65 protein-coding genes (2 of these 65 cut by a window edge) are annotated in these 53365 nt (G+C 66.6%); 36 read left to right on the forward strand and 29 right to left on the reverse strand.

Annotation, left to right across the window (positions count from 1 at the left end):
- Positions 1 to 960 carry the 5' portion of an MFS transporter gene (locus PTT45_RS04205; RefSeq protein ID WP_273811681.1) on the reverse strand. 261 nt of this gene lie to the left of the window's left edge, so the window shows 960 of its 1221 coding nt (coding positions 1–960); the start codon lies at positions 958 to 960; the stop codon falls past the left edge of the window.
- A gap of 59 nt (positions 961 to 1019) precedes the next feature.
- Between PTT45_RS04205 and PTT45_RS04210 the strand changes: the two genes are divergently transcribed.
- Positions 1020 to 1841, forward strand: a complete 822-nt coding sequence (locus PTT45_RS04210) for an AraC family transcriptional regulator (RefSeq protein ID WP_273811682.1) — start codon at positions 1020 to 1022, stop codon at positions 1839 to 1841.
- A gap of 7 nt (positions 1842 to 1848) precedes the next feature.
- Here the strand turns inward: PTT45_RS04210 and PTT45_RS04215 are convergent, their stop codons facing one another.
- From PTT45_RS04215 to PTT45_RS04230, 4 genes are all read right to left on the reverse strand, one after another.
- A complete protein-coding gene (locus PTT45_RS04215; RefSeq protein WP_273811683.1) occupies positions 1849 to 2250 on the reverse strand; it encodes a hypothetical protein in 402 nt (133 codons plus the stop codon).
- Between the two features lie 67 nt (positions 2251 to 2317).
- Positions 2318 to 3004, reverse strand: coding sequence for an SDR family oxidoreductase (locus PTT45_RS04220; RefSeq protein ID WP_273811684.1), 687 nt, complete (start codon positions 3002 to 3004; stop codon positions 2318 to 2320).
- Between the two features lie 57 nt (positions 3005 to 3061).
- Complete coding sequence (locus PTT45_RS04225) at positions 3062 to 4108, reverse strand: DUF2955 domain-containing protein (RefSeq protein ID WP_273811685.1); 1047 nt, start codon at positions 4106 to 4108, stop codon at positions 3062 to 3064.
- Positions 4098 to 5159 (reverse strand): HlyD family secretion protein, encoded by a 1062-nt coding sequence (locus PTT45_RS04230; RefSeq protein WP_273811686.1) that lies wholly within the window; start codon positions 5157 to 5159, stop codon positions 4098 to 4100. The genes PTT45_RS04225 and PTT45_RS04230 overlap by 11 nt, the downstream gene beginning before the upstream one ends.
- Positions 5160 to 5296: 137 nt before the next feature.
- Here PTT45_RS04230 and PTT45_RS04235 point away from each other — a divergent pair, with 137 nt between their 5' ends.
- Positions 5297 to 6226: a LysR family transcriptional regulator gene (locus PTT45_RS04235; protein ID WP_273811687.1), complete on the forward strand. Its 930-nt coding sequence runs from the start codon at positions 5297 to 5299 to the stop codon at positions 6224 to 6226.
- A 410-nt stretch (positions 6227 to 6636) separates the two neighbouring features.
- Here the strand turns inward: PTT45_RS04235 and PTT45_RS04240 are convergent, their stop codons facing one another.
- From PTT45_RS04240 to PTT45_RS04260, 5 genes are all read right to left on the reverse strand, one after another.
- A complete protein-coding gene (locus PTT45_RS04240) occupies positions 6637 to 7686 on the reverse strand; it encodes an alkene reductase (RefSeq protein WP_273811688.1) in 1050 nt (349 codons plus the stop codon).
- 17 nt (positions 7687 to 7703) lie between these two features.
- Positions 7704 to 8873, reverse strand: coding sequence for an MFS transporter (locus PTT45_RS04245; RefSeq protein ID WP_273811689.1), 1170 nt, complete (start codon positions 8871 to 8873; stop codon positions 7704 to 7706).
- 57 nt (positions 8874 to 8930) lie between these two features.
- Positions 8931 to 9236: an ArsR/SmtB family transcription factor gene (locus tag PTT45_RS04250; RefSeq protein ID WP_273811690.1), complete on the reverse strand. Its 306-nt coding sequence runs from the start codon at positions 9234 to 9236 to the stop codon at positions 8931 to 8933.
- Between the two features lie 145 nt (positions 9237 to 9381).
- Positions 9382 to 9549, reverse strand: a complete 168-nt coding sequence (locus PTT45_RS04255; RefSeq protein ID WP_273811691.1) for a rubredoxin — start codon at positions 9547 to 9549, stop codon at positions 9382 to 9384.
- Positions 9546 to 10706 (reverse strand): alkane 1-monooxygenase, encoded by a 1161-nt coding sequence (locus tag PTT45_RS04260; RefSeq protein WP_273811692.1) that lies wholly within the window; start codon positions 10704 to 10706, stop codon positions 9546 to 9548. The genes PTT45_RS04255 and PTT45_RS04260 overlap by 4 nt, the downstream gene beginning before the upstream one ends.
- A gap of 124 nt (positions 10707 to 10830) precedes the next feature.
- On the opposite strand from PTT45_RS04260, the gene PTT45_RS04265 reads away from it, so the two are divergent.
- Both PTT45_RS04265 and PTT45_RS04270 read left to right on the forward strand, forming a co-directional pair.
- On the forward strand, positions 10831 to 11856 hold the full coding sequence (locus tag PTT45_RS04265) for an AraC family transcriptional regulator (protein ID WP_273811693.1): 1026 nt from the start codon (positions 10831 to 10833) through the stop codon (positions 11854 to 11856).
- Positions 11853 to 12428, forward strand: coding sequence for an acyl carrier protein phosphodiesterase (locus PTT45_RS04270; RefSeq protein WP_273811694.1), 576 nt, complete (start codon positions 11853 to 11855; stop codon positions 12426 to 12428). The genes PTT45_RS04265 and PTT45_RS04270 overlap by 4 nt, the downstream gene beginning before the upstream one ends.
- On the opposite strand, the gene PTT45_RS04275 is transcribed toward PTT45_RS04270, so the two are convergent.
- Both PTT45_RS04275 and olsB read right to left on the reverse strand, forming a co-directional pair.
- On the reverse strand, positions 12413 to 13186 hold the full coding sequence (locus PTT45_RS04275; protein WP_273811695.1) for a lysophospholipid acyltransferase family protein: 774 nt from the start codon (positions 13184 to 13186) through the stop codon (positions 12413 to 12415). The genes PTT45_RS04270 and PTT45_RS04275 overlap by 16 nt on opposite strands.
- On the reverse strand, positions 13183 to 13926 hold the full coding sequence (olsB, locus tag PTT45_RS04280) for an L-ornithine N(alpha)-acyltransferase (RefSeq protein ID WP_273811696.1): 744 nt from the start codon (positions 13924 to 13926) through the stop codon (positions 13183 to 13185). The genes PTT45_RS04275 and olsB overlap by 4 nt, the downstream gene beginning before the upstream one ends.
- A gap of 130 nt (positions 13927 to 14056) precedes the next feature.
- Here olsB and PTT45_RS04285 point away from each other — a divergent pair, with 130 nt between their 5' ends.
- The 6 genes from PTT45_RS04285 to PTT45_RS04310 all read left to right on the forward strand — a co-directional run bounded on the left by PTT45_RS04285 (position 14057) and on the right by PTT45_RS04310 (position 19155).
- Positions 14057 to 14932, forward strand: a complete 876-nt coding sequence (locus PTT45_RS04285; protein ID WP_273811697.1) for an acyl-CoA dehydrogenase — start codon at positions 14057 to 14059, stop codon at positions 14930 to 14932.
- Between the two features lie 66 nt (positions 14933 to 14998).
- Positions 14999 to 15784 carry an MBL fold metallo-hydrolase gene (locus PTT45_RS04290; protein WP_273811698.1) on the forward strand — a complete coding sequence of 262 codons (786 nt, stop codon included), beginning with the start codon at positions 14999 to 15001 and terminating at the stop codon, positions 15782 to 15784.
- 89 nt (positions 15785 to 15873) lie between these two features.
- On the forward strand, positions 15874 to 16983 hold the full coding sequence (locus PTT45_RS04295) for a serine hydrolase domain-containing protein (protein ID WP_273811699.1): 1110 nt from the start codon (positions 15874 to 15876) through the stop codon (positions 16981 to 16983).
- Positions 16980 to 17309, forward strand: a complete 330-nt coding sequence (locus PTT45_RS04300; protein ID WP_273811700.1) for an amidase — start codon at positions 16980 to 16982, stop codon at positions 17307 to 17309. Before PTT45_RS04295 ends, PTT45_RS04300 begins: the two co-directional genes overlap by 4 nt.
- Positions 17310 to 17410: 101 nt before the next feature.
- Positions 17411 to 18001, forward strand: a complete 591-nt coding sequence (locus PTT45_RS04305) for a YceI family protein (protein WP_273811701.1) — start codon at positions 17411 to 17413, stop codon at positions 17999 to 18001.
- Complete coding sequence (locus PTT45_RS04310) at positions 17998 to 19155, forward strand: phospholipase D-like domain-containing protein (RefSeq protein WP_273811702.1); 1158 nt, start codon at positions 17998 to 18000, stop codon at positions 19153 to 19155. Before PTT45_RS04305 ends, PTT45_RS04310 begins: the two co-directional genes overlap by 4 nt.
- 3 nt (positions 19156 to 19158) lie before the next feature.
- Here the strand turns inward: PTT45_RS04310 and PTT45_RS04315 are convergent, their stop codons facing one another.
- From PTT45_RS04315 to PTT45_RS04340, 6 genes are all read right to left on the reverse strand, one after another.
- Positions 19159 to 19755, reverse strand: coding sequence for a cytochrome c3 family protein (locus tag PTT45_RS04315; RefSeq protein WP_273811703.1), 597 nt, complete (start codon positions 19753 to 19755; stop codon positions 19159 to 19161).
- Positions 19756 to 19762: 7 nt separating this feature from the next.
- The gene (locus PTT45_RS04320; protein ID WP_043309753.1) at positions 19763 to 20239 is read right to left on the reverse strand and encodes a nitrate reductase cytochrome c-type subunit; all 477 of its coding nucleotides are present in this window, start codon (positions 20237 to 20239) and stop codon (positions 19763 to 19765) included.
- 11 nt (positions 20240 to 20250) lie between these two features.
- Entirely contained in the window at positions 20251 to 22755 is a 2505-nt protein-coding gene (gene napA, locus PTT45_RS04325; protein WP_273811704.1) for a nitrate reductase catalytic subunit NapA, read from the reverse strand.
- Positions 22755 to 23012, reverse strand: coding sequence for a chaperone NapD (locus PTT45_RS04330; protein ID WP_273811705.1), 258 nt, complete (start codon positions 23010 to 23012; stop codon positions 22755 to 22757). The genes napA and PTT45_RS04330 overlap by 1 nt, the downstream gene beginning before the upstream one ends.
- Before the next feature lie 12 nt (positions 23013 to 23024).
- Positions 23025 to 23180, reverse strand: coding sequence for a periplasmic nitrate reductase, NapE protein (gene napE, locus PTT45_RS04335; protein ID WP_043309757.1), 156 nt, complete (start codon positions 23178 to 23180; stop codon positions 23025 to 23027).
- Positions 23181 to 23255: 75 nt separating this feature from the next.
- Positions 23256 to 23549, reverse strand: a complete 294-nt coding sequence (locus tag PTT45_RS04340) for a lipoprotein (protein WP_273811706.1) — start codon at positions 23547 to 23549, stop codon at positions 23256 to 23258.
- 291 nt (positions 23550 to 23840) lie between these two features.
- Here PTT45_RS04340 and PTT45_RS04345 point away from each other — a divergent pair, with 291 nt between their 5' ends.
- Together PTT45_RS04345 and PTT45_RS04350 are read left to right on the forward strand one after the other, a co-directional pair.
- A complete protein-coding gene (locus PTT45_RS04345) occupies positions 23841 to 24131 on the forward strand; it encodes a Fur family transcriptional regulator (protein WP_273811707.1) in 291 nt (96 codons plus the stop codon).
- 154 nt (positions 24132 to 24285) lie between these two features.
- A complete protein-coding gene (locus PTT45_RS04350) occupies positions 24286 to 24639 on the forward strand; it encodes a PilZ domain-containing protein (RefSeq protein WP_273811708.1) in 354 nt (117 codons plus the stop codon).
- A 14-nt stretch (positions 24640 to 24653) separates the two neighbouring features.
- Here PTT45_RS04350 and PTT45_RS04355 read toward each other — a convergent pair whose 3' ends face one another.
- Genes PTT45_RS04355 through PTT45_RS04385 form a run of 7 tightly spaced genes read right to left on the reverse strand, consistent with a single transcriptional unit; the run spans position 24654 to position 30925 of the window.
- A complete protein-coding gene (locus tag PTT45_RS04355; protein WP_273811709.1) occupies positions 24654 to 26747 on the reverse strand; it encodes a flagellar biosynthesis protein FlhA in 2094 nt (697 codons plus the stop codon).
- Positions 26744 to 27889: a flagellar biosynthesis protein FlhB gene (gene flhB, locus PTT45_RS04360; RefSeq protein WP_273811710.1), complete on the reverse strand. Its 1146-nt coding sequence runs from the start codon at positions 27887 to 27889 to the stop codon at positions 26744 to 26746. The genes PTT45_RS04355 and flhB overlap by 4 nt, the downstream gene beginning before the upstream one ends.
- Positions 27882 to 28679 (reverse strand): flagellar biosynthetic protein FliR, encoded by a 798-nt coding sequence (gene fliR / locus PTT45_RS04365; protein WP_273811711.1) that lies wholly within the window; start codon positions 28677 to 28679, stop codon positions 27882 to 27884. The genes flhB and fliR overlap by 8 nt, the downstream gene beginning before the upstream one ends.
- 4 nt (positions 28680 to 28683) lie before the next feature.
- Positions 28684 to 28956, reverse strand: a complete 273-nt coding sequence (locus tag PTT45_RS04370) for a flagellar biosynthetic protein FliQ (RefSeq protein WP_043309654.1) — start codon at positions 28954 to 28956, stop codon at positions 28684 to 28686.
- A 12-nt stretch (positions 28957 to 28968) separates the two neighbouring features.
- Positions 28969 to 29727 carry a flagellar type III secretion system pore protein FliP gene (gene fliP / locus PTT45_RS04375; RefSeq protein WP_273811712.1) on the reverse strand — a complete coding sequence of 253 codons (759 nt, stop codon included), beginning with the start codon at positions 29725 to 29727 and terminating at the stop codon, positions 28969 to 28971.
- Complete coding sequence (gene fliN, locus PTT45_RS04380; RefSeq protein ID WP_273811713.1) at positions 29724 to 30092, reverse strand: flagellar motor switch protein FliN; 369 nt, start codon at positions 30090 to 30092, stop codon at positions 29724 to 29726. The genes fliP and fliN overlap by 4 nt, the downstream gene beginning before the upstream one ends.
- Positions 30089 to 30925 (reverse strand): FliM/FliN family flagellar motor C-terminal domain-containing protein, encoded by an 837-nt coding sequence (locus PTT45_RS04385; protein ID WP_273811714.1) that lies wholly within the window; start codon positions 30923 to 30925, stop codon positions 30089 to 30091. The genes fliN and PTT45_RS04385 overlap by 4 nt, the downstream gene beginning before the upstream one ends.
- 524 nt (positions 30926 to 31449) lie before the next feature.
- On the opposite strand from PTT45_RS04385, the gene PTT45_RS04390 reads away from it, so the two are divergent.
- From PTT45_RS04390 to PTT45_RS04470, 17 genes are all read left to right on the forward strand, one after another.
- Positions 31450 to 32802, forward strand: a complete 1353-nt coding sequence (locus PTT45_RS04390) for a sigma 54-interacting transcriptional regulator (protein WP_443218149.1) — start codon at positions 31450 to 31452, stop codon at positions 32800 to 32802.
- A 12-nt stretch (positions 32803 to 32814) separates the two neighbouring features.
- Positions 32815 to 33135, forward strand: coding sequence for a flagellar hook-basal body complex protein FliE (locus PTT45_RS04395; RefSeq protein WP_273811716.1), 321 nt, complete (start codon positions 32815 to 32817; stop codon positions 33133 to 33135).
- Positions 33136 to 33153: 18 nt separating this feature from the next.
- The gene (gene fliF / locus PTT45_RS04400; protein WP_273811717.1) at positions 33154 to 34839 is read left to right on the forward strand and encodes a flagellar basal-body MS-ring/collar protein FliF; all 1686 of its coding nucleotides are present in this window, start codon (positions 33154 to 33156) and stop codon (positions 34837 to 34839) included.
- Positions 34814 to 35857 carry a FliG C-terminal domain-containing protein gene (locus tag PTT45_RS04405; RefSeq protein WP_273811718.1) on the forward strand — a complete coding sequence of 348 codons (1044 nt, stop codon included), beginning with the start codon at positions 34814 to 34816 and terminating at the stop codon, positions 35855 to 35857. The genes fliF and PTT45_RS04405 overlap by 26 nt, the downstream gene beginning before the upstream one ends.
- Before the next feature lie 2 nt (positions 35858 to 35859).
- Positions 35860 to 36552 carry a flagellar assembly protein FliH gene (gene fliH, locus PTT45_RS04410; RefSeq protein WP_273811719.1) on the forward strand — a complete coding sequence of 231 codons (693 nt, stop codon included), beginning with the start codon at positions 35860 to 35862 and terminating at the stop codon, positions 36550 to 36552.
- A gap of 1 nt (position 36553) precedes the next feature.
- Positions 36554 to 37879: a flagellar protein export ATPase FliI gene (gene fliI / locus PTT45_RS04415; RefSeq protein ID WP_273811720.1), complete on the forward strand. Its 1326-nt coding sequence runs from the start codon at positions 36554 to 36556 to the stop codon at positions 37877 to 37879.
- A gap of 22 nt (positions 37880 to 37901) precedes the next feature.
- Positions 37902 to 38327, forward strand: coding sequence for a flagellar FliJ family protein (locus PTT45_RS04420; RefSeq protein ID WP_043309664.1), 426 nt, complete (start codon positions 37902 to 37904; stop codon positions 38325 to 38327).
- Positions 38328 to 38395: 68 nt separating this feature from the next.
- Positions 38396 to 38677 carry a flagellar biosynthesis anti-sigma factor FlgM gene (gene flgM, locus PTT45_RS04425; protein WP_273811721.1) on the forward strand — a complete coding sequence of 94 codons (282 nt, stop codon included), beginning with the start codon at positions 38396 to 38398 and terminating at the stop codon, positions 38675 to 38677.
- Complete coding sequence (locus PTT45_RS04430; RefSeq protein WP_273811722.1) at positions 38674 to 39117, forward strand: flagellar protein FlgN; 444 nt, start codon at positions 38674 to 38676, stop codon at positions 39115 to 39117. Before flgM ends, PTT45_RS04430 begins: the two co-directional genes overlap by 4 nt.
- Positions 39118 to 39383: 266 nt before the next feature.
- Positions 39384 to 40709, forward strand: coding sequence for a flagellar filament capping protein FliD (fliD, locus tag PTT45_RS04435; RefSeq protein WP_273811723.1), 1326 nt, complete (start codon positions 39384 to 39386; stop codon positions 40707 to 40709).
- On the forward strand, positions 40706 to 41101 hold the full coding sequence (gene fliS / locus PTT45_RS04440; protein ID WP_043309497.1) for a flagellar export chaperone FliS: 396 nt from the start codon (positions 40706 to 40708) through the stop codon (positions 41099 to 41101). Before fliD ends, fliS begins: the two co-directional genes overlap by 4 nt.
- Positions 41102 to 41111: 10 nt before the next feature.
- Positions 41112 to 41393 carry a hypothetical protein gene (locus PTT45_RS04445; RefSeq protein ID WP_337961731.1) on the forward strand — a complete coding sequence of 94 codons (282 nt, stop codon included), beginning with the start codon at positions 41112 to 41114 and terminating at the stop codon, positions 41391 to 41393.
- 2 nt (positions 41394 to 41395) lie between these two features.
- Complete coding sequence (locus PTT45_RS04450) at positions 41396 to 42472, forward strand: flagellar hook-length control protein FliK (protein WP_273811724.1); 1077 nt, start codon at positions 41396 to 41398, stop codon at positions 42470 to 42472.
- Positions 42473 to 42536: 64 nt separating this feature from the next.
- Positions 42537 to 43019, forward strand: a complete 483-nt coding sequence (locus PTT45_RS04455; protein ID WP_273811725.1) for a flagellar basal body-associated FliL family protein — start codon at positions 42537 to 42539, stop codon at positions 43017 to 43019.
- A gap of 6 nt (positions 43020 to 43025) precedes the next feature.
- Positions 43026 to 43745, forward strand: a complete 720-nt coding sequence (locus tag PTT45_RS04460; protein ID WP_273811726.1) for a FliA/WhiG family RNA polymerase sigma factor — start codon at positions 43026 to 43028, stop codon at positions 43743 to 43745.
- 10 nt (positions 43746 to 43755) lie between these two features.
- On the forward strand, positions 43756 to 44631 hold the full coding sequence (gene motA / locus PTT45_RS04465; RefSeq protein ID WP_273811727.1) for a flagellar motor stator protein MotA: 876 nt from the start codon (positions 43756 to 43758) through the stop codon (positions 44629 to 44631).
- Entirely contained in the window at positions 44628 to 45623 is a 996-nt protein-coding gene (locus PTT45_RS04470) for an OmpA family protein (RefSeq protein WP_273811728.1), read from the forward strand. Before motA ends, PTT45_RS04470 begins: the two co-directional genes overlap by 4 nt.
- A 1-nt stretch (position 45624) precedes the next feature.
- Here the strand turns inward: PTT45_RS04470 and PTT45_RS04475 are convergent, their stop codons facing one another.
- The 4 genes from PTT45_RS04475 to flgA all read right to left on the reverse strand — a co-directional run bounded on the left by PTT45_RS04475 (position 45625) and on the right by flgA (position 48944).
- Complete coding sequence (locus PTT45_RS04475) at positions 45625 to 46086, reverse strand: hypothetical protein (protein WP_273811729.1); 462 nt, start codon at positions 46084 to 46086, stop codon at positions 45625 to 45627.
- Positions 46083 to 46916: a winged helix-turn-helix domain-containing protein gene (locus tag PTT45_RS04480; RefSeq protein ID WP_273811730.1), complete on the reverse strand. Its 834-nt coding sequence runs from the start codon at positions 46914 to 46916 to the stop codon at positions 46083 to 46085. Before PTT45_RS04480 ends, PTT45_RS04475 begins: the two co-directional genes overlap by 4 nt.
- 231 nt (positions 46917 to 47147) lie before the next feature.
- Positions 47148 to 48035: a lateral flagellin LafA gene (lafA, locus tag PTT45_RS04485; protein WP_273811731.1), complete on the reverse strand. Its 888-nt coding sequence runs from the start codon at positions 48033 to 48035 to the stop codon at positions 47148 to 47150.
- A gap of 156 nt (positions 48036 to 48191) precedes the next feature.
- On the reverse strand, positions 48192 to 48944 hold the full coding sequence (gene flgA / locus PTT45_RS04490; RefSeq protein WP_273811732.1) for a flagellar basal body P-ring formation chaperone FlgA: 753 nt from the start codon (positions 48942 to 48944) through the stop codon (positions 48192 to 48194).
- Between the two features lie 119 nt (positions 48945 to 49063).
- Here flgA and flgB point away from each other — a divergent pair, with 119 nt between their 5' ends.
- The 7 genes in view from flgB to flgH are tightly spaced (at most 32 nt apart) and all read left to right on the forward strand, a layout consistent with a single transcriptional unit that may run on beyond the window.
- Positions 49064 to 49429 (forward strand): flagellar basal body rod protein FlgB, encoded by a 366-nt coding sequence (gene flgB, locus PTT45_RS04495; protein WP_273811733.1) that lies wholly within the window; start codon positions 49064 to 49066, stop codon positions 49427 to 49429.
- A 5-nt stretch (positions 49430 to 49434) separates the two neighbouring features.
- On the forward strand, positions 49435 to 49863 hold the full coding sequence (flgC, locus tag PTT45_RS04500) for a flagellar basal body rod protein FlgC (protein WP_043309509.1): 429 nt from the start codon (positions 49435 to 49437) through the stop codon (positions 49861 to 49863).
- Complete coding sequence (flgD, locus tag PTT45_RS04505) at positions 49863 to 50540, forward strand: flagellar hook assembly protein FlgD (RefSeq protein ID WP_273811734.1); 678 nt, start codon at positions 49863 to 49865, stop codon at positions 50538 to 50540. The genes flgC and flgD overlap by 1 nt, the downstream gene beginning before the upstream one ends.
- Before the next feature lie 32 nt (positions 50541 to 50572).
- A complete protein-coding gene (gene flgE, locus PTT45_RS04510) occupies positions 50573 to 51760 on the forward strand; it encodes a flagellar hook protein FlgE (RefSeq protein WP_273811735.1) in 1188 nt (395 codons plus the stop codon).
- Positions 51761 to 51769: 9 nt separating this feature from the next.
- Entirely contained in the window at positions 51770 to 52495 is a 726-nt protein-coding gene (locus PTT45_RS04515) for a flagellar basal body rod protein FlgF (RefSeq protein WP_273811736.1), read from the forward strand.
- Positions 52496 to 52505: 10 nt separating this feature from the next.
- Entirely contained in the window at positions 52506 to 53291 is a 786-nt protein-coding gene (gene flgG, locus PTT45_RS04520) for a flagellar basal-body rod protein FlgG (RefSeq protein ID WP_043309513.1), read from the forward strand.
- A 5-nt stretch (positions 53292 to 53296) separates the two neighbouring features.
- Positions 53297 to 53365, forward strand: the beginning of a protein-coding gene (gene flgH / locus PTT45_RS04525) for a flagellar basal body L-ring protein FlgH (protein WP_273811737.1). Its footprint extends 591 nt past the window's final position; 69 of the gene's 660 nt are visible here — the first part of the coding sequence; it begins with the start codon at positions 53297 to 53299; the stop codon falls past the right edge of the window.

The raw sequence follows: 53365 nt of genomic DNA on the forward strand, positions 1-53365 counted from the left end.
CACGCCGGTCCAGAACAGATCCACGTAAGGCAGCGCCAGGGTGAAGGGGGCGGCGCCGAGGATGGAGAACCAGATCACCGCCTTGCGTCCTATCCGGTCGCCGATCGGCCCGCCGAAGAAGGTGCCGGCGGCGACGGCGCCGAGGAACAGGAACAGGTAGAGCTGCGAGGTGGCCACCGACAGGCCGAACTTCTCGATCAGGTAGAAGGTGAAGTAGCTGGTCAGGCCGGACATGTAGAAAAACTTGGAGAACACCAGCACTGCCAGCACTACCAGAGCCAGCATGACGCGGCGGCGCGGCAGGCCGTGGCTGGCGACCGTGCCGGCCTTGAGGCGAAACAGGTTGAGATGCTCGCGATACCAGCGGCTCAGGCCGTAGAGCACCAGGATGGCGAACGCGGCGAACAGCCCGAACCAGGCCACGTGGCCTTGGCCGTAGGGGATGATGATGGCCGCGGCGAGTAGCGGGCCTAAGGCGCTGCCGGCATTACCGCCGACCTGGAAGGTCGACTGCGCCAGGCCGTAGCGGCCACCCGAGGCCAGTCGGGCGATGCGCGAGGCCTCCGGATGGAAGGTCGACGAGCCGATGCCGACCAGCGCCGAGGCCAGGAGGATGGCAGGGAAGGAGCCGACGTAGGCCAGCATCAGAATGCCGAGCAGAGTGCAAAGCGAGCCGGCGGGCAGTAGCCAGGGCTTCGGGTGGCGGTCGGTATGGTAGCCGACCCAGGGCTGCAGCAACGAGGCTGTGAGCTGGAAGGTCAGGGTGATCAAGCCGATCTGGGCAAAGCTCAGCCCATAGTTGGCCTTGAGCAACGGGTAGATCGACGGCAGCACCGCCTGGATCAGGTCGTTGATCAAGTGGGCAAGGGCGCAGGCGCCGATCACGCGCATGACCAATGGGCTGGTCTGGTTGGCAGGCGACGTGCCAGCTTGAGACGAAAGGGCGGCGGTTGCGGACATGTTGTGCCTTGCGGATAGAGGTCGTTCGGGGATTCGGCGCTATCCTAGGCGGCGAAAAATTGCCTGTCTCACGCAATTCGGGCAGTAAGTTTCGCAAAAGGGGCGGAATGAGCAAAACACTGGATGTGCATCTGCGCGAGATCGATGCCTGGGATTGGGCCGTCGTCGGCAGTGCTACCGACTACCCGGCGGACTGGTACGTCGAGGCGCACTCGCATAACAAGCACCAGCTCATCTACGCCATCGAGGGCGTGATGGTGGTGCGCTCCGCGACCAACCAGTGGACCGTGCCGCCCAGCCGCGGCATCTGGATGCCGAGTGGCCAGCTCCACTCGATCCGCTGCGTCGGTGCGGTGCAGATGCGCAGCGTGTTCGTATTGCCGGACGACTCGCTGGGGCTGCCTGTCGAGCCCGGTGCCGTCAGTGTCTCCCCACTCCTGAGTGCATTGATCCGTGTCGCTGTAGAGATCAGTTCGCCCTATGCGGCGGACTCGCGGGCGGCGCGGGTGATGGGCCTGATCCTCGATGAGCTGAGGGTTCTGCCGGCCCTGCCTCTGCACCTGCCGCAGCCAGCCGATCCACGCATCCAGGCGATCTGTACGGTGTTGCAGGCAGATCCCGGTGATGGCTCTACGCTGGCGGACTGGAGTGCGCGCCTGGGCCTCGACGAGAAGACCATCCAGCGTTTGTTCCGCAAGGGTACGGGCATGACCTTCGGCCAGTGGCGCCAGCAAGCCCGGCTGTTGCTAGCGCTGGAACGCATCGCCGTGGGGCGCAAGATCATCGATGTGGCCGGTGAGCTCGGTTACGAAAGCCCCAGTGCCTTCACCACCATGTTCAAGAAGCAGTTCGGCATCACGCCCAGCCAGTTCTTCAAGTAGCTGGTGCTCAGAGGCCGCCCAGCAGGTCGTGGGAGTCCAGCAACCGGTAGGCAATCTCCGGCTGCCGTTCCAGGCCGCGGCGGATGGCGGCGGGGATCGCCTGGCGGGTCTTGCGGCACAGGCCGGGGTGCTCGGCGATCTGGATGGCGATGCCGCGCATGCTGCGCACCTCGTTGAAGCCCGGCGCCACTTCCACGCGGATGCCGAGCTGCTCGTGCATGCGCTGCTGCATGTGCTGCAGGTCTTCCAGGCTCTTGAGGTTCTCCAGACGCTCTAGCAGGCGCTTCTCCTCGCTGCGGGTCAGCAGCAGGATGCGCACGTCCGCGCCCGGGGTTTCCAGCAGCTGGTCGCGGCTGCAGTCACAGGCACCGGGCGGGCAGGGTTGGCGGAGCGGTGGTTGGCTGGTCATGGGCTGTGATCATAGCCAGAGCGCAGCACTGCCGCGCAAGCGGCAGTGGATCGAGCGGCGAGCCGATTTACCAGGCCAGCGTCTGCTGCTGGTAGTCGAGGAAGTGGCAGCCCGTGCTATCCAGGTGCGCCTCGACGGTGGCGAGCAGGCCTGCGACGCTGGTGGCGACATCCAGGGTCGCCTGGTCACCGCCCATCTCCGTGCGCACCCAGCCCGGGTGCAGTGCCAGCAGGCAGGCCTGCGGACGTTCGGTGGAGCGGTCCCAGCTCTGCAGCAGGCTGTTCAGTGCTGCCTTGCTCGCGCCATACAGCGGCATCTCGGCGGAGCGGGCCAGGGCCACGCTGCCCATCTGCGAGCTCATGAAGGCGATCACGCCACCGCTGCGTACCTGCTTGGCCAATTGGCGGGCGAGACGCATGGGGGCGATGGCATTGGTCAGGAACAGGGTGGCGACCTCGTCGGCGCTGGCCTGTGCCACGTCTTGATGCTGCGGGCCCATGATGCCGGCGTTGAACAGCAGGATGTCGAGCTGCTCGCCCTGCAGCGCCGCCTCGATGTGCCCGGCGACATCCGTGGCGGTGAGGTCGCCGGCGATCAGCACCAGGCGCTGCGGGTGCTGTTTGTGCAGCTCGGCCAGGGCCTCACCGTTGGGGTTGCGGGCGACGGCGTAGACCTTGTCGCCACGCTCCAGGCAGGCGCGGGTCAGGCCCAGGCCGATACCGCGCGAGGCGCCGACGATCAGTACGTTGTGCATGGGGAGTCTCCAGTGAGGTGGGCGGGAGGTGTCGCGATCATATCCGTCCCGGCCTGCTCAGGCATGGCTGGCATGGCGGATGCTTGGCCAGCGGTTGAACAGGCGATGCAGGACGAACACCGCGACCAGGGTGCAGAACACTGCCACGCAGACCGAGCTGAGGCGGTAGGCGATGGAATAGAACACGTCGTGCTGCGGCGTGAGGTACTGGCCGAAGACGATGGCCAGGGTGGTCAGCGCGCCGAAGCCGATGCCCTGGGCATGCTCCAGCACATGCACGCGAGCGCAGCAGAACGCGGCGGTCCAGTACATCAGGGTAACCAGCGGCAGCACGTCGTAATGGCTGTAGAGCACCAGTTGCAGGAGCAGGCCGACGGCGCAGCCGAGCAGGGTGCCGAGGGCACGGATGCGCCCGGCGAAGCGGATGCCGTTCCAGTGCATGGGGAACAGCACCAGGATCGAGGCGACCTGGGCCGATAGCGAGTCCTTGAGGTCCAGGCTCTGGAACAGGATGAACGACAGGGTGGCGATGCTCGCGCCGAGCAGGGCCTCGTGGCGCTGGCTGGGCAGGTCCTTGGGCTGTGGCTGGCGCGGTGGACGCGGTTCGGCGTCGGGGAACAGGTAGAACATCAGCCAGGCGATCAGCACCGTCTGCACGGCGGCCACCAGGTTGCTGGTCAGCATGTCGAACAGGTGGGTCTCCGGGTAGCTGCCGAAGTGCAGTTGGATGGAGAGGAACACGCTGCCGAGGGCGCCGAACATGAACAGCGGGCCCTGGGCCATCAGGCGGAAGCGCCAGAAGAAGGCAAGGAACACCAGTGGTACCACCAGCAGCGGGCGGTCGCCGAACAGGCCGTAGATCACCAGCACCTCCAGGCTCACCACCACGGCCTGGAGGAGGAACTGGCGGATCACATGGGCGTTGATGACCGGCGTCAGGCCGAGCAGGAGCATGGGGTAGACGCAGAAGAACGAGCCGTAGTCCCAGCCCATCAGCTTGCAGACGAACAGCCCCAGGGTGCCGCCGCAGGCCAGGCGCAGGCACTGGCGCAGGTCGTTCTCGGAGAGCCTGCGGGTGCCTGCGGCGGCCGCCTTAGTAGACATAGTGCAGCAGGCTGATCAGCTGGATCTGCAGGCGGCCGAACAGGTCGGCCAGCTGCGAGTCGTGCGGGTACAGCTGCACGGTGGCCTTGGCGCCGCTGGGCAGGTTGTAGGTCAGCGGCTCGCTGAGGCTGACGTGCAGGCGCTGGCGCTGGGCATCGCGCACCCAGCGGTCGGAGATCGTCGGTGCGGCCAGGTCGCCGTTGGCGTCCAGCTGGCCCTCCTTGACCCCGGCGTCGAGGGCGCTGACGCGGGCGGCGAAGATGTGCCCGGGCAGGGCGTCGAACACCACCGAGGCCTCGTCCTCCAGACGCACGTAGCGCAGGGCCTTCTCGCGGAAGTCGGCGCTGATGTCGGTCTCGTCGGCGACCAGTGCGGCCACCGGATTACCGGCATGCAGGAAGGCACCGGCGGACAGCTGCAGGTTGCTCAGGGTGCCGGCACGCTCGGCGCGCACTTCGCTGTACTGCAGCTGCAGCCGCGCTCGCTCCAGGGCATTGCGTGCCTGGCGCAGGCGCAGGTTGTCATCGCCCTGGGTGCCACGCTGCGCGGTCAGTTCGCGGACGCGGGCGCCGGCGGCGCTCAGGCGGGCCTGGGCGGCCTGGCGTTCGGCCTCGGTCTGCTCGAACAGCTGGCGCGACACGTGCTGGCTCTGCACCAGGCGGCCGAGGCGCGCGCTCTCGCGCTGCAGCTCGTTGGCCGAGGCCTGAGCGGCGGTACGGTCGGCCTGGGCGGCGGCGATGGCGGCGTCGAGCTGCAGGTTGTCCTGGCCGGCCTGTTCCAGTTCTAGTTCGGCGGCACGCACCGCCAGGTGGAAGGGTTCCGGGTCGAGACGGAACAGCAGCTGGCCGGCGGCCACGTGCTGGTTGTTGGCCACGGCGACGTCCAGCACCTGGCCGTCCACCCGCGGTGCGATGCGCAGCACGGGGCGGGTCAGCTGGGCCTGGGGGGTGATGGGCATCCACAGGTCTGCCGCCAGGAAATAGGCGAACAGCAGGATGAATAGAACGATGGCCGCCTGTACCCGGCGGGCGAATTTCTGGTCCGGAGTCATGTGAAGCCTTGGTGTCCGCAGAGGGCGGAAAGAAGGGCGAGGGTGCGGGTCCGCTCGCAGGTGACTGGCAGTATATTTGGTTACAAAACGGGGATAATCTGGGGCTTTCGAGAATCAGCATTACCGATGGGGTAACAATGGATACGCTACACAGCATGCGCATCTTCGTTCGGGTGATAGATACCGGCAGCTTCACCGCCGCGGCCCAGGCCATGGATCTGTCCACCGCCCAAGTATCGCGGCTGGTCTCGGAGCTGGAGCAGCAACTGCAGACCCGCCTGCTGCACCGCACCACCCGCCGCCTGGCGCTGACCGAGGCGGGCGAGCGCTACCTACAGCGCTGCCGGCAGATTCTCGACGAGGTCGACGAGGCTGCTGCCGAAGCCCGCGGTGCGCACCTCACGCCCAGCGGGCGACTGCGCGTGCACAGCATGACCGGCCTTGGCCTGCAGCACCTGACCGGGCTGATCGCCCGCTATTCCGAGCTGTACCCGGACGTGGTGGTGGACCTGGCCCTGTCGCAGCGCACGCCGGACCTGCTGGAAGACGGCCACGACGTGATCATCGCCTTCGCCCGCGAGCTACCCAACTCGCAGATGGTGGCGCAGCTGCTGGGGCCGATGTTCAGCGTCGCCTGCGCTTCGCCGGAGTACCTGCGCAAGCATGGCGTGCCGGCGCAACCGGCCGACCTGCAGCAGCATCGCTACCTGCGCCTGCTCGACCCCATCTACGAGGGCGGTGTGGACGCCGAGTTCGATCCGCTGCCCGGCGAGAGCTTCCAGGTCAACGTCGCCGAATCCCTGGCCAGGGCGGCGCAGGCGGGCATGGGTGTGTGCCTGTTGCCGTCGTTCGTTGCCGCTGCTGCCATGCGCGACGGCAGCCTGTTGCGTGTGTTGCCGCAGCATCGCCTGCGCCAGCGCAACATCTACGCCATCTACCCGTCGCGGCGTTTTCTCGATGCCAAGATCAGGACCTGGGTGGACTTCCTCAAGACCGAGCTGCCACCGCTGCTGGCCGCCGACGAGGCGCTGCTGGAGGAACCGGTGCACTGGGCCGTGCCCGGCTGACTGTTGCGGAATAGGCAATGGTGATTCGCGGGAAACGTGGTTTTTCAGCTGCCTTGGGCCGCCTATCATTTCTCCCATGATTTCGCGGGGCCAATCGATTGGCTCCGGAATAGCGAAGATGGTCGCCAATGGCCGAGTTATCGCCGCATTCGAGCGCGTTTGATCGTCCCTGCAGCCACGAGCCTTCTGTTGCTCATGATGAAACAGTTTTGCCGGCTGGCAACGAGACCTTGCGCCGCGCTCCCTCCTCCTGACGTTGATGCCTGAGTGCTCCTTTATCGACGTCCTGCCTCAGACCGCTCTCTTTGAGCGGTCTTTTTTTTGCCCGCGATTTTTCCAGCCGATGGCGCCTGCTTCTGCGCCCAACAAAAAGCCCCGCATGAGCGGGGCTTTTGTCGTGCCGGGTGGCCTTACAGACGCGGGTAGTCGATGTAGCCGACCGGACCCTGGGCGTAGAACAGCTCGGGGCGCGGCTCGTTGAGCGGGGCGTCCTTGGCCAGGCGCTCGACCAGGTCGGGGTTGGCGATGTAGGGAATGCCGAAGGCCACGGCATCGGCCTTGCCTTCTGCCAGCCAGGTGTTGGCCTGGTCCTTGGTGAAGCGCTCGTTGGCGATGACCAGGCCGCCGAACTGCTCCTTGATGAAGGGGGTCAGGCTGTCGTCGCCTTCCTTCTCGCGGGTGCAGATGAAGGCCACGCCACGCTTGCCCAGTTCGCGGGCGACGTAGCCGAAGGTCTCGCGCGGATCGGCGTCGCCCATGTCATGGCTGTCGCGACGCGGTGCCAGGTGTACGCCAACACGGTCGGCGCCCCACACGGCGATGGCCGCGTCGGTGACTTCCAGCAGCAGGCGGGCGCGGTTCTCGATCGAGCCGCCGTACTGGTCGCTGCGCTGGTTGGTGCTGCTCTGCAGGAACTGGTCGAGCAGGTAGCCGTTGGCGCCGTGGATTTCCACACCGTCGAAGCCGGCAGCCTTGGCGTTCTCGGCACCGTGGCGGTAAGCCTCGACGATGTCGGCGATTTCCTCGGTTTCCAGGGCGCGCGGGGTTTCGAAGCCTTTCATCGGGCGGACCAGGCTGACGTGGCCGGCCGGCGCGATGGCGCTAGGGGCGACCGGCAGCTCGCCGTTCAGGTAGATCGGGTCGGACACGCGGCCGACGTGCCACAGCTGCAGGAAGATGCGGCCGCCGTTGGCGTGCACGGCGCGGGTGATGTTGAGCCAGCCGCGTACCTGGTCTTCCGACCAGATGCCGGGGGTGTCCGGGTAGCCCACGCCCATCGGGGTGACCGAGGTGGCTTCACTGAGGATCAGGCCGGCGCTGGCGCGCTGCACGTAGTACTCGGCCATCAGCGCGTTGGGCACGCGGCCTTCGTCGGCGCGGCAGCGGGTCAGCGGCGCCATGATGATGCGGTTGGGCAGTTCCAGACTGCCGATCTTGATCGGGTCGAAAATGGTGGTCATGGTCAGTCTCCAGTGTGTCAGTCCAGCAGGGGTTCGGCGTCGCTGCTGCGACTGCCGAGGGATGCGGTAAGCAGGGCGGCGATCAGAGCCAGCGCGGCCAGTGCGGCGGCGGCCAGCGGTACGCTGGTCAGGCCCAGGCCATGGCCGATGACCAACCCGCCGACCCAGGCGCCGATGGCGTTGCCCAGGTTGAAGGCGCCGATGTTGAGGGTGGCCACCAGGTTCGGCGCGGCCTGGCCGAAGTTCATCACGTTGACCTGCAGCGCCGGCACGGCGGCGAAGGCGGCCATGGCCCAGAGCAGCAGGTTGATTTCCAGCGGGATCAGCAGCGGACTGCTCCAGCGCACCAGCGAGGACAGCAGCGCCAGGCTGAGCAGGATGCCGGCCAGCGCGGTGGCCAGGTTCCAGTCGGCCAGGCGCCCGCCGAGCAGGTTGCCGAGTGTCAGGCCGACGCCGATCAGCAGCAGGGTCCAGGTGATACCGCGTGGCGACACGCCGGTGACCTCGCCGAGCAGCGGCGCAATGTAGGTGAACAGGGCGAACACGGCGGCGGAGAACAGTACGGTGGTGGACAGCGCCAGCCACAGCCCGGCGCCACGCATGGCGGCCAGTTCGCCGCGCAGGTCGGCGGGCTCCTGCTCGCGGTTGTTCGGCAGCACGCGCCACAGGCCGATCAAGGCGATCACGCCGATCACGGTCACCGCCCAGAAGGTCGAGCGCCAGCCGGCGTACTGGCCGAGCGCGGTGCCCAGCGGCACGCCGAGCACGTTGGCCAGGGTCAGGCCGGTGAACATCAGCGCCACGGCCGAAGCCTTGCGGTTCTCCGGAACCAGGCTGGCGGCGACCACCGAGCCGATGCCGAAGAAGGCGCCATGGCAGAGTGCGGTGACCACGCGGGCGACCATCAGCAGTTCATAGTCGGCGGCGGTGGCGCAGAGCAGGTTGCCCAGCACGAAGATGCCCATCAGGCCGAGCAGGGCCAGCTTGCGTGGCCAGTTGGCGGTGACCAGAGCCATGAACGGCGCACCGAGTGCCACGCCAAGGGCATAGCCGGTGACCAGCCAGCCGGCGCCGGGAATGGACACGCCGAGGTCGGTGGCCACCTCGGGCAGCAGGCCCATGATGACGAATTCCGTGGTGCCGATGGCAAACGCGGACAGAGCGAGGACGAGAAGCGGTAACGGCATGGGGCCGGCTCCTGGAAACGGTTGCATTTATTGGGTCCTGCGCGCGGGCAGGGCCGTTCAGAGTTGGGCGTCGAGGTCTTTCAGGAAGGCCTGGATGACCTCCTCGTTACGCTTGAAGAAACTCCACTGGCCGACCTTGCGGCTGGTCACCAGACCGGCGCGTTGCAGGGTGGCCAGGTGCACCGACACGCTCGACTGGGACAGGCCGCAGCGCTCGAACTTGCCGGCGCATACGCCAAGTTCCAGCGGGTGGTCCTGGTCGGCGAAGTGCTTTTCCGGCTCCTTCAGCCACTGCAGGATTTCACGCCGCACGGGGTGGGCGAGGGCCTTGATGATTTCGTCGATGTCGAGTGGAGTGCTCATGCTGGTGCTGTCGCATATCGGGTTGAGGCGAACTGTATATCGGGTTGTCCCGATATTTAGATCGTTTGCACCGATACTGACTATCAAGGCAGCTGATGAAGCGGCGAGAAGGCCCCGGGCTAGAGGCCTCGCTCGTGGGAAGGGATCAATCCGCCAGGGGTTCGAACTCGTCTTTCACCCGTATCGCGCAATCGGGGCAGGCGAAATCCTCGGGCAGTTCTTCCCAGGGCGTGCCCGGCGCATAGCCGTGGTGCGGCTCGCCCCGGGTCTCGTCGTAGCAGTAGCCGCACTCCGGGCAGCGATGGCGGCTCATGCCGGCTGCTCGCTCAGGCCATAGCGTTGCATCAGGCGCTCGCGGTGGCCGGGCTGGAAGTTGATCCGCGCCGCATTGCCCTGCACCGCGCTGATCAGCCGCGGGTTCATGGTGCGGAACCACAGCGGCGGTACGTAGGCCACCAGGTACATGCCGAAGTAGCCACTGGGCAGGCGCGGCAGGTCGGGGAAGTTGCGCAGCGACTGGTAGCGCCGGGTCGGGTGGGCGTGGTGATCGGAATGCCGTTGCAGGTGGAACAACGCCCAGTTGGAGAACAGGTGGTTGCTGTTCCACGAATGGTGCGGCTGGCACACCTCGTAGCGACCGTTGCCGAGCTTGCCGCGCAACAGACCGTAATGTTCCAGGTAGTTGGCCGAGGTCAGCTGGAAGGCGCCCCAGAAGGCGGTTAGCAGCAGGTACGGCAGGATGGCGAGGCCGAAGGCCAGAGTCAGCCCGCCATACAGGGCCAGGCTGATCAGCGCCGGTTGCAGTACCTCGTTGTCCAGGCTCCAGACGCCCTTGCCGCAACGAGCCAGGCGTTCCTTCTCCAGTTGCCAGGCGCGGCGGAAACCACCGGGCATCTCGCGCAGGACGAAGCGGTAGATCGACTCGCCCATGCGCGACGAGGCCGGGTCCACCGGCGTGGCCACGTCGCGGTGGTGGCCGCGATTGTGCTCGACGTAGAAGTGCCCGTAGCAGGCCAGGGCCAGGGCCAGCTTGCCCAGCCAGCGCTCCAGCGTGCTCTTCTTGTGGCCCATCTCGTGACCGAGGTTGATGGCGAAACCGAGGCCGCCACCGGTGTTGATGATCATCGCCAGCACGCCGTACCAGGCCAGCGGCTGGGTGGCGACGAAGGCGGTGGTGGCGATGAAGGTCAGCCACAGTACCGGCACCAGCAGGTAGGTGATCCAGCGGTAGTAGGGGTCGGCCTCCAGCGCCGGCACCTCGGCCTCGGGCGGGTTGCTCGGGTCCTCGCCGATCAGCGCATCGAGCAGCGGCACGCCGAAGTAGAAGAACGCCGGCGACAGCCACAGCCAGGCGTCGTGCGGTGCTACCAGCAGGTACAGCGCGGGGCCGATCAGGCCCAGGCAGGGGACGAACAGCGACAGCAGCCAGAGCGGGCGCTTGCGGTCACGATAGGGCAGGGCGGTGTGCATTTTTATTCTCTCCGCGGTTCTTCGACCTGGGCCCAGCATGCGCCGACCCAGCAAGCGGCAGAACCGTTGAGTCGGGCAGAAAATCGTCTTATGGTGACAACTCATCCCATGCCGGACCTGCCCCATGGACCCGAGCCTCGCCCCGCTGCAGCCATGCCTGCACCCGATCTACGCCCGCCTGATGTGCGCGGCGCTGCGCCAGCGCGGCTTCGGCGAGGCGGAGATCCTGCATGGCACCGGCCTGGACTGGGCGCACCTGCACCGCGACAACCGCCCGCTCAACTTCGCCCAGGTGCAGCGCCTGATTCGCCGCGCCACCCAGCTCACCGAGTGCCCCTGGTTGGGCCTGGAAGTCGGTTGCGCCACGCCCGTGTCGGCACATGGTCCGGTGGGCTACGCCGCCGCCCTGTGCCCGGACCTGCGCGGCGTGCTGGCGGTGCTGGAGCGCTTCAGCGTGCTGCGCCTGTCCAGCCTGCGCCTCGGTGGGCGGGTCGAGGGCGAGCGCTACCGCATCTGCTTCGAGGAGCTGTTCGACCTTGCCGACGTGCGCGAGCACATCTTCACCAGCCTGGCCGGCGTCTGCCTGCGCCTGCTGGAAGCGGTGTGCGGCGCGCTGCCGGACGACTGCCTGGCGTTCAGCTTCCCCTTCGCCGAGCCACCCTGGTCGGCGCGCTATCGTGAGCTGCTCGGTCCCCGCGTCAGCTTCGGCGGCGAGTGCTTCAGTGTCAGTCTGCCCCTGGCATGGCTGGACCGCCCGAGCCTGAGCGCCGATGCCCAGGCCGCGCGCATCGCCCTGCGCGACTGCGAGCACCAGCTGCAGGGCGCCAGCCCCGGCGGCGACTGGACCAGCCGGGTGCAGCTGCGCCTGGTGGCCTGCGAGGGCAGCTACCCGACGCTGGAGCAACTGGCCGACGAATTTCACCTGTCCGAGCGCACGCTGATCCGCCGCCTGCGCGACGAGGGCGTGCACTACCAGCAACTGCTCGACGAGGTACGCCAGGAGCTGGCCTGCTGGCTGCTGCAGAGCACGCCGCTGAGCGTCGAGGCGGTGGCCGAGCGCCTGGGCTATCGCGATACCAGCAACTTCAGCCGCACCTTCCGCCGCTGGTTGGGCATGACGCCCAACGCCTGGCGCAAGGGGGCTGCGTGAACTACCTGGCCCACCTGCACCTGGGTGGCGACGCCCCGGAGCAACTGCTCGGCAGCCTGTACGGCGACTTCGTCAAAGGGCCGCTGGCAGGACGCTACCCGGCCGGCATCGAGGCGGCCATCCAGCTGCACCGACGCATCGATGCCTTCACCGATCGCCATCCGCTGATCGAGCAGGCACGCGCGCGCTTCCCTGCCGAGCGGCGGCGCACCTCGGGGATTCTTCTCGATCTGTTCTTCGACCACTGCCTGGCCCGCGACTGGGCGGAGTTCGCCGACGAGCCATTGGTGCAGTTCACCGGCCGGGTCTACCGGGTGCTGGCCGCGCAGCCCGAGCTGCCCGAGCGCCTGGCCTTCATCGCGCCGCGCATGGCCGCGCAGGACTGGCTGGGCAGCTACACCGATTTCGCCGTGCTGGAGCAGGTGCTGCTGGGCATGAGCCGGCGCCTGTCGCGCCCGCAGATGCTGGCCGGCGCCATGGGCGAGCTGGAGCGGCTGTACGAGCCGCTGAGCGATGATTTTCGCGCGTTCTATCCCGAGCTGCAGCGCTTCGCCAATCAGGCGGCGCGCTGAGCCTGTTCCGCAGCCTCGCCGAACAACGCCACCTGCACCGCCCGCTGCGCCTGGCGCGCCAGGGCATTGCGTTCCTGGCCGGTGCTGGCGATGGGGGCGAGCAACTGGATCTGCACCTTGCTGCGGTCCGCAGCGAACAGGCGCAATAGGTGCGAGGGCAGGTCGTCGTCGCCGATGAAGGGCGCGATGGGGTCGATCACGCCGTCGCGCAGGTAGCGGATCGCCACCGGCTGCAGCGGCACTCCGGCCTCGATGGCGCCAGTCAGCAGGCGGCCGTGGAAGGTGCGTACCTGCTGGCCGTCGGTGGTGGTGCCTTCGGGGAAGATCAGCAACTGGCGGCCGGCGCTCAGGTGGCGATGCAGCTGACGCGCCAGCAGAGTGCTGTCGCCCGAGCCGCGGCGGATGAACAGGGTGCCGGCCTTGTGCGCCAGCCAGCCGGCCAGCGGCCAGGTGCGCACCTCGGCCTTGGACAGGAAGGAGATCGGCAGCAGCTGGCCAATCAGCGGGATATCGGTCCACGACACATGGTTGCCGACCCACAGGTACGGCCCCTGCGGCAGCTCGCCCAGTACCTCGACCTCGAACGGCAGGGCGCGGCTCAGACGACGCAGGAACCAGGCGGTGAGGCGCTGGCGCAGGCCCATCAGATCATGCCGGCGCAGGCGCTCGACGGTGGCGACGAAGCCGGCCAGGGCCACGCCCAGCAGCAGCACCGCCACCAGCCGGGTCAGGCGCAGCCACAGGCGCGCACGTTTCATACGGCGGCCTTGAAGTGGCGTGCGTAGCGCGGGCACAGCTCGTCGCGCTTGAGCAGGATGAACACGTCGGCGACCTGGAAGTCCGGGTCCCAGCAGGGCTCGCCGCAGACCTTGGCGCCCAGGCGCATGTAGGCCTTGAGCAGCGGCGGCATCTCGGCGATCACGTTGCCCGGCACGTCCAGTTGCGGCAGCGGGGTCTTCGGCTCGGCGCGCAGGTGTTCGGTGCACAGGTGGCGTTCACGCAGGCGCTGCATGATCGCCTGGGCCTGGATGCCTCCGTCCTGCATGGGGATGCTGGCGCAGCCCATCAGGTAGCGATAGCCGCCCTCGTTGAGCACTTCGGCCAGCTCGCTCCACAGCACGGCGATGGTGCCGCCGTTGCGGTAGGCCGGCGCCACGCAGGTGCGGCCGATCTCCAGTACCGGGCCTTCGAGATGTGCCAGGCCGTGCAGGCTGAACTCCTCCTCGCTATAGAAGCGGCCGAGGCGGCTGGCGCTGTGGTGGTCGAGCAGGCGGGTGGTGGCGACCAGCTCGCCGCTGTTGAGGTCGCGCACGCCGATATGGCTGCAGTGCGGATCGAAATCGTCCATGTCCAGGCCCAGCTCGGCGCCCTTGAGCTTGGCATCGAATTCGCTACTGAACACGGCGTAGCGCAGGGCCTGCGCCTCGCGCAGCGCATTCGGGCCGATCAGGCGTTCGGCTTGCAGGCGACGTTCGGCAGTGCGGGCGATCTGGGTCATCGAGTGGCCTCCGTGAGCCAGCCTGTTGCGGCCGGTCGATGTTGTTGGGCAAGCTCAGGCTAGGAACACCTGGTGTCACCTCCATGAATCTTTGGTGATGCTTGCGTGACAGACGACGAGGACTTTTGTGATGCCCTGGCAATCCCTGCTGGAAACCCATGAGCGCCTGCCGGCGAGCAGCCTGGAAGACTGGTACTCCGCGCTGCTGGAACGCGTCGGCGAGGACGGCCCGTTCGCCCTGGCGGTGCTCGGCGGGCGCCTGGCCGCCACCCCCGGCCTGGCCTTCTTCGCTGGCTACCAGGGCGCCCTGCGCGCGCTGTGGCCGGCGGCCCCACGCAGCCCCGGCGCGCTGTGCGTGACCGAGAACAGGAGCACGCGCCCGGCCGATATGCAGACCCGCATGAGCGGCCTGCACCTGAGTGGCCGCAAGGACTTCGTCACCGCCGCCGAGGCCGCCGACTGGCTGCTGGTGGCCGCGCGGGTGGAAGAGCAGGGCGCGCCGCGCCTGGCCGTGGGCGTGGTGCGCAGCGGCGCACCGGGCGCGCGCTGCGAGCCGCTGCCAAGCCTGCCGCTGATGCCGGACATCGGCCACGCCCGCCTGCACCTGGACAACGCCCTGTGCGAGCTGCTGCCGGGCGACGGCTGGGACAGCTACGTGAAGCCCTTCCGCAGCCTCGAGGACCTGCACGTGCTGGGCGCGGTGCTCGGCTGGCTGTATGGCGTGGGTGAGGACGGCGGCTGGCCGCAGGAGCTGCGCCTGCGTCTGCTCGGCCTGCTGTCCGGCTGCGCCGAGGTCACCCGCCACTGCGCCAACGATGCAGCCACCCACTTGCTGCTGGCCGGGCTGTTCGCCCAGTTCAAGGCCCTGCGCCCGGAGCTGGACGCCGCCATCGCCGCCGGCCCGCAGGAGTGGGCCGCGCTGTGGGCGCGCGACTGCAATCTGCTGGAGGTGGCGCGCACGGCGCGTGAGAAGCGTCTGGAGAAGGCCCTGGCAGCGCTGGCTTGACCTGGATCAGTACGCCTCCAGGGCCCGTCGGCTAACGTCGCCTCGCTTTTTTCCTGCGAGGTCTTCATGCGCCGCGAGCCCATAGTGCTGTTTGATAACGGCACCCACCAATGCCTGATGTTCGATGACCTGGTCAGCGGCGAAGGCGTGCAATCCAACCAGTTCCTCATCACCGACAGCGAGCAGTACCTGCTGCTCGATCCGGGCGGTGACCTGACCTACACCCCCTTGTCGCTGGAGCTGTCCAAGCACATCCCGCTGCAGTCGCTGACCTATATCTTCGCCTCTCACCAGGACCCGGACATCATCGCCTCGTTGGACAAGTGGCTGCTGCATACCCGTGCGCGGGTGATCTGCTCCAAGCTGTGGGCGCGCTTCCTGCCGCACCTCACGGCCAACTACCTGGCCCTGAGCCATGGCATCTGCACCTACGACCGCATCATCGCGCTGCCGGATCGCGGCCAGGCGATTCCGCTGGGCAACTGCAACCTCAAGGCGGTGCCGGCGCACTTCCTCCATTCGGTGGGCAACTTCCAGATCTACGACCCGGTGAGCAAGATCCTCTTCTCCGGGGACATGGGCGCCTCGATGGTCGACGATGCCAGCCCGGTGCAGGACTTCGCCGCGCACGTCACGCACATGGCCGGCTTCCACCGCCGCTACATGGCGAGCAACAAGGCCTGCCGCTTCTGGGCGCAGATGGTGCGCGAGATGGACGTGGCGATGATCGTGCCGCAGCACGGGCGGCCCTTCGTCGGGGCGGAGATGATCAACGCCTTCCTCGACTGGATCGAAAAGCTGGAGTGCGGTCTCGACCTGATGACCCAGCAGGACTATCGCCTGCCGGACTGATTCGTCTCCCGCTTCGGCGTGATCGGCACTGTTTTCCGTCACGCCCGCCATGCTAGCGTCGGCTCCTCCAAAATCTGCGAGCGAGCCCGATGCCCCTTGCCCTGTTGCGTCGCACCGTCCTCGCCGGCTGCCTGTTGGCCGCCGGCCCCCTGGCCGCGGAGAGCTGGCCGATTCCCGAGTGGAACAGCCAGCCGGCCGCTGCCACTCCCGCCATCCAGGCCCTCGAAAGCTACGCCTTCCCGGCGCGCGATGATGTCGCCCGCAAGGGTGTGCGCAGCGATGCGCTGCTGGTGATCAAGGACGGCGAGATCGTCTACGAACGCTACGCCGCGCCGACCACCCAGCAGACCCCGCACCTGAGCTGGTCGATCAGCAAGAGCCTGTTCGCCAGCGTGCTCGGCGTGGCCTACGGCGAGGGGCGCTTCAAGCTGGACGACGCGGTGGCCAAGCACTATCCACCGTTCGCCGCACACCCCGACGTCAAGCTTGGCCACCTGCTCAACTGGGCCTCGGGCCTGGCCTGGCAGGAAGACTACGAGTACGCGCCGCTGAAGTCTTCTGTGGTGGCGATGCTCTATACCCGCGGCCGTACCGACATGGCCGCCTTCGCCGCCGAGCACGCGCTGGATGCGATTCCCGGTACGCGCTTCCGCTACTCCAGCGGTGACAGCAACGTACTGGGCGCCAGCCTGAAGTCGATGGTCGGCGAACAGGCCTATGCGAACTACCCCTGGACCGCATTGTTCGAGCCGCTGGGCATCGAGTCGGCGGTGTGGGAGCGTGATGCCAGCGGCACCTTCGTCGCCTCTTCCTATGCCTACATGACCGCCCGCGACCTGGGCCGCGTCGGCCTGCTGATGCAGCGCGACGGGCGTTGGGGCGAGCGCCAGCTGCTGCCGCAGAGCTGGGTGGCGTTCAACCGCACGCCGTTCGCCAACTACCAGCCCAACCCGCAGAAGCCGGGTGACGCGGTGCCTGGTGGCCAGTGGTGGCTCAACGCGGCGCTGGAGGGCACCAGCAAGCCCTGGCCGGACGTGCCGGATTCCGCCTTCACCGCCCTCGGCCACTGGGGCCAGGCGCTGTACGTGCTGCCGGCGCAGAAGCTGGTGGTGGTGCGCTACGCCGATGATCGCGACGGCAGCTACAGCCACAACGAAATGCTCAAGCGGGTGCTCGCCGCCTTCGGAGAACAGCCATGATTCGGCGCCGTCCCTTCCTGTCCGTATTCCTGCTGTTGCTGGTCGGCCTGGCCCTGCTGGCCTGGAGCAATCGCGTCCACCTGGCCGCCTTCCCCGGCATCATCGGCGCCTACTCGGCCAAGGAGTACTGCTCCTGCCGCTATGTCAGCGGCAACCCGGCCGAGTATTGCGAGGGCTACGTCAAACAATACGTGCCGGTCAGCGCCTTCCACGACGATGCCGAGCGCAAGCGCGTGACCGCTCGCGGCCTGGGCAGCACGCAGACCGCCGCCTGGCTGGATCAGCGCCAGGGCTGCCAGCTGCAGGAGCAGGCCGACTCGCTGTGACAGCCGCGGACGGTTGCTGGCACAGCTTGCAACCGTCCGCCGTTTGGCAAGGCCGCCCCGGGCCGCTATCGTTGCGCTCAAACCGCAACACAAGTGAGCCCATGGCCAACAAGCCCCTTTCCCTGTTCGTCGGCGCCTTGCTCGCCGCCAGCCTGAGCCTGCCGGCGCAGGCCGACTGGTACCTGGACAACGAGTCCTCGCGCCTGTCCTTCATCTCAACCAAGGCGGGCAACTTCTCCGAGGTGCATCGCTTCCTCACCCTGCACGGCAAGATCGACGAGAAGGGCGCCGCGCGCCTGCGCATCGAGATGGACTCGGTGAGCACCGGCATCCCGGTGCGTGACGAGCGCCTGCGCAGCCTGCTGTTCGGCACCGACAAGTTCCCCGATGCGCGGATCATGGCCCAGCTCAACCTGGAGCCCATCACCAACCTGGCCCCCGGCGCCCAGCTGGAGATCGGTCTGCCGATCCAGGTCGAGATCCGCGGGCGCAAGCACGGCTACATGGCCGAGCTGCTGGCCACCCGCCTGGATGACCGACGCTTCCAGGTGGTGACCCTGGCGCCGCTGGTGCTGCATGCCGAGCAGTTCGGCCTGGAGGAGGGCATCGAGGCGCTGCGCAAGGTGGCACGGCTGGACAGCATCAGCCTGTCGGTGCCGGTCGGCGCGGTGATGATCTTCACCTCGCGATGAGCGGCGTGATCTTTCCCTGGAAGTCCGGCAACCGCTTCGAGTTGCTGATCGATGGCCCGGCGTTCATGCCGGCCATGCTCGCCGACATCGCCGCGGCCGAGCGCCAGGTGCTGCTGGAACTCTATCTGGTGGAAGACGGCCACTGCAGCGCCGCCTTGGTCGAGGCTTTGTGCATCGCGGCCGAGCGCGGCGTGCAGGTGCGCTGCCTGTTCGATGGCTTCGGCGGCCTGCGTTTCGGCCAGGCCTCGCGCGAGCGTTTGGCGCAGGCCGGCGTGCAGCTGCGCCAGTACAACCCGCTGCGCTGGCGGCGGGGCCTGCGCAACCTGTATCGCGACCACCGCAAGCTGCTGGTGGTGGACGAGCGCTGTGCCTATGTCGGCGGCACCGGTGCCACCGACCAGTTCTGGACGCCGCAGGCCCAGGACGAGCACTGGCACGAGGTGATGGTGCGCATCGAGGGCGCGCTGGTGGCGCACTGGCAGCTGTTGTTCGATTATCAGTGGCTGGCCTGCGAGGGCCGCAGCCCGTGGAAATCCGGCCAGGCACCGGGACTCGCCCATCTGCCGCCGTGCCCGCCAGCAGGACGCGGCATGGGGCGGGTGGCCTACGCCGACTCCAGCCAGCACCTGGACATCGTCCAGTCTCTGCTGCGTAGTGTCGGCCACGCCAAGCGCCGGGTGTGGCTGGCCACGCCGTACTTCCTGCCCAGCCGCAAGGTGCGCCGCTTCCTCATGCGTGCCGCAGCCCGTGGCGTGGAGGTGCGCCTGTTGCTGACCAGCCGCAACACCGACCACCCGCCGGTACGTTTCGCCGGCCAGCGCTACTACCCGCGCCTGCTCAAGGCAGGGATTCGCATATTCGAGTACCAGCCGCGCTTCCTGCACCTGAAGATGGTGCTGGTGGACGATTGGGTCAGCATCGGTTCCTGCAACTTCGACCACTGGAACCTGCGCTTCAACCTCGAGGCCAATCTCGAGGCGCTCGATCCGCAGCTGACGGCGGCGGCGGCCGACAGCTTCCTCGCCGACTTCGCCGCGAGCCGCGAGATCACCCTGGAGGACTGGCATCGCCGACCGCTGCTCAAGCGCCTGCAGCAGCGCCTTTGGGGCTGGCTAGACCGGCTGGCGGTGAACCTGCTCGACCGCCGCCGCTGAGTGCTACCAGCCGGGCACGCCGTGCATGTCCGGTAGCCTGTGCGCGATGCCCTTGTGACAGTCGATGCAGGTGGCCTGGCCGCTGCCCAGAGCAGTGGAGTGCATCTGCCGCGCCCGCGCGCTCTGCTTGGTGAAGTCCATGAAGTCGAAGCCGTGGCAGTTGCGGCATTCCAGCGAGTCGTTGGCCTTGAGCCGGGCCCACTCGTGCTCGGCCAGCTCGCGGCGCTTCTCGAGGAATTTGTCGCGGGTGTTGATGGTGCCGAAGATCTTGCCCCAGACCTCCTTGGAGGCCTGCATCTTGCGCGCGATCTTGTCCGTCCACTGGTGCGGCACGTGGCAGTCCGGGCAGGTGGCGCGCACGCCCGAACGGTTGCTGTAGTGGATGGTGTCCTGCAGCTCGACGTAGACGTTGTCGCGCATCTCGTGGCAGGAGATGCAGAACTGCTCGGTGTTGGTCGCCTCCAGCGCGGTGTTGAAGCCGCCCCAGAAGATGATCCCGGCGATGAAGCCGCCGAGGGTGAGGAACCCCAGGCTGTAGTGCACGCTGGGACGACGCAGGATGGTCCAGTATTCGCTCAGCCAGCGGAACAGGGCTCTCATGGACACCTCACTGCTTTTGGCCGGCGCGCTGCACTTCGTCCTGCAGCACTTGGTCGATGGTGCGGAAGCCGTTTTCCACCAGCGGCTTCACCTCTTTCTGGGGCACATGGCACTGGGTACAGAAGTAGCGCCGCGGCGAGACGGCGGCGAGCACCTGGCCGTCGCGGTCCATGTAGTGGGTGATGCTGATCATCGGTGCCTGGGTCAGCGCGCTGTTGGCCCGGCTGTGGCAGCTCAGGCACTTGTTGCCGTTCTTGTCCACCTGGTAGCCACGGATGGTGTGCGGAATGGTCGGTGGCTGCTCGGGGTAGTTGCGCTCGCGCTTGATGTCCTTGTTCTCGTCGTTGGCCAGGGGCGGGGCGGGCAGCTCCTGGCTGATGGTGCCGCCGGGGCGGCGACCGTCCGGGGCGGGGGCGTCCAGCGGGTAGTCGGCGGCCTGGGCAAGGCTCGCCAGGAAGACCAGCAGCAGGGGCAGGCTTCTCATGTTCGGGCTCCTCAGGCCAGGCTGACCAGTTCGATGCGCACCGCGCACTTCTTGTAGTCGGTCTGCTTGGAAATGGGGTCGGTGGCGTCGAGGGTGACCTTGTTGATCAGCTTGTTGGCATCGAAGAAGGGCACGAACACCAGGCCGCGTGGCGGCTTGTTGCGTCCGCGGGTCTCGATGCGTGCGCGCATCTCGCCGCGCCGGCTGACCAGTTTTACCTCGCTGCCACGTCGGGCCTTGAGCTCCTTGGCGTCGTCCGGGTGCATATACACCAGCGCGTCGGGCACGGCGCGGTACAGCTCGTCCACACGCTGGGTCATGCTGCCGGTGTGCCAGTGCTCCAGCACCCGGCCGGTGCTGAGCCAGAACGGGAAGTCCTTGTCCGGCGCCTCGGCTGGTGGCTCGTAGGGCAGGGCGAAGATGATCGCCTTCTTGTCCGGGTAGCCGTAGAACTGCACGCCGCTGCCCTTTTCCACATAGGGGTCGTGCCCTTCGCGGTAGCGCCAGCGGGTTTCTTGGCCATCCACCACCGGCCAGCGCAAGCCGCGCGCCTCGTGGTAGGAGTCGAAGGGCGCCAGGTCGTGACCGTGGCCACGGCCGAAGGCGGCGTACTCCTCGAACAGGCCTTTCTGCAGATAGAAGCCGAAGGCGGCCGCCTCGTCGTTGGCATAGCCCTCGGCTAGCTCGCTGGAGGGGAACTGGTCGACCTGGCCGTTCTTGAACAGCACCTCATAGAGGGACTTGCCCTTGTATTGCGGCGCATTGGCCAACAGTTCGGCCGGCCACACCTCATCGGTGCTGAAGTGCTTGGAGAATTCGACCAGTTGCCACAGGTCGGACCTGGCTTCGCCGGGCGCCTTGACCAGCTGGTGCCAGAACTGGGTGCGCCGTTCGGCGTTGCCGTAGGCGCCTTCCTTCTCCACCCACATGGCGCTGGGCAGGATCAGGTCGGCGGCCTGGGCCGAGACGGTGGGGTAGACGTCGGAGACGATGACGAACGCCTCCGGGTTGCGCCAGCCCGGCAGCACCTCCTGCATGATGTTGGGCCCGGCCTGCATGTTGTTGCTGACCTGGGTCCAGTACACCTTGAGCACACCGTCCTTGAGCTTGCGGCTCTGTTCCACGGCGTGGAAGCCGGGCTTCTCCTGGATGGTGCCGGCGGGCAGCTTCCAGATCTTCTCGGCGGTGGCGCGATGCTTGGGATTGGCCACCAGCAGGTCGGCCGGCAGGCGATGGGAGAAGGTGCCGACCTCGCGCGCGGTGCCGCAGGCCGAGGGCTGGCCGGTCAGCGAGAAGGGGCTGTTGCCCGGTTCGCTGATCTTCCCGGTGAGCAGGTGGATGTTGTAGATCAGGTTGTTGGCCCACACCCCGCGGGTGTGCTGGTTGAAGCCCATGGTCCAGAACGACACCACCTTGCGCTTGGGGTCGGCATACAGCTCGGCCAGGGCCTTGAGGCGCTCGGCCGGCACGCCGGACTCCTCGGCGGCGCGCTCCAGGCTGTAGGGTTTGACGAAGGCGGCGAACTGCTCGAGGGAGATGTCGCTCCAGGTGTTGGCCGTGGCGGCGTTCTTCGCCTTCTGCTCACGCGGGTCGGTCGGGCGCAGGCCGTAGCCGATGTCGTCGGCGCCCTTGGCGAAGCGGGTGTGGCGGGTGACGAAGTCGCGGTTCACCGCGCCGGACTGGATGATGTGGTTGGCGATGTAGTTGAGGATGATCAGGTCGGTCTGCGGCTTGAACACCATGGGGATGTCGGCCAGGTCGAAGCTGCGATGCTCGAAGGTCGACAGCACCGCGACCTTGACCTGTGGCTGGCTGAGGCGCCGGTCGGTGACGCGTGACCAGAGGATCGGGTGCATCTCGGCCATGTTCGAGCCCCACAGCACGAAGCTGTCGGTAGCCTCGATGTCGTCGTAGCAGCCCATCGGCTCGTCCATGCCGAAGCTGCGCATGAAGCCCATCACCGCCGAGGCCATGCAGTGGCGGGCGTTGGGGTCGATGTTGTTGCTGCGCAGGCCGGCCTTCATCAGCTTGTTGGCCGCGTAGCCCTCCCAGATGGTCCACTGGCCGGAGCCGAACATGCCGACGGACTCGGGGCCGTGAGCCTTGAGCGCGGCCTTGGTCTTCTCGGCCATGATGGCGAAGGCCTGCTCCCAGCTGACCGGCTGGAACTCGCCCTGCTTGTCGTACTGGCCGTCCTTCATGCGCAGCAGCGGCTGGGTCAGGCGGTCGATGCCGTACATGATCTTCGACAGGAAGTAGCCCTTGACGCAGTTCAGGCCACGGTTGACCTCGGCCTTGATGTCGCCATGGGTGGCCACCACGCGGCCGTTCTTGGTCGCCACCATCACCCCGCAGCCGGTGCCGCAGAAGCGGCAGGGCGCCTTGTTCCAGTCGAGGGTGGTGAGGTCGGCGTCGGTGAGCAGGTTGCTCGCCGTGCTGACCAGCGGCAGTCCTGCAGCGGCTGCGGCGATGGCAGCGGCCTGGGCCTTGGCGAATTCGCGGCGGGTCAGCTTCATCAGGCTTTTCCTTCTGCGTCGAGGCATTCGTGGTAGATCAGTGCGGCACCGAGCACCCCAGGCAGCTGCTGGATGCCGTGCAGGCGCTCGAGGATGGTGTGCTCGTCGTGGGCTTCGAGCACCACCACCTGCTTGCCGGCGGGGCTGCTCTGGTGCAGTTCGAGGTCGGGCAGGCGCGCCAGGTTGGCGCGCACGGCGTCCAGCTGTTCGGGGTGACAGTGAACCAGCAGGCTGGCGATGTGCAGGGCGTCGTCCATGGGCGCTCCTGGCTAGCCGGGTGGCCCTGGCGGGCCGGTGAATATCTGCAGGATCCAGACGATGAAGCCGTAGCCGCCGACGATGGCGACGGAAAGGATGGGGAAGAGGAAGATCACCAGGAACAGAAACAGCCTGGTTTCCTTGGCCTTGCTCACGGTACTGGGCATTCCGGCACTTCTCGGCTGGTGCGGATGCCCTAGAGGTTAGCCCTTACTTTCAGTAAGGACAAATGTATCTGCCGCTCAGCGGCAGATCACCACCATGCTGCGGCTGGAGAAGCCGGCTGGATTGAGGCCGAAGAGGAAGTCGGCCGGATCGTCTTCGCCGCCCTGGTCGGCGCCGGCCTTGGCCACGACCTTGTAGCCGTTCGTGCCACAGGCGCGCGCGGCCTTCTGTTCGCACTGCTCCCAGTTGGACGTGAGTCCCGAGCAGTTGATGTTTAGGCCTTTGCGGCCCTTCTTCTCGTATGTCTTGGCAGTTGCGGAACAACCGGCGACCAGCGCCAGCGTGACCAACAGCAGTACAAGCCTTTTCATCTCTTTCCCCACTGGCTTGTCTGTACATCGGCGGCAACGCCGCCACCCCTGGCAATGGCTTCGGTGGTGGCGCAGCTCTTTATGAAGAGTCGCTGCTTGCACCCTGCCGGGCAGTGGAACCGAAGCGGATGAGAAATAGCACAAAGCGCGGGACGGGCGCGAGACAAAAAAGTTGCAATTTACTTGCAGGTTTTGCCTCGCTCGTTCGTCTTAATAGATAGGAACTGTTCGCTTCGACAGCTTTCTACCAGACTAACAAGACGTGGATTGCACACGCACAAGGAGAGTGACATGACCAGCAATGAACGCCAGCAATTGAAGAACATGCTGCAGGGCGCCGGGCTCAAGGTCAGCCTGGTCAGGATGAAGATCCTCGAAGTACTGCAGCGCAGCGAGCAAGGCCTGCGCTCGCGTGACCTGCATGGCTACCTGCTGCTCGCCGACGAGCAGATTTCCGTGCTCAGCGTGCGCCAGGTGCTCAGCCGCCTGGTGTGCTGTGGTCTGGTGGTGCGTGATGACGATGGGCTGTATCGTCTGCGCTCGCCCCACGCGCAAGCCGTGCCGGTGGCGCTGGCCGGTTGATTTGATGACTTTTGACAGCGCTTGATTCGAGCCCCGGTTAGGCTGCATGGGTGGAGTTGCGCCTGGCTGGCGCGCTCCGTTGTCAGTGCCCGGTCGACCGGGCTGTAGTCGAACCAGGCCGGCGCCCGCCGGCCAGCAGCGAACGATAAGAATCATGCGTCAGCACAGCCGAGTCATTTTTCGCGCCGCCAACCGCCTGCGCGCTCTCGATCACCACACTGGAGAATTGCTGGGAATGGTCGCCGACCTTTCCCGCGGCGGCCTGCGCCTGCTCACCGAGCAGTCGCTGGAAGCGGGCAAGGTCTATGCAATCGACCTGGAAGTGCCGATCAGCAGTGGTCGCTTCCGCGTACTGGAGCTGCAGATGATCTGCCAGTGGAACAAGCGCAACGGCCGCCTGGGGCGCTTCGAGCAGGGCTTCGCCCTGGCCGAGCCGGCCCCGGAGTTCGCCACCACGGTGGATGCGCTCAAGCTGGTCGAGGAGCGCTCGCGCAGCCTGCGCGCCTGAGCGAAGCGGCAGCCTCAGCCGAGGCTGCCAAGGATGTTCACCGCCACCCGCTCAGGGATCTCGTTCTGCGACAGCACGTGCAGCCCTGGGCTGAATACCCGGGCGTAGCGAGCCAGCAGCGGGCGCAGCTGCGGCATCACGGTGAGGATCGGCGGGTGGCCTTCCTTGCGCAGCTTCTCCTTCACCACCGGCATGGTGTTCTGCAGCTGGTTGAGCAGGCTCGGTTCCACCGGGATGTTGTCCAGGCTGACCGGGCCGGCCTGCTGGGCGATCGACAGGGCGCCGAGCAGGGTGTTCTCCAGCGCGTTGTCGAGGATGAACACCGATAGCTCGCGGCGATCACCGGCGATGCCCGAGACGATGCTGCGGCGCAGCGCGTAGCGCACGTCGGAAGTCAGCAGCACCGGGTCCTTGGTGGTCTCGCTGCCTTCCAGCAGGGTGGTGGCGATGGTCACGATGTCCTTCAGCGGCACTTCTTCCTGCAGCAGCTGGCGGAACACCCGGTGCTGCTGGGTGTGGCTCAGCGCGTTCTTCAGGTGCTCGGCCAGCTTCGGCGCCTGCAGGGCCAGGCGCTGCAGCAGGTGCTCGACGTCGTCGTGCTTGAAGATCTCCGGCAGGTGCTCGCGGACCACCTTGTTCAGGTGGGTGGCGATCACGCTGGCGCAGTCGATCACCTGGTAGCCGAGGTTGAGCGCGCGCGGCTTGTCGTTCGGCAGGATCCATACCACCTGCATGCGGTAGGCCGGGTCCACGCCGAGGATGCCGTCGATCTCGCCGTACAGCTCTGGCGATGGGATGGCCATCAGGCGGTCGGCGTGCAGTTCGGCACCGTCGATCTTCTCGCCGTTGATGTGGATGCTGTACTGCGAGGCCTTGTGCCGCAGGCTGTCGCGTATCTGCACCTCGGGCAGGAGGAAGCCGAGGCTCTCCGAGAGGGTCTGGCGCACCCCGCGCACGCGCTGCGGCAGCGGCGAGCCGGAGGCCTCGTTGACCAGGCCGACCAGCTTGTAGCCGAGCGAGATGGAGATGCGCTCGACCAGCGGGATGTCCTCCCAGGCCAGGTTTTGCGCGCGCTCCTGGTCCATCGCCTTGCTCAGCGCCTCGACCTGCTCCAGCGCGGCCTCGGCCGGCGGTTCGGCGCGGGACACCTTCCAGGCGATGAAGGCGATCAGCCCGGCGAAGCCGATGAACGCCAGGTGCGGCATGCCCGGGATCAGGCCGAGGATCAGTACGATGCCGGCCACGGTGTAGAGCAGCGATGGCGAGGCCAGCATCTGCTTCTGCACCAGGCTGGTGATCTCCGCCGACTCGTTGACCCGGGTGACGATGATGGCCGCCGCGGTGGACAGCAGCAGTGCCGGAATCTGCGCCACCAGGCCGTCGCCGATGGTCAGCAGGGCGTACAGGCGGAAGGCCTCGCCGCCCGGCAGGTCGTACATCAGCATGCCGATGGCGACACCGCCGAACAGGCTGATGATCAGAATCATGATGCCGGCGATGGCGTCGCCGCGGACGAACTTGCTGGCGCCGTCCATCGCGCCGTAGAAGTCGGCTTCCTTGGCCACCTCGGCGCGGCGCTGCTTGGCCTCGGCCTGGTCGATCAGGCCGGCGTTGAGATCGGCGTCGATGGCCATCTGCTTGCCGGGCAGGGCGTCCAGGGTGAAGCGCGCGGTCACCTCGGAGATGCGCTCGCCGCCCTTGGTGATGACCATGAAGTTGATGATCATCAGGATCACGAAGACGATCATGCCGACGATGAAGTTGCCGCCGATCACCACATGGCCGAAGGCCTCGATCACCTTGCCCGCGGCGCCGGTGCCGGTGTGGCCGTCGAGCAGCACGATCCGCGTGGAGGCCACGTTCAGGCACAGGCGCATCAGCGTGGTGACCAGGATCACCGTGGGCAGCAGGGAGAAGTCCAGCGGCCGCCGCGACGATACGCTGACCAGCAGCACCAGAATGGCCAGGCCGATGTTGAAGGTGAAGAGCATGTCCAGCAGCAGCGGTGGCAGCGGCAGGATGATCATCGCCAGGACGCACAGGATCATCAGCGGGATGCCGATCCGGCCGCTGCGCAGGGTGCTGGTCAGGTGCTGCATGGGGCTCATGGTCGTGCTCTTTCGCTCAGTTCAGCGGGAATGTGGATGTCCTTGGTCAGCTCCGGCTTGCGCCGGCGGCGGCCCTGGCGGAACGCCTTGAGCTGCAGGACATAGGTGAGGACGTGGGCCACCGCGGTGTAGAGCGGGGCGGGAATCTGCTGGTTGACCTGGGTGGTGAAGTAGATCGCGCGCGCCAGCGGCGGCAACTCGACCACATCCAGCTCATGGGCCTGGGCCTGCTGGCGGATGTGCAGAGCGGTCTCGTCCAGGCCCTTGGCCAGCACGAAGGGCGCGCCGGCCTTCTTCAGGTCGTACTTGAGGGCCACCGCATAGTGCTGTGGATTGGTGATGACCACGTCGGCGCTCTTGATCACCTTGTTGATCTGCCGGTGCAGCATCTGCCGCTGCAGCTGCTTGATGCGCGCCTTGACCTCCGGGCGACCCTCCTGGTTCTTGTGCTCTTCCTTGCGCTCCTGCTTGGTCATGCGCAGCTTCTTGAGGAAGAAGAAGCGCTGTAGCGGGATGTCGATGATGGCGAACAGGATGAACACCGCCAGCAGCGTCATCAGCATGTCGAAGGTCATGTCGAAGGCGCCGCCGATGGCGCTGCTCACGTCGCTGCGCTGCAGCGCCAGCAGGCGCGGCAGGGCCTCGCAGATCTGCAGCCAGGCGACGGCCAGCAGCACAGTAATCTTCAGCAGCGACTTGGCCAGCTCGGCCCAATTCTGCGCCGAGAAGATGCGGCCCAGGCCGGTGATGGGGTTGAGCTTGGACAGCTTGGGCGCGAAGTTCGCGCTGGCGAACACCCAGCCGCCCGGCACCAGGCCGAACAGCACCACCAGCAGCGAGGTGGTCAGCAGCGGCAGGAGAATCTGCACGAACACCAGCAGGTTGTGGCCGAGGATGATCGCCAGGTCGTCGCGGGTCAGCTCGCTGTTGCCGAAGTCCAGGTAGGCCAGGCGGAAGCTCTGCTGCAGGCCCTCGAAGAAGTACAGCACGCTGAACTTGAGCACCAGCAGGGTGACCAGCAGCGACACGCTGGTGGCCAGGTCTTTGGAGCGCGCCACCTGGCCCTGCTCGCGGCTCTTCTTCAGCTTGTGCTGGGAGGCCTCTTCCGTCTTGTCCTGGGAGCTGCTGTTCTGCTCAGACACGGCTGTTCCTCAGCAGGTGGCCGATGTTGTCGAGCAGCTCGCGGGTCAGGTGCAGGTAGCTCTCCGGCAGGTACGGCAGGGTCATGTAGACGCACAGCAGGCCGGCCAGAATGGCCATGGGGAAGCCCAGGGAAAACAGGTTCATGGCCGGCGAGATGCGGTTGAGCAGGCCGAAGCAGAACTGCACCAGGGTCATGCAGAAGGCCACCGGCAGGGCAATCAGCACGGCCGCGGCGAGGACCCAGGCCAGCGCGTGGATCACTGTCTCGAAGCCCAGGTAGTGCAGGCCGCTGCCCACCGGCCAGTAGACGAAGCTCTGGTAGAGGATGCTCACCGTCAGCAGGTGGCCGTCGATGGCGAAGAACAGGAACACCAGCAGGATGAAGTACAGCTGGAACAGGATGGACGAGGACGACACGCCGTTGATGGGGTCGTTGAACGTCGCCATGGACAGGCCGAGCTGCGCCGAGACCACCTCGCCGACCAGGGTGAAGATGGTGAACACCAACTGCAGCGACAGCCCCAGCAGCAGGCCGAAGGCCAGCTGCTCCAGGGCGGTGAGCAGGCCGCGCAGCGACAACGGGTCGATCTGCGGCATTTCCGGCAGGGCGGCGGCCAGTGCCACCGTCACCACCAGCGCGAGCAGCAGGCGCACGCGCTTGGCCACCGCCTTGTGGCTGAACAGCGGGGCGAAACTGAACAGCGCGAGGATGCGGCAGAACGGCCACCAGTAAGCCTGCAACTGCTGCAGCCATTGGCCGGACTGGAAGATGCTCGCGCTCTCGTACATGACGTCAGCCGACCAGGTGGCCGGCCTGCTTGAAGCTTTCGATGAACAGGTCGCTGAGCGTGCGCAGGATCCAGTGTCCGGCGAAGATCAGCATGCCGAGGGTGATCAGCAGGCGCGGCAGGAAGCTGAGCATCTGCTCGTTGATCTGCGTGGCGGCCTGGAAAATGCTGATCAGCAGGCCGCCGATCAGGCTCGGCACGATCAGCACGCAGACGATCAGCACGGTGATGTGCACGGCGTTGGAGACGATGTCGACGGCGGTATCCGGAGTGAGCATGGCGGCGCCTCGCTAGAAGGGTTGCACGCTGGTGGTCAGCGTGCCGACCAGCAACGTCCAGCCGTCGACCAGCACGAACACCATCAGCTTGAACGGCAGCGAGATCATCATCGGCGACAGCATCATCATGCCCATCGCCATCAGCACGCTGGCCACCACCAGGTCGATCACCAGGAACGGGATGAAGATCATGAAGCCGAGCTGGAAGGCGGTCTTCAGCTCGCTGAGCACGAAGGCTGGCAGCAGCAGGGAGAAGTCCAGGTCCTCGGCCTTGTCCGGCATTTGCTCACCGGCCAGCGACACCATGGCCTCCAGCGAGGTCTTGCTGGTCTGCGCCAGCATGAAGCGCGACAGGCTGCCCTTGGCCCGGTCCAGGCCTTCCTGCAGGGTGATCTGGTCGGCCTCGAAGGGCACGTAGGCCTCCTGGTACATCTCCTGCCAGACCGGGCGCATCACCAGCATGGTCAGGCACAGGGCGATGCCGATCAGGATGTTGTTCGGCGGGCTCTGCTGCAGGCCGATGGCCTGGCGCAGGATGGCCAGCACGATGATGAAGCGGGTGAAGCAGGTCATCATCATGAGCATGGCCGGCAGGAAGCCGAGCAGGGTCATGACGATGAGGATCTGCAGCTTGACGCTGAGCTCCTGGCCGCCCTCGGTGTCGTTCAGGCTGAGCAGCGGAATCTCGCCGCCGGCGGCCTGCGCCAGCAGCGGGGCGCCCAGGCCGAGCAGGAGCAGGCCGAGGCGGGCCAGGGAGCGCGCGCGAATCATGCGCCCAGGCCACCCAGGCCGTTGCCGGAGAGCTCGACGATGCGCAGGCCGTAGTTGCCGTTCATCACCACCACCTCGGCCTTGGCGAACAGGGCGCCATTGACCTTCACGTCGAGCGGCTCGCCGGCGAGCTTGTCGAGCACGATCACGCTGCTGGCATCCACTTCCATCAGCTCCTTGAGGGAGATTTCGGTGGAGGCGACCTCCAGGGTCACGTTGACCGGGATCTTGCCGAAGAAACTCAGGTCCTGCTGGGGCAGGGCGGAGGCCTCGGCGGCGCTGTTGTCTTCGGCGGCCGGGCTCAGCGCCAGGTCGCCATCGTTGATCAGGGACTCGAAGTCGTTATCGGAAAGTTGGCCGTTCATGGGGTCTTCACGCTCTCGAGAGAGGTCAGGAAAAGGGCGCCGTCTTCTTCGAAGACAGTGCCGCGAAAGAGCTTCTGCTGGTTGATGCGCACGTCGCTGCGCTCCTGCAGGCGGATCGGCAGGATGTCGTCCGGACGCAGGGCGAGCACTTGCGACAGCGGCATCTGCAGGGCGGCCACCACGCACTGCAGGCGCACCGGCAGATGCAGGATGTGCTGGCTCGGTTCGACCGCCTGCAACGGGCCGGTCGGGCTGGACAGGCGCGCGGTCAGTTCGTCGACCAGCACGGTGTCCAGATAAAGGAAGATCGCCGAGCGGCTGCCGCTGATGTGGCTGGTGTACTGGAACTCGGCGACGTATTCCCACACCGCCTGATCGAAGTCGTTCTCGTGCTTCTCCAGCTTGCCGATGCTGGCGCCGCCGAGCAGGGCGCGGGAGAAGATCTGCGAGATGTCCTGGCCCAGGCGCAGGCGCATGCGCTGCTCCGAGGTGCTGATCGGGGTGTCCTGGCTGGGCAGCCCGGTGCCGCCGTAGTAGCACTCCAGGGCCTCGGTCAGCAGCGGCCTTTCGATGGCGAAACCGAGCTTGCCGAACGCCGACTTATAGATGCACTCGGCCGCTTCGCTGCGCACTTCGTGAACCTCGACAGTATGCAGTTCGAGGTTGATCCGATAATTGCGCAGAAAATAGTCGCTAATGATTCGCGGGTACTTCGAGGACACTTCCTTGATGTACTGCGGAATCTTGTGATAGTGCCGGCCCAACTTCTGCGGCTTTAGCCGAGTCAGACTTTCTGCGGGCACACGGTGATGGACTTTCGAATTACCAGCCATGTCGGGGGCAAACTTCCTGATGCGTGCCGCGAGGCTGCCTGATGCTTGTGGCGGGCAGTTGCGGAAAACTTCGGAGATTGTCGGGCAGGGCAGCCGGGAATGGCTGCTGATGCGCCGTGTAGCCCTCGCTGGCCCTTGCGGGGCGCGGCTACTGGCATGGCGATACTCTAGGCGCGGGGAGGCCTTGAGGTTAAATCAATAGATATCAAATGCTGTTTTTGAGCACAGCTGGCGGGCTTTGATGGAAATTAACCGCAAGTAATTTGGTCGGCCGATGGCGTTTTGCTAGGTTGCCCTGCGTGTGAGTGGGTCGGCCTTTGAAAGTTCCTCGGAAGTTTCTCGTCTCACTCTCCCAAGGCGACCCGTGTTGCACTTTTATTAAATACCACGACGAAAAAATCTGCGTGGCAGCAGTTCACATAAAGCAACTTCGGATTCTTCCTCTCCGCGTTCGGGTGATAAGCGTGAAGCCTCTTAGTCAAGCCGTGGATTATTCCCGGCAAGTGCGTTATGCCGACGATGAAGTGCTGCTGGTCGGCCATTGCCCCGACGGCGGCCATACCCTGCTGCAGGACAGCCTGCAGCGGCTCGGTCGTTCGGTGCGCAGCTGCGCCAGCTTCCTCGAGCTGGATGCCGTGCGCCTGGCCGATGCCGGCCTGGTGTTCGTCTTCGCCAGCGGGCTGGCCCCGGCCGAGCTGTATGCCCAGGTCGGCTCCGTGGTGCGCCAAGCCGGGCAGATCAGCCTGGTGCCGATCGTCGAATACGCCGACCAGGAGAAGGCCGCCGCGCTGCTCGAACTCGGCTGCGTCGACTATCTGTTGTCGCCCTTCAGCGAAAGCCAGCTGGCCGCATTGCTGCATCGCCACGAGCAGGCCGCCGCGGCGCAGGAAGGCTTCGTCTCCTGTTCGCGCGCCGGCCGCCGTCTGCTGGCCATGGCCCAGCGCGTGGCGATGACCCGGGCGCCCATCCTTATTACCGGCGAGACCGGCACCGGCAAGGAGATGATGGCGCGCTACATCCATCGCTTCTCCGCCGATGCCGCCGCGCCCTTCGTCGCGGTCAACTGCGCGGCGATTCCCGAGCAGATGCTCGAGTCGATCCTCTTCGGCCACGAGAAGGGCGCCTTCACCGGCGCGGTCAGCGCCCAGCCGGGCAAGTTCGAGCTGGCCAACGGCGGCACCCTGCTGCTCGACGAGATCGGCGAGCTGCCGCTGGGCCTGCAGGCCAAGCTGCTGCGCGTGCTGCAGGAGCAGCGCGTGGAGCGCCTGGGTGGACGCAAGGAGATCGCCCTCGACGTGCGCATCATCGCCGCCACCAACCGTGACCTGCAGCAGGAGGTGGCCGCCGGCCGCTTCCGCTCCGACCTGATGTTCCGCCTCGACGTGCTGCCGCTGCACATCAGCCCGCTGCGCGAGCGCCGCGAGGACGTACTGCCGCTGGCGCGCCGCTTCATTCGCCAGTATGCGCCGCACGAGCAGCGCCACGATCTGCTCACCGCCGAAGCCTGCCAGGCGCTGCTCGGCCACGACTGGCCGGGCAACGTGCGTGAGCTGGAGAACACCCTGCAGCGCGCCCTGGTGCTGCGCAACGGCCTGTTCATCCAGCCGAGCGACCTGGGCCTGGCCTGCGAGCCGCAACCTCTGGCCAGCCTGCCGCTGCAGACGCTGCCGGTGGCTCTTGCCGGAATCGGTACCGGCGAGGGCAAGGCGGCGCTGCGTGCTTCCGGCAAGTGGGCCGAGTACCAGCATGTGATCGACACCATCCGCCGCTGTGGCGGCCACAAGACCCGCGCCGCGGAGAGCCTGGGCATGACCCCGCGCGCGCTGCGCTATCGCCTCAATGCCATGCGCGAGCAGGGCATCCAGTTGCCTATCTAAGGAGAGCAGAGGATGAGTTCCATCACGCAGGTACAGCAGGACATGCTGGACCGGATGAGTCAGATCAAGAGCCTGTCCGAGGGTGGCGCGATTCGCCCGGCGCAGGGCAGCGACGACGGCGTGCGCGAGGCCTTCGCCGAGGCACTGCGCGGCGTGGATGCCGAGCAGCACGCCTCCAGCGCGGCGATGGCCGCGGTGGACAGCGGGCAGAGCGAGGACCTGGTCGGCGCCATGCTGCAGAGCCAGAAGGCGAGCATCTCCTTCTCCGCGTTGATGCAGGTGCGCAACAAGCTGGCTACGGCCTTCGACGACATCATGAGGATGCCCCTGTAACGGGGCGGGTGGGCAATCGTGCTGGAACTGATCAAGAGCAAGCTGCCGGCTGGCGGCTTCAAACCCGATCCGCGCCTGGTGCTGGCCGGCATGGCGCTGGTCGCCGCGCTGCTGGCCGCCGGGGTGGTCTACTACCTGTGGAGCGACAACCGCGCCTATCAGCCGCTGCATGGCGCCGGTGAGGCCTTCCCGGCCGCCGAAGTGATGCAGGTGCTGGATGCCGAGGGCGTTGCCTATCGCCTGCATCCGCAGAGCGGCCAGGTGCTGGTGCGCGAGGACCAGCTGGCACGGGCGCGCATGCTGCTGGCGGCCAAGGGCGTGAAGGTGGCGGTACCGCCGGGCTACGAGCTGTTCGACAAGGACGAGCCGCTGGGCACCAGCCAGTTCGTTCAGGACGTGCGCCTCAAGCGCAGCCTGGAAGGCGAGCTGGCGCGGACCATCATGGCGCTCAAGGGTGTCGACCAGGCGCGCGTGCACCTGGCCATCGACGAGAACAGCTCCTTCGCCATCAGCAAGCGCAACCCGGCCAAGGCCTCGGTGATGCTGCAACTGGATGCCGGCTACAAGCTGGACCCGGAGCAGGTCGGTGCGGTGGTCAACCTGGTCGCCGGCAGCGTGCCGGGGCTGGAGGCCAAGGACGTGCGCGTGGTCGACCAGCACGGCACCCTGCTGTCGCGCGGGCTGGATGCCTGGGGCGGGCCGGTGCAGAACTGGCAGGTGGTCGACGACTACCAGCAGAAGGCGGTGACCAATATCGAACAGGTGCTGGCGCCGATCCTCGGCAACGGCAACTACCGCATCAGCGTGGCCGCCGACATCGACTTCAGCCAGAAGGAAGAGACCTTCCAGGCCTACGGCGAGACGCCGCGCCTGCGCAGTGAAATCCTGCGTGACGAGCGCACCCTGGACCAGCTGGCCCTCGGCGTGCCCGGCTCGCTGAGCAACCGCCCGCCGACCAGTGCGCCGACCAGCGATCCGCAGGCCACGCCGGCTACCGGCCAGGCGCCGAATGCCGAACAGCTGAGCAAGCAGAACCAGGCCGCGACCTCGACCCGCAGCGAGACCACGCGCAACAACGATTTCGACCAGAGCGTCACCCACATCAAGTACCCGGCCTTCAGCCTGCGCCAGCAGAGCGTGGCGGTGGTGCTGAATGCCGCCAGCGCGCCCCAGGGCGGCTGGGACGCCAAGGCCATCGGCGAGCTGGAGGCGATGATCAAGAGCGCCGCCGGCTTCAACGACAAGCGCGGCGACAGCGTCACCCTCAGCGTCTTCCCCTTCACCGCCGGCGACATGCTGCCGGGCGAGGAAGCCGCCTGGTGGGAGAAGGACTCGGTACTGGACTTGATCAAGCTCGGTGTCGGCGGCCTGCTGGCCGCGCTCCTGCTGCTGCTCGTGGTGCGCCCGGCGGTACGCAACCTGACCCAGCGTACCCCGCCGCAGCCGGAGGCCGAGGCCGAGCGCGAGTTCGCCCTGCCGGACGCGGCCGAGCGCCGCCTAGCCTTCGCCACCCCGGAGCTGGGTGGCCCCAACGTGTTCGGCGAATTGAATCCCTTGTCGGAAATTCGCCTGCCGGCACCGGGCTCCGGCCTGGAAATGCAGATCGAGCATCTGCAGATGCTGGCCAAGAACGACCCCGAGCGGGTCTCGGAAGTGATCAAGCACTGGATAGGGCGCAATGAAAGAGACCTCAACCCAGCCTAACGGCGAGCTGAAGCCGCGCGTTGCGGCGCGCTCGATGAACTCCATGGAGCAGGCGGCGATCCTCATGCTGAGCATGGGCGACGACATCTCCGCCGGCGTGCTCAAGCACTTCTCCCGCGAAGAGATCATCGGCATCAGCCAGGCCATGGCGCGCCTGTCCAACGTCAAGCAGCCGATGGTCTCCGACGTGATCGGCCGCTTCTTCGACGACTACAAGGAGCAGAGCAGCATCAAGGGCGCCTCGCGTGGCTACCTCTCCGGCATGCTCGGCAAGGCGCTCGGTGGCGAGATCACCCGCAACCTGCTGGACAGCATCTACGGCGAGGAAATCCGCGCCAAGATGGCCAAGCTGGAATGGATCGACCCGAAGCAGTTCGCCGCCTTGATCGCCAAGGAACACGCGCAGATGCAGGCGGTGTTCCTCGCCTTCCTGCCGCCGGGCATGGCCACCGAGGTGCTCGAGTGCATGCCGCCCGAGCGCCAGGACGAGCTGCTGTACCGCATCGCCAACCTCAGCGAAGTGAACAGCGACGTGATCGGCGAGTTGGAGCAGCTGATCGACCGCAGCCTCAGCGTGCTCTCCACCCAGGGCTCGCAGGTGCGCGGGGTCAAGCAGGCCGCGGACATCATGAACCGCTTCAAGGGCGACCGTAACCAGATGTTCGAGCTGCTGCGCGCGCACAACGAGGAGTTGGTGACGCGCATCGAGGACGAGATGTACGACTTCTTCATCCTCTCGCGGCAGACCCCGGACGTGCTGCAGACCCTGCTCGAAGCCATTCCCCTGGAGGAGTGGGTGGTCGCCCTCAAGGGCGCCGAGCCGGCGCTGGTCAAGGCGATTGCCGGCGCGCTGCCCAAGCGCCAGGCGCAGCAGATGGAAAGCATCAGCCGGCGCCAGGGCCCGGTGCCGCTGAGCCGCGTCGAACAGGTACGCAAGGACATCATGGCGGTGGTGCGCGACATGGCCGCCGAGGGTGATCTGCAGATCCAGCTGTTCCGCGAACAGACGGTGGAGTGACGATGACGGTCAAGGTGATCAAGGGTGGCAGCCGCCAGTGGCGGCCCTATCGTTTCCCGCCACGGGCCAGCGGTCTGCCGCAGGGGCAGTGGGGCGGCGACCCGGCGCAGCTGCAGCGCGCGCTCAGCGACGGCTTCCAGCAGGGCCTCGACAAGGGCTACCAGGAAGGCCTGGAGCAGGGCCGCGAGGCTGGGCGCCAGGATGGCTTCGAGCTGGGCCGGCAGGACGGCCTGCGCCAGGGGCGTGAGGAAGGCCGTAGCGAGGGCCGCCAGGCCTTCGAGGCCGCGGCGCGACCGCTGGACCGGCTGAGCGCGGAGTTCCGCCAGTTCGCCGAGGCCTTCGAGCTGGGCCGCCAGGAGCAGCTGCTGGAACTGGTGAAGAAGGTGGCCAAGCAGGTCATCCGCTGTGAGCTGACCCTGCATCCGACCCAGTTGCTGTCGCTGGCCGAGGAGGCCCTGGCGGCCATGCCCGGCGAGCAGGGCGAGGTGCAGATCCTGCTCAATCCGGAGGAGTGTTCACGCATTCGCGAACTGGCGCCGGAACGTGCCGCCAGCTGGAAGCTGGTGCCGGACGAGCGCCTGGCGCTGGGTGAGTGCCGCGTGGTGACCGCCCAGGCCGAGGCCGACATCGGTTGCCAGCAGCGTCTCGATGGCTGCATGGAGGCGCTCGGCGAGCACCTCAAGGCGGACGACTGAGATGGCCCTGGGCGAAGCCTTCCGCCTCGACGAGGCGCTGCGCACCCTCGATGCGGTGCCGCTGGCCAAGGTCAGCGGGCGCCTGGTGCGGGTCTCCGGCATGCTGCTGGAGAGCCTCGGCTGCCGGCGCATGACCGGCCAGCGCTGCCTGGTCGAGCAGGCCGATGGCAGCCTGCTGGAGGCCCAGGTGGTCGGCTTCAACCGCGACATCACCTACCTCATGCCCTTCAAGAAGCCGATGGGACTCACCGCCGGCTCGCGGGTGTTCCCGGCCGAGGAGGAGAGCGCCCTGCACATCGACGAGAGCTGGCTGGGCCGGGTGGTCAACGGCCTCGGCGAGCCGCTCGACGAGCTCGGCAAACTCGCCGGGCGCGATCCGCTGCCGGCCGAGCTGCCGCGGGTCAACCCGCTCAAGCGCCGGCCGGTGAGCCAGGCGCTGGACGTCGGCGTGCGCGCCATCAACGCCCTGCTGACCATCGGCAAGGGCCAGCGCGTGGGCCTGTTCGCCGGTAGCGGCGTGGGCAAGAGCGTGCTGCTCGGCATGATCACCCGGCAGACCAAGGCCGACGTGGTGGTGGTCGGGCTGATCGGCGAGCGTGGCCGCGAGGTGCAGGAATTCATCCTCCACTCGCTCGGCCCCGAGGGCCTGCGCAAGGCCGTGGTGGTGGTGGCACCGGCCAACGAGTCGCCGCTGATGCGCATGCGCGCCACCGAGCTGTGCCACAGCATCGCCGCCTATTTCCGCGACCAGGGCCAGGACGTGCTGCTGCTGGTCGATTCGCTGACCCGCTACGCCATGGCCCAGCGCGAGATCGCCCTGGCCCTGGGTGAGCCCCCGGCGACCAAGGGCTACCCGCCATCGGTATTCGGCATGCTTCCCGAGCTGGTGGAGAGCGCCGGCAACGGCGAGAGCGAGCGCGGCAGCCTCAGCGCGCTGTACACCGTGCTGGCCGAGGGCGACGACCACCAGGACCCGATCGTCGACTGCGCGCGGGCCATTCTCGACGGCCACATCGTGCTTTCAAGGCGCCTGGCCGATGTCGGCCACTACCCGGCCATCGACATCTCCGCCTCGGTCAGCCGCTGCATGAGCCAGGTCAGCGAGCCGGCCCAGCAGGGCGCCGCACGCCAGTTCAAGGAGCTGTACAGCACCTTCGAGAAGATCAAGGAGCTGATCCCGCTCGGTGGCTACACCCCGGGCATGGACAGCAAGACCGACCGCGCCGTGCAGCTGGCCCCCGCCCTGGAGCGCTTCCTGCGCCAGGAAACGGGCGAGGGCAGCGAGATGGCGGCCAGCCTGACCACCCTGCAGGGCCTGCTGAGGTAGATGCCGTGAAAGAGCAGATCGCATGAAAGAACAGATTGAAGTGCTCTCGCGCCTGGCCGGCCTGCGCGGCACCCGCGTGCGCGAGGTGATGGGGCGGGTCAACTACCAGCGCAACCTGTGCCAGCGCTACCGCAACAACATCACCGGCCTGACCCGCCTGTGCGGTTTCGTAGTGCCGGTGAGCACGCCACTGCAGCGCAGCAACCAGCAGCAGTACAAGGCCACCCTGTTCAAGATGCTGGAGTTGCAGCGTCGCGAGCTGGAAGTCGCCGAGCAGTCGCTCAAGCGCATCCAGGACGAACTGCTGCAGGCCATGCGCAACGAGAAGGTCATCGTCCAGCTGATCGACAGCAAGCTGGGGCAGTGGCAGGAACAGTTGTCGCGCCAGGAGCAGAAGATTCAGGATGGGCTGGCCGCCCAGGCCTGGTGGCGCGCCCAGGTTTCTTGAAAACTGGATTTAAGTTTCTGCGCAGGCCGGTCGCCTGTCTGTCGTAACCACCTTCGTTGGACGTAATCATGGAAATCACCCGGCAATTCAAGCCCGTTCTCGCCAGCCAGACCGAGGCTCCGCTGCAGGCTCGCACCGCCGCTGCCGAGAGCAAGCGCCCGGCCAGTGCCAGCGCGCCCGCCGAGAGCCTGCCGCTGGAGCAGCTGCAGGACGCCCTGGGCGCACTGCCCGAGATCGACCTGGCCAAGGTCGAGGCGATCAAGCAGGCCCTGCAGCGTGGCGAGATCAGCCTGGATGCCGGCGTGCTGTCGCGCAGCATGCTGGCCTACCACAACGGCAGCGACGCGTGAGCGAAAAGCGCGAGCAGCTGCTGACCCTGGCCGAGCGCGACATCATCCAGGACTGCGCCGACTACCTGGTTCTGCGCGGCCTGATGCAGGAGCTCTACGGCCATCTGATGAGCCGCGACTGCGCGAGCATCGACCTGATCAATCACCAGATCGATGATCTGGTCGAGGCGGTGCGCCAGCGTGCCGAGCGCCGCGCCAAGACCCTGCAGGCGTTCCGCCTGGACGCCGATGCCGAGGGCATGCAGTGCCTGCTCGACAGCTACCCGCCGACGCGCCGCAGCCACCTGCAGCAGTCCTGGCAGCAACTCGGCCAACTGGTCGGACAGTGCCAGCGCCTCAACGAGCGCAACGGCCAGCTGCTGGCCATGCACAACGACATCCTTTCCCAGCTGCTTTCCGGCCAGTCCGAAGCAGGTCTGTACGGCCGTCTCGGCTACTGATCCCCGCCGTTTTTCCCGTCTCTTGCGCTGCCTCCTCCTGCCATTTGGCGGGTGGGCTGCGCGCTTAATTAATCCTCCTCGCCGGTCGCCTTTTCAGAGGGTGGCTGCGTCTTGCGGAAAAACCGGAAGAGCGCCTTCCCCTGTCTCGCCAGGGCGCGTCGTGCGGAAGTTTTTCTTCACCATGATTTATTGAAAAATCGATGTAAATCAATGGCTTGAGTCGTTGGCATCGATATTGCTCAACAGTCCCTAAAGGGGTACCGAACATGGCAACCATAGATTCCGATTACATCCAGCAGATGGCCAACCAGTTGGCCAACTTCGAGGTCCAGGCAGCGCTGACCAAGAACCAGCGCTCGAAGACCAACTACCAGACTTCGCTGGACGCCGTGACCAAACTGGACTCGGCGCTGAAGAGCTTCCGCACCTCGCTCAAGTCGCTGAGCGGAGTGGGCAGCAGCATGCTGGTCAACAGCGCTACCTTCGGCCAGCAGGGCTACGCCACGGCGTCGGTCGGCAGCAGCGCGCAGCCGGGCAGCTACCAGTTCTTTGTCAAGCAGCTGGCCAGCTCCCACCAGGTGGCCCTGGAAGGTCTGAGCGCGGCGGACGTGCCCACCAGCGGCACCTTCACCATCGGCCAGGGCAGCGACAGCTTCAACATCGACCTGGCCGGCGTGGACAAGGACGGTGACGGCAGCAACTCGCTGGAAGAACTGGCCGCCGCCATCAATGGCGCCGCCGACAACAGCGGCGTGAAGGCCTCGCTGGTACGCAGCAACGGCCAGGTCTCGCTGGTGCTGAGCGCCGAGGAGAGCGGGGCGGACAACGCCATCAGCCTGTCCACCAGCGCCGGCGGCACCTTCGCCACTTCGATCGGCGCGGCGCGCGAGCTGAGCAAGGCGCAGGACGCCATCGTCTACCTCGGTGGCGAAGGTGGCATGGAGCTGAGCAACTCCAGCAACACCTTCACCGACATGATCGACGGCGTCAGCCTGACCTTCAGCAAGACCCACGCCGCAGGCGAGGCGCCGCTGAGCCTGACCATCGGTCAGGACCCGAGCGCGACCAAGACCCAGGTGCAGAAGTTCGTCGACGCCTTCAACGGCCTGATGACCACCTTCGACAGCCTTACCGCCAGCGGCAGCGAAACCGCCAGCCGCGGCCCATTGGCTGGCGACGCCAGCATCCGTTCCATCGAGAACATGCTCAACCAGGCGGTACGCAGCCAGTTCGGCGGCAAGAGCCTGATCGAGTTCGGCATCGCCGCGGACCGCAACGGCAAGCTGAGCATCGACACCGCGCGCCTGGAGAAGGCGGTGGCTGCCGATCCGGAAGGCTTCGAGAAGCTGTTCGGCGAGAAGAACGCCCTGCTCGACAGCATCGACAAGAACCTCAACGTCTACGTCACCGCCGCCGGCGGGGTCATGGCCAGCCGCAAGGAAAGCCTCAACCTCAGCCTCAAGCGCAATACCGAGCAGCTCGACCTCATCGAGAAGCAGTACGACACCTACTACAACCGCTACCTCAAGCAGTACACCAGCATGGCCCAGATCATGGCCTCCATGGAGCAGACCGCGGGACTCTTCGCATGACCTATCACCTGAACGAGACCTACGACAGCTACCGCTCGGTGGACCTCGAGGCGCGCGCTGCCGCCGCCTCGCCCTACGAGCTGGTGCTGATGCTGTTCGACGGCCTGCTCGACGAGCTGGCCCGTGCGCGCGGCCATATCGAGGGCAAGCGCTACCAGCAGAAGGGCCAGTCCCTGGAGAAGTGCCTGAACATCCTCAACGGCCTCAACAGTGCCCTCGACTACGAGGGCGGTGGCGAGGTGGTGCAGGGCCTGGCGCGTCTCTACGACTACTGCATCTACCGCCTCTCCGAGGTCAGCGTGAGCCTGTCGCTGGAAGGCCTGGACGAGGTGGTCAACCTGCTCGGCGTGCTGCGCGAGGGCTGGGACGGTGTCAGTGCCGCGCGTCGCTGAGGATTGCCGCGTGCTGCTGGAGCTCTACGCCGAGCTCGAGCGGGTATTGCGCGAGGACGACTGGATGGCCCTGGCCGGTGTCGACAAGGCCATCCGCGAACAGCTGCTGGTGCTGGCACGCCAGCCCGGGCTGAGCGAGGAGGCGGGCAAGGCCCGGCAACGCTTGAAACGGCTGCACGAGGAGGCCTACCAGGCCTGTGCCGCCGAGTGTGAACGGCTGCGCCGCGTGCTGCTCAGCCACCTGGAATATGCCGAGGGGCGTACCGCCTACCGGCAAGTCAGCGGGAGTTGATTGTGCTGCAACTGATGACTGCGCCCACCCAGCAGGGACAGGCGAACAGCGATGGCGTGCTGCCGGCCACCGGCCAGGCGAGCGCCGATGCGCTGGGCTTCGCCCTGCTCGGTGATGCCCTGACCGCCCAGCCGGAAGTGGCCGAGACGCTGCCTGTCGAGCCGCTGCCGGAGGCCGCCGCCGAGGCGCCGCTGGCGCAGCCGGGCAGCGAGCCTGCGCAGAGTGCCGAACAGTGGCTGCTCAGCGTGCTGGGTCAGCGCCAGGCCAAGGTGCAGGCCCGCGAGGGCGAGCAGGAAACATCGCTCGATGATCTTGCCGATGGCGCCGCACTGACCCTGTCGCCGGAGCTGCTGGTGCGCCTGCCGCAACCGCGCGCGGAAGAGCTTGCGCCGGTCGCCGAGGCGCCGCGTGCCGCCGTGCAGATGCTGCACCAGGCGCCGCGTGGCGAGGCCATGGGCGCGCTGCTGGCTGGCATCGGCCAGGCTGGCGAGACGATGGCTGCCACGACTTCCGCTACCGGCGAGACGCTGGCCGCGGTCGATGGCGCGGCGCCGGCGAGCCTGGGCGACAACGACTTACTGCGTGGCCTGGGCAACAACGCTCAGGCACCGGCAGCGGCCGACGCCACGCCGACCCTGGAGCGCCAGCTCAAGCTGCAGACGCCGGAAGCCAAGTGGGGCGAGCAGATGCTCGGCGCCCTGCGCGACAGCGTCGAGCTGCAACTGCAGCAGAAGGTGCAGAGCGCCACCATCCGCCTCGATCCGCCGGAGCTGGGCAGCCTGGAGATTCTTCTCAGCCACGAGTCGGGCCGCCTCAACGTGCAGATATCCGCTGCCCAGGGCGACGTCGCGCGCCTGCTGCAGCAGACCAGCGATCGCCTGCGCCAGGAATTGGTGGGGCAGAACTTCCTGCAGGTCAACGTGCAGGTCGGCTCGGACGCGCAGTCCGGCCAGCAGGGCCAGCAGCACAACCGCTGGCGCCCGGCCCAGGACGAGCCGGTGGCCCAGGCGCTGCGCCTGGAACCCGACACAGACGCTGCCCGCCAAGGTGCGGGCAACGACGTACTGATCACCGTGTAGGGCTCGGCCCCGCACTCGCCGGCCCGGGGTGGCCGGCTCCCGAACATCACAGGAATACAGTCTCATGCCAACGTCGCGGATCCTTCTGATCGTCATCCTCCTCAGCTCGCTGATCAGCCTGGGCGGGGTGGGTGCCAACTATTTCCTGATGCGCTCGCTGTTGCAGGGCAGCACCCTGGCTACTGGTCAGGCGCAGGCCGGCGAGGAGGCCCAGGCCGAGGAAGAGGAGCCGGGCGAGTACCTGTTCTTCCCGGTGCAGAAGATCATCCTCAGCCTGCGTGGCGAGGAGCAGGAGCATTACTTCGTGCTCGACCTGGTGCTGCAGGCGCCGCTGGACAGCGACAAGAAGAAGCTCGAGCAGGCCGACCCCATGGTGCGCAGCTCGGCAGTGGCGCACCTGTCGGCGATGAAGTTCGCCGACCTGCGCAGCATGGCCATTCCCGACCTGCAGCAGAGCCTGGAGAAGGCGCTGCTCGCCGACTTCGCCGCGCGCAAGGTGGTGGCGCCGTTCCAGCACGTGCTGGTCAGCAAGCTGGTCGTGCAGTAAGCCGCCATGCACGCGCTCGATCACGGATACGCACCGCAAGCCCAGGCGCCGCTGACGCCCGCCGCGGAGCAGCGCTGGGTGCGCCAGTACCTGCCGCTGGTGCGGCGCATCGTCAGCCAGCTGGCGCTGCAGACCAGCCAGGCGCTGGATCGCGAGGACATGGAGCAGATCGGCCTGCTCGGCCTGCTCGAGTGCCTGCGTCGCTACGGTGAGCCGGACGAGCAGTTCGGCCGCTTCGCCGCCCTGCGCATCCGTGGCGCGATTCTCGACGAGCTGCGCCGCCAGGACTGGCGCCCGCGTCAGCTGCGCCAGCAGGTGCACAAGGTGCGCGATGCCATCCGCGGGCTGAGCCGTCGCCTCGGCCGTGCGCCGCAGGAGGAGGAGGTGCTGGCCGCCACCGGCATCTCCCGCGAGGACTATATGGAGTTCCAGCGCGCCGACTATGCGGAAGCGGTGGAGAGCCTCGACGAGCTGCTGCAGAACGGCCACGAACACTTCCCCGAGGGCGGCGATTCGCTGGAAGAACGCCTGCTCAAGGAGCGCCTGCTGGAGCAGGCACTGAGCCGCCTCGACGAGCGCGAGCGACTGATCCTCACCCTCTACTACCAGCACGAGCTGAGCCTCAAGGAGATCGCTCTGGTGCTGGACCTGACCGATGCCCGGGTGTGCCAGCTGAGCAAGCAGGCGATCGCCAAGGCCTGTCGTTTTCTAACCGATCCAACCTAGTGACAGAACCATGCAGAAACTACTCGGAGCTTTCATCATCATCGGCTGCGTGCTGGGCGGTTACGTCATGGCACACGGTCAGCTGGCCACGCTCTGGCAGCCGGCGGAGATCATCATCATCCTCGGCGCCGGCCTGGGCAGCCTGGTCGTCGGCAACCCCAAGGAAGTCCTGCACGAGATGCTGCTGCAGATCCGCGAAGTGCTGGCGTACAAGCGCCGTGGCGAGGAGTTCCAGCGCCAGTTGCTGATGCTGCTCTACGAGCTGCTGGAGATGGTCGATGCCGGCGGCCTCAAGGTGCTCGACGAGCACATCGAGGAGCCGGAACAGAGCGAGCTGTTCAGCAAGTACCCGCTGATCCTGGCCGAAGACAACCTGATGTTCTTCATCGCCGACAACTTCCGCCTGATGGCCATGGGCAAGATCAGCGCCCACGAGCTGGAAGGCTTCCTCGAGCAGGAGCTCGAGGCCATGGAGCACAACCTGCTGCAGCCGTCGCGCTCGCTGCACAAGATCGGCGAATCGATGCCCGGCTTCGGCATCCTCGCGGCGATCATGGGCATCGTCATCACCATGGGCAACATCGGTGGCTCGGTGGCCGAGATCGGCGCCCACGTGGCGGCGGCCCTGGTCGGTACCTTCTACGGCATCTTCATGTGCTACTGCCTGATGGAGCCGCTGTCCAACGCCATGGCCCAGCGCATCAAGACCGAGATGTCGGCGCTGGAATGCGTGCGCACCACCCTGGTCGCCCACGTCGCTGGCAAGCCCACGCTGCTGGCGGTGGACGCTGGGCGCAAGCTGATCGAGCAGGACGTCAAACCCACCTTCAAGCGCCTCGAGACCTGGGTCACCGAGTATGAGGAAGCGCGGGACGCCCTGGCATGAGAGGCAACAGGAAGGGCGCCGCGCATGAGGTGATCGTCAAGCGGCGCGGGCGCAAGAATCACCACGAGGAGCACGGCGGCGCCTGGAAGGTGGCGTTCGCCGACTTCACCATGGCCATGATGGCTCTGTTCATGGTGCTGTGGGTCATCCAGCCGCAGATGAAGCTGGAGAACCCGTCCTACGGCGACGAGCAGAGCAACCCGCTGCTCGATGGCGGCGCCGGCGTGTTCGACAGCGCCAACACGCGTCCCATCGAGTTCGAGGGCAGCCACACGCGCAAGGACTTCGACACCCAGAAAGACGCCGCGCAGGCCTCGCTGCTGGGTAAGCCGCAGCAGACCGACGCAGCTGCCGCAGCGACGGAGGCCGGGCAGCCTAGCGACAGCCGCCGCTACAACAGCAGCGAGGATCTCAAGGAACTGGCCGCGCTGGTGCGCGAGGTCTCCGGCCAGGTCGACGCGCTGGCCAATATCGAGGTCGAGGTGGTGCCGCAGGGCTTGCGCATCCTGATCAAGGACGACCAGCAACGCTTCATGTTCAGCCGTGGCAGCGCCAAGCTCGATCCACACTTCCACAAGCTGCTCGGTGCGCTGTCCGGGGTGCTGGCCAAGGTCGACAACAAGCTGATCATCAGCGGCCATACCGACGCGGTGCCCTACCGTGGCAACGCCGGCTACAACAACTGGAATCTCTCCGGCGACCGCGCCCTGCGTGCGCGCAACGTGCTGGTCGAGACCGGCCTGCCGCCGCTGCACGTGTTGCAGGTGGCGGCCCAGGCCGACGTCATGCCGCTACGCCCGGAGGACCCGGAGAACGGCGCCAACCGGCGCATCGAGCTGCTGCTGCTGACCACCCGCGCCGAGCATCTCTACCGCGACCTGTTCGGCGAGAGCTACGCCGCCCAGGTGCACTACTCGCAGCAGGGTGCGCGCTTCGTCGAGGGCCAGCAGAAGGCCGCGGCCGACGCCGAGGCGGAGAAGGGCAAGCTGTGACTCAGAGACCGTCGCTGCGGCAGTACAGCTGACGGGTCTCCACGGCGATCAGGCAGGGGCCGGCCGGACGCAAATTGATGACCGAGTTGGCCTCGGTGCTGTACAGCAGGTTGAACAGCACGTGGTTGTCCAGCCGCGAGGCCTGGCTCAACTCGGCCACCTCGCCTTTGTCCACGCGCAGGCGCAGATTGCCGGAGAACGCCGACTCGACCTCGCCCGAGGTCTTGAGAATGGTATCGCCCTGGCGGCTCATGGCGTAGAAACGCCCGTCCTTGATCAGCATGCTGTGGCTGACCGAAAGCACCTGGCCATCGCGTTGCACCACGCTGCCGGCGGACTCGTAGCGGCCGTTGAACTCGCCACTCGACTGGAAGTTGTACCAGGCCAGCACGAGGCACAGCAGCAGGCCCAGGAGCAGGGCGCAGCCCAGCAGCAGCCAACGGCAGATATAGCGCGGAATCATTGCAGGCAGCCTCGCAGCAGCTGGTCGCCGACCTTGGTCAGCTGCGTTTCGTCTATCACCAGCCAGCTGTTGCTGCCATCGCCACGGGTGCAGAGCATTTCATAGAGATCGGCGGTCTTGGCGAAGCGGACCCTGGCCGGGTTCTCCGCCAGTTCCGCCAGGTGTGCGCTGAACGCGGAGGTGTTGTCCAGCAGCTCGGCCAGGCCTTCGGCGCTGGGGCTGGAGTAGGTGAAGTGCAGCTTGCCCACCTGCCGCTCCTGGCGCGCCACCGGCGTCTGGAACAGTGCGTAGTGGATGCTCGACAGCACCAGTGCGCCGAGGCAGAGCAGGGTGCCGATGCACAACACCACACCGTACAGGCGGCGCTGCGCCGAGGTCAGTGGCGGGCGCGGCGCCAGTTCCGCTGCCTCGCCTTCTGGCGTGGCTTCGGCCTCGGGCTCCGACGGCGCGTTCAGGCACTTGGGATTGAACATGTAGCCGCGGCGCGGCAGGGTCTGGATGATCTCGCGGCGCTTCTCGTCGCCGAGTAGCTGGCGCAGGGTGTAGACCTGCTGGTTGAGGCTGCCCTGGCCGACCACGCGATCACTCCAGGCGTAGGCGAGCAGCTCCTCGCGCGGCACCACTTCCCCCGGGAAACGCAGCAGTCGCTCCAGCAGGCGGCTGCCGGAAAAGCCCAGGTCGACCTTCTCCTCGTTGCCGTTGCGCTGCAGTACCAGCTGGTAGTGCGCCGGGTGGAAATGCGCGTGACAGTCCGCCCAGCCGGTGCGGATCACCAGCGTGGGAGCGCCCTCGGGCGGGGTCGATGACTGTGGTGCGGGGCTGGTCGTCATGATGTCGGGGACGGTTTTCTAACCTTGCGTATTAAGGAAGACACAAAAGGGCGACATTTTGACGTCATGATTTTGTTGTCACAAGTCCTGTTTCAGAAGCATGCCTCTGGACGGTCTTGGCGATTAGTCGTATTGCGGCATCGCGAGGGGCCGGCTAGCTAGAAGCTAGCGGAAAAACAAACGCCCCGCACGAGGCGGGGCGCTGTTGAAGCGGTATGCGCTGCGGGGGGATTAGCCCAGCAGGGACATGACCATGCCTGGCATCTGGCCGGCTTGCTTGAGCATGGAGATGCCGGACTGCAGCAGCATGCTGTTCTTGGTCATGTTGGCGCTTTCCTGAGCGAAGTCGGCATCCATGATGCGACCTTTGGCCATGTCGGTGTTGTCCTTCATGTTGCTCAGGTTGTTGGCGGTGTGGTTCAGGCGGTTGATGGTGGCGCCGAACTGGGAACGCAGGGTGCCTACGGCGTCCAGAGCGGTTTTGACCAGGTCGATGGTGGCGTTGGCGGCACCAGTGATCTCGGTACCGGCGGTGGCGGCGCTACCAGCGGTGTAGACGGTGGACATGCCGTCCAGGGCGTCGGTCAGGGTCTGGATGGCGTCCGTACCGGCAGCGGTCAGGTCCAGGGTCATGGTTTCGGCGGAGGTGGAGCCGATCTGGAAGTCGACGGCGGCGGCGAACTTGCCAGCGCTGTTGTCCTTGCTGAACAGGGCTTCACCGGCGTAGCTGGTGTTGTCCATGATGTTGGCCAGCTCTTCGCCCAGCTGGTCGTACTCGGCCTGCAGGGAGTCCAGGTCGTCGGCGCTGTTGGTGCCGTTGGCGCCCTGGGTGGCCAGGTCTTTCATGCGCTGCAGGATGTCGGTCATTTCGCTGAACGCGCCTTCGGCGGTCTGCAGCAGGGACACGGAATCGTTGGTGTTGCGGATGGCTACGGCCATGCCGCGGGACTGAGCGTTCAGACGGGTGGCGATCTGCAGGCCGGCGGCGTCGTCGGCGGCGCTGTTGACGCGCAGGCCGGTGCCCAGGCGCTGCTGGTTGGTGCTCAGGGAGTTGTTGGTCTTGGTCAGGTTGGTTTGGGTGACCAGGGAGGAGTAGTTGGTGTGGATCGACAGAGCCATGATGGAAATCCTTCGTGCAAGTGGGCTTGTGTGAAGCTGGCTTTGATCGCCTGCTGAAGGGGTAAGGCGACAGGCCCGTCGAAGGCATTAAACGGATTTCGAAAATTTTTGGCGCCATGCTTCCGCCGCGATGGCGGAGCCGCGCCGTGGCGGGCTTCAGCGCAGGATGCTGCTGACCACGCCGCTCTCCAGCACCTGGGCGTCGATGACCTTTTCGCTGGACAGATTGCGCACGCGGATCACCTCGCCCTGTTTGCCGTCGGCCAGGGCTTCGCCATTGGCGCTGGCCTGAATGCCGTCCTGGCTGGCGACGATCTTCACCTTGTCGCCACGGCGTACCAGCAGCGCCACGTCGAGCAGGCTCGGGTTGATCAGCTGGCCGGCGCGCAGGCGGCGCTTGGCGCTCTGCCCGACGACCTGCTCGATGCTATTGAAGAAGCCGCGACGTGCCTTGCCCAGGTCGGTGCGCTCCAGGCGCAGGTCGGCCGCGGCAATGGTCTGGTCGCGCTCGACCACGCGCAGGGCGACGACCATCGGCAGGTAGACCTGGGCCTGGCTGAGCAGAGTGGCTTGCCAGCCGGCCTGGGCGCAGCGCAGCTGGAAGCGCTGGCGCTGCAGCGGGTCGGGATCGCCGGCGACGCGTTCCACGCTCGGCGCCTGCGGGCAGGGCGCGGCCGGCGCGTTGCCGAGCAACTGCTGCTGCAGATGGTATTCCATGCCTTGCCAGCCTTGTGTCCGTGCGTGGCTCTCGAGCAGATCGCGCATCGGTGCGGCGACGGCATCTTCCAATTGTTGCTGCGCGGTCTCGGCGGCCTCGGCCGAGAGCAGCACGCCTCCCAGCAGCAGGGCGGAAACGGCGCTTCCCCTTGCCCGGCGGCTGACGCGGAAAAGCGAAGCGAGATTTCCCATACGGCTTTTCTTTTCTTCTATTTTCTTCATTTAAATCAGCATCTTACGAATAAATAAAAGGCCGGCACGGTTTGTGCTCAATGACCCGCAAGCGAATTTTGGTCGAGAGGTAAGCGGGCATGAGTATAAGGGTTGAGGAGGCGCTGGGCGTGCACACGCGAGCGCTGGAGTTGCGCATGCAGCGCAGCGAGATTCTCGCCGCCAACCTGGCCAACGAGGACACCCCGGGCTTCCAGGCGCGCGACATCGATTTCGCCGCCGAGATGCGCCGGCTCGAGCATGCGCCTGCCGATCAGGTGCGCGCCGCGCTGGACGACGGCCAGCTGAAGTTCCGCGTGCCGCACCAGCCCTCGCAGGACGGCAACAGCGTCGAGGCTGGTGTCGAGCAGGCCGAATTCTCGCGCAACTCCATGGACTTCCAGACCAGCCTGACCTTCCTCGGCATGAAGTTCCGTGGCCTCCGACAAGCCATCGAAGGACGCTGATCGCCATGGCATTCGACTCCATCTATCGCATCGCCGGTTCGGCGATGAATGCGCAGACCGTGCGCCTCAACACCGTGGCCAGCAACCTGGCCAACGCCGACTCCGCCGCGGCCAGCGCCGAGGATGTGTACAAGGCGCGCAAGCCGCTGTTCGCCGCGGTGTACGGCAATGACGAACTGACTCGCGACGTCGGCATGGGCGGCGCCCATGTGCAGGTGCTCGACGTGGTCACCTCCGGGCGTGACCCGCAGCGCCGCTACGAGCCGGGCAACCCGCTGGCCGACCGCGACGGCTACGTGTTCTACCCGGACGTCAACGAGATCGAGGAAATGACCGACATGATGTCGGCCACCCGCAGCTTCGAGACCAACGTCGAAGTGCTCAATCGCATCAAGAGCATGCAGCAGGGCCTGCTCAAACTGGGAGAGTCCTGATGGCCACCGTCAACGCCACCAGCCAGAGCGGCACCAGCTACAGCACCGATGACAGCATCAAGCAGGCGGTCAACCTGAGCGAAGCGACCCAGCTGGAGAACAGCTTCATCAGCCTGATGGTCGCGCAGATCCAGTACCAGGACCCGACCAACCCGGTGGACAGCACCGAGTTCCTCAACCAGTTCTCCGCCATGAGCCAGGTCAAGAGCATGGAGAACATGGCGAGCCTGGCGCAGAACAACCTGATCCTCACCGACAACCTGCAGACCCTCACCGCCGCCGGCCTGGTCGGCCAGCAGGTGAAGGTGGCGGTGGACAGCCTGGAACTCGGCGGCGAGGTGGTCGCAGGCCAGCTCAACATGCAGCACGCCTCCGGCACCACCACCCTGGTGCTGACCGACGCCAGCGGCGTCAAGACCAAGATCCAGCTCGGCCCGCAGGAGCCGGGGCTGGCCGATTTCCGCATCGACCCGCAGGCCCTCGGCCTGGCGCCTGGCAGCTACGGCGTGACGGTCGAGACCGACAGCGGCGAGGAGCCCAAGGTGGAGATCAGCGGCCTGGTCAACAACGTGCGGGTCAGCGCCGACGGTCCGGTGCTGGACGTACAGGGCGCCGGCTCGGTGCCGTTCTACAACATCGTCGAATTCGGCCAGCACGCCTCCGTCGCGGCGCTGTGATTGCACCTTTGCGAATCCAAGAGGTTTAAGACATGAGCTTCAATATCGCCCTGACCGGCCTCAACGCGGTCAACGAACAGCTGGACACCATCAGCCACAACATCGCCAACGTCGGCACCACCGGCTTCAAGTCGTCGCGCACCGAGTTCGGCAGCGTGTATGCCGACAGCCAGGCCATGGGCGTGGAAGTGATCGGCACCACCCAGAGCATCAGCCAGGGCGGTTCGCTGGTCAGCACCGGGCGCGGCCTGGACCTGGCCATCTCTGGCGGCGGCTTCTTCGTCACCAAGAGCACTAACGGCGACATCAGCTACACCCGCGCCGGTGTGTTCGGCACCGACAACGCCAACTTCATCACCAACAACCTGGGGCAGAAGGTCCAGGGCTACCCGGTGGATGCCAACGGCAACCTGCTGGTCGGCGCCATGGGCGACCTGCAGCTGCAGAGCGCCAACCTGCCGGCCAAGGCCACCGACACCCTGGCCTTCGTCGCCAACCTGGATGCCAACGAGGCGGTGCCGACCGTGGCGCCGTTCGACCCGGCCAACGCCGACACCTTCAACTCCACCTACACCACCAAGGTCTACGACTCGCTGGGCAAGGAACACACCCTGACCCAGTACTTCGTCAAGACCGGCGCCAACACCTGGAACGCCCATTACTACGCTGATGGCGCCGCTGTCGGTGGCCCGCAGGCGCTGACCTTCACCACCGCCGGCACCCTGGCCACGCCGGTGGGCACGGTCAACGTCGGCTTCACTGCGCCGGGCGCCGACCCGGTCGCCATCGCCGTCGACTACAGCGGCTCCAGCCAGTACGGCTCGGACTTCGTGGTCACCACCAACCGTGCCACCGGCTACGCCGCCGGCGAGCAGACCGGCATTGCGGTGGAGAAGGACGGCCGCGTCTACGCCAACTACAGCAACGGTCAGCGCATGCTGCAGGGCCAGGTGGTACTCGCCACCTTCGCCAACCCCAACGGCCTGAACAACGAGAGCGGCACCGCCTGGAGCGAGACCGCCGAATCCGGCCAGCCGCTGCTCGGCATTCCCGGTGTGGGCCAGCTCGGCGTGCTCGCCGCCGGCGCCCTGGAGAGCTCCAACGTCGACCTGACTCAGCAGCTGGTCGGCCTGATGGAAGGCCAGCGCAACTACCAGGCCAACACCAAGGTGCTGTCCACCGACAAAGAGCTCACCCAAGTGCTGTTCGGCGCGATCTGAGGCTGACCCATGGACCGTTTGGGATACACGGCGATGACCGCCGCCAGCCGCACCATGCTTTCGCTGCAGGTGCGCGCCAACAACCTGGCCAACGTCAACACCCCGGGCTTCCGCGCCGACATGGAGCGCGCCCGTGCGGTGGACGTCGAGGGCTACGGCTACGACAGCCGGCACATGGCGGTGGTGGAGAACAACGGGGTCAACCTGACCTCAGGCAGCCTGATGGCCACCGGCCGCGACCTCGACTTTGCCGTGCGCGGCCCCGGCCTGATCGCGGTGCAGGACGCCAACGGCGAGGCTTACACCCGCCAGGGCAACATGCTGATCGACGCCAACGGCCAGCTCAGCATCAATGGCCGCGCCGTGCTCGGCGAGGGCGGGCCGATCGTGCTGCCGGAATACGACAGCCTGACCATCGGCAACGACGGCACCGTGTCCATCGTCCCGCGTGGCGACTTCGTCACCGCCGAGGTGGATCGCATCCGCCTGGTCGACGCTCCGGCCGAGGCGCTGATGAAGAACGCCGCCGGCCTGCTGGTGCGCAAGGACGGCCAGCCGGCCGAGCAGTTGGAGAACGTCAATTTGGCTAGCGGCCACCTGGAGGCCAGCAACGTTTCGGCCATCGACCAGCTGACCGCGACCATGAGCCTGAACCGTCTGTTCGAGACCCAGGTGAAGATGATGAAGGCTGCCGAGGACTTGTCCGAGGCTGGCAACCGCATGATTCGCGGTTAAGGAGAGAGTTATGAGTTCCGCACTGTGGGTCAGCAAGACCGGCCTGGCCGCCCAGGACACCGCCCTGTCGGCGGTGGCCAACAACCTGGCCAACGTCAACACCACCGGCTTCAAGAGCGACCGCGTCGCCTTCGAGGACCTGTTCTATTCCATCGAGCTGCAGCCCGGTGCGCAGGCCGATGAGGTCAACACCGTGCCCTCGGGCATCCAGCTCGGCAGCGGCGTGCGTGTCGCCGGCACGCAGAAGGTGTTCACCGAAGGCAGCATGCAGACCACCGGCCAGCCGATGGACCTGGCGATCATCGGCCGCGGCTTCCTCCAGGTCGAGGCGCCCAACGGCGACATCTACTACACCGAGAACGGCCAGCTGCAGCTCAATGCTGAGGGCATGGTGGTCAACTCCCAGGGCCTGCCGCTGACCCCGGCCATCGAGGTTCCGGTCGGCAGCAGCAGCTTCACCGTGGGCAGCGACGGCATCGTCACCGCCATCCTGCCGGGCGACACCACGCCCAGCGAGCTGGGCCAGATCACCCTGGTCAACTTCACCAACCCGGCCGGCCTCGAGGCCCTGGGCGGCAACCTCTACCGCGAGACCGTGGCCAGCGGCGAGCCGGTGGAAGGCGTGCCGGGCGAGGAAGGCCTGGGCACCCTCAAGCAGGGCGTGCTGGAAGGCTCCAACGTGCAGGTGGTCGAGGCCATGGTCAACATGATCGCCATCCAGCGCGCCTACGAGGCCAACGCCAAGGTGCTGGACGCCGCGTCCGGCATGCAGCAGTTCCTCAACCAGACCGTGTGATCGCCATGAAACGCCTGTCGATGCTTCTCGCCCTAGCCATGCTCGGTGGCTGCGCCAGCTTCAACGAGATGCTG

The organism is Pseudomonas sp. Gutcm_11s, from assembly GCF_028649395.1.
Lineage (GTDB): Bacteria > Pseudomonadota > Gammaproteobacteria > Pseudomonadales > Pseudomonadaceae > Aquipseudomonas.

Coding starts and splice junctions, on each gene's coding strand:
- PTT45_RS04215 (WP_273811683.1), bottom strand. CDS start 2,250: ATGACCAGCCAACCACCGCTCCGCCAACCCTGCCCGCCCGGTGCCTGT.
- PTT45_RS04220 (WP_273811684.1), bottom strand. CDS start 3,004: ATGCACAACGTACTGATCGTCGGCGCCTCGCGCGGTATCGGCCTGGGC.
- PTT45_RS04225 (WP_273811685.1), bottom strand. CDS start 4,108: ATGTCTACTAAGGCGGCCGCCGCAGGCACCCGCAGGCTCTCCGAGAAC.
- PTT45_RS04230 (WP_273811686.1), bottom strand. CDS start 5,159: ATGACTCCGGACCAGAAATTCGCCCGCCGGGTACAGGCGGCCATCGTT.
- PTT45_RS04235 (WP_273811687.1), top strand. CDS start 5,297: ATGGATACGCTACACAGCATGCGCATCTTCGTTCGGGTGATAGATACC.
- PTT45_RS04240 (WP_273811688.1), bottom strand. CDS start 7,686: ATGACCACCATTTTCGACCCGATCAAGATCGGCAGTCTGGAACTGCCC.
- PTT45_RS04245 (WP_273811689.1), bottom strand. CDS start 8,873: ATGCCGTTACCGCTTCTCGTCCTCGCTCTGTCCGCGTTTGCCATCGGC.
- PTT45_RS04250 (WP_273811690.1), bottom strand. CDS start 9,236: ATGAGCACTCCACTCGACATCGACGAAATCATCAAGGCCCTCGCCCAC.
- PTT45_RS04255 (WP_273811691.1), bottom strand. CDS start 9,549: ATGAGCCGCCATCGCTGCCCGGAGTGCGGCTACTGCTACGACGAGACC.
- PTT45_RS04260 (WP_273811692.1), bottom strand. CDS start 10,706: ATGCACACCGCCCTGCCCTATCGTGACCGCAAGCGCCCGCTCTGGCTG.
- PTT45_RS04265 (WP_273811693.1), top strand. CDS start 10,831: ATGGACCCGAGCCTCGCCCCGCTGCAGCCATGCCTGCACCCGATCTAC.
- PTT45_RS04275 (WP_273811695.1), bottom strand. CDS start 13,186: ATGAAACGTGCGCGCCTGTGGCTGCGCCTGACCCGGCTGGTGGCGGTG.
- olsB (WP_273811696.1), bottom strand. CDS start 13,926: ATGACCCAGATCGCCCGCACTGCCGAACGTCGCCTGCAAGCCGAACGC.
- PTT45_RS04285 (WP_273811697.1), top strand. CDS start 14,057: ATGCCCTGGCAATCCCTGCTGGAAACCCATGAGCGCCTGCCGGCGAGC.
- PTT45_RS04290 (WP_273811698.1), top strand. CDS start 14,999: ATGCGCCGCGAGCCCATAGTGCTGTTTGATAACGGCACCCACCAATGC.
- PTT45_RS04295 (WP_273811699.1), top strand. CDS start 15,874: ATGCCCCTTGCCCTGTTGCGTCGCACCGTCCTCGCCGGCTGCCTGTTG.
- PTT45_RS04300 (WP_273811700.1), top strand. CDS start 16,980: ATGATTCGGCGCCGTCCCTTCCTGTCCGTATTCCTGCTGTTGCTGGTC.
- PTT45_RS04305 (WP_273811701.1), top strand. CDS start 17,411: ATGGCCAACAAGCCCCTTTCCCTGTTCGTCGGCGCCTTGCTCGCCGCC.
- PTT45_RS04310 (WP_273811702.1), top strand. CDS start 17,998: ATGAGCGGCGTGATCTTTCCCTGGAAGTCCGGCAACCGCTTCGAGTTG.
- PTT45_RS04315 (WP_273811703.1), bottom strand. CDS start 19,755: ATGAGAGCCCTGTTCCGCTGGCTGAGCGAATACTGGACCATCCTGCGT.
- PTT45_RS04320 (WP_043309753.1), bottom strand. CDS start 20,239: ATGAGAAGCCTGCCCCTGCTGCTGGTCTTCCTGGCGAGCCTTGCCCAG.
- napA (WP_273811704.1), bottom strand. CDS start 22,755: ATGAAGCTGACCCGCCGCGAATTCGCCAAGGCCCAGGCCGCTGCCATC.
- PTT45_RS04330 (WP_273811705.1), bottom strand. CDS start 23,012: ATGGACGACGCCCTGCACATCGCCAGCCTGCTGGTTCACTGTCACCCC.
- napE (WP_043309757.1), bottom strand. CDS start 23,180: ATGCCCAGTACCGTGAGCAAGGCCAAGGAAACCAGGCTGTTTCTGTTC.
- PTT45_RS04340 (WP_273811706.1), bottom strand. CDS start 23,549: ATGAAAAGGCTTGTACTGCTGTTGGTCACGCTGGCGCTGGTCGCCGGT.
- PTT45_RS04345 (WP_273811707.1), top strand. CDS start 23,841: ATGACCAGCAATGAACGCCAGCAATTGAAGAACATGCTGCAGGGCGCC.
- PTT45_RS04350 (WP_273811708.1), top strand. CDS start 24,286: ATGCGTCAGCACAGCCGAGTCATTTTTCGCGCCGCCAACCGCCTGCGC.
- PTT45_RS04355 (WP_273811709.1), bottom strand. CDS start 26,747: ATGAGCCCCATGCAGCACCTGACCAGCACCCTGCGCAGCGGCCGGATC.
- fliR (WP_273811711.1), bottom strand. CDS start 28,679: ATGTACGAGAGCGCGAGCATCTTCCAGTCCGGCCAATGGCTGCAGCAG.
- PTT45_RS04370 (WP_043309654.1), bottom strand. CDS start 28,956: ATGCTCACTCCGGATACCGCCGTCGACATCGTCTCCAACGCCGTGCAC.
- fliP (WP_273811712.1), bottom strand. CDS start 29,727: ATGATTCGCGCGCGCTCCCTGGCCCGCCTCGGCCTGCTCCTGCTCGGC.
- fliN (WP_273811713.1), bottom strand. CDS start 30,092: ATGAACGGCCAACTTTCCGATAACGACTTCGAGTCCCTGATCAACGAT.
- PTT45_RS04385 (WP_273811714.1), bottom strand. CDS start 30,925: ATGGCTGGTAATTCGAAAGTCCATCACCGTGTGCCCGCAGAAAGTCTG.
- PTT45_RS04395 (WP_273811716.1), top strand. CDS start 32,815: ATGAGTTCCATCACGCAGGTACAGCAGGACATGCTGGACCGGATGAGT.
- PTT45_RS04405 (WP_273811718.1), top strand. CDS start 34,814: ATGAAAGAGACCTCAACCCAGCCTAACGGCGAGCTGAAGCCGCGCGTT.
- fliH (WP_273811719.1), top strand. CDS start 35,860: ATGACGGTCAAGGTGATCAAGGGTGGCAGCCGCCAGTGGCGGCCCTAT.
- fliI (WP_273811720.1), top strand. CDS start 36,554: ATGGCCCTGGGCGAAGCCTTCCGCCTCGACGAGGCGCTGCGCACCCTC.
- PTT45_RS04420 (WP_043309664.1), top strand. CDS start 37,902: ATGAAAGAACAGATTGAAGTGCTCTCGCGCCTGGCCGGCCTGCGCGGC.
- flgM (WP_273811721.1), top strand. CDS start 38,396: ATGGAAATCACCCGGCAATTCAAGCCCGTTCTCGCCAGCCAGACCGAG.
- fliD (WP_273811723.1), top strand. CDS start 39,384: ATGGCAACCATAGATTCCGATTACATCCAGCAGATGGCCAACCAGTTG.
- fliS (WP_043309497.1), top strand. CDS start 40,706: ATGACCTATCACCTGAACGAGACCTACGACAGCTACCGCTCGGTGGAC.
- PTT45_RS04455 (WP_273811725.1), top strand. CDS start 42,537: ATGCCAACGTCGCGGATCCTTCTGATCGTCATCCTCCTCAGCTCGCTG.
- PTT45_RS04460 (WP_273811726.1), top strand. CDS start 43,026: ATGCACGCGCTCGATCACGGATACGCACCGCAAGCCCAGGCGCCGCTG.
- motA (WP_273811727.1), top strand. CDS start 43,756: ATGCAGAAACTACTCGGAGCTTTCATCATCATCGGCTGCGTGCTGGGC.
- PTT45_RS04470 (WP_273811728.1), top strand. CDS start 44,628: ATGAGAGGCAACAGGAAGGGCGCCGCGCATGAGGTGATCGTCAAGCGG.
- PTT45_RS04475 (WP_273811729.1), bottom strand. CDS start 46,086: ATGATTCCGCGCTATATCTGCCGTTGGCTGCTGCTGGGCTGCGCCCTG.
- PTT45_RS04480 (WP_273811730.1), bottom strand. CDS start 46,916: ATGACGACCAGCCCCGCACCACAGTCATCGACCCCGCCCGAGGGCGCT.
- lafA (WP_273811731.1), bottom strand. CDS start 48,035: ATGGCTCTGTCGATCCACACCAACTACTCCTCCCTGGTCACCCAAACC.
- flgA (WP_273811732.1), bottom strand. CDS start 48,944: ATGGGAAATCTCGCTTCGCTTTTCCGCGTCAGCCGCCGGGCAAGGGGA.
- flgB (WP_273811733.1), top strand. CDS start 49,064: ATGAGTATAAGGGTTGAGGAGGCGCTGGGCGTGCACACGCGAGCGCTG.
- flgC (WP_043309509.1), top strand. CDS start 49,435: ATGGCATTCGACTCCATCTATCGCATCGCCGGTTCGGCGATGAATGCG.
- flgD (WP_273811734.1), top strand. CDS start 49,863: ATGGCCACCGTCAACGCCACCAGCCAGAGCGGCACCAGCTACAGCACC.
- flgE (WP_273811735.1), top strand. CDS start 50,573: ATGAGCTTCAATATCGCCCTGACCGGCCTCAACGCGGTCAACGAACAG.
- PTT45_RS04515 (WP_273811736.1), top strand. CDS start 51,770: ATGGACCGTTTGGGATACACGGCGATGACCGCCGCCAGCCGCACCATG.
- flgG (WP_043309513.1), top strand. CDS start 52,506: ATGAGTTCCGCACTGTGGGTCAGCAAGACCGGCCTGGCCGCCCAGGAC.